Source organism: Desulfosporosinus sp. SYSU MS00001 (assembly GCF_049943955.1).
In the GTDB taxonomy this organism is placed as follows: Bacteria; Bacillota; Desulfitobacteriia; order Desulfitobacteriales; family Desulfitobacteriaceae; genus Desulfosporosinus.
In genome coordinates, this window is record NZ_JBNFTW010000012.1 from 1 (window position 1) to 57,671 (window position 57,671).

Annotated in this window: 55 protein-coding genes and 3 pseudogenes (1 of these 58 running past the window's edge); 18 read left to right on the plus strand and 40 right to left on the minus strand. The window is 41.4% G+C overall.

Translation table 11 applies throughout. The features are described 5' to 3' along the window. Positions 1 to 514 precede the first annotated feature (514 nt). Complete coding sequence (locus ACPUYX_RS17825) at positions 515 to 3,202, plus strand: PAS domain S-box protein (protein WP_426380976.1); 2,688 nt, start codon at positions 515 to 517, stop codon at positions 3,200 to 3,202. A gap of 177 nt (positions 3,203 to 3,379) precedes the next feature. Next, positions 3,380 to 3,646: a hypothetical protein gene (locus tag ACPUYX_RS17830; protein WP_426380977.1), complete on the plus strand. Its 267-nt coding sequence runs from the start codon at positions 3,380 to 3,382 to the stop codon at positions 3,644 to 3,646. Between the two features lie 356 nt (positions 3,647 to 4,002). Here ACPUYX_RS17830 and ACPUYX_RS17835 read toward each other — a convergent pair whose 3' ends face one another. The 3 genes from ACPUYX_RS17835 to ACPUYX_RS17845 form a co-directional block, all read right to left on the minus strand. After that, entirely contained in the window at positions 4,003 to 5,982 is a 1,980-nt protein-coding gene (locus tag ACPUYX_RS17835; RefSeq protein ID WP_426380978.1) for a methyl-accepting chemotaxis protein, read from the minus strand. A gap of 168 nt (positions 5,983 to 6,150) precedes the next feature. Then, complete coding sequence (locus ACPUYX_RS17840; RefSeq protein WP_426380979.1) at positions 6,151 to 6,339, minus strand: hypothetical protein; 189 nt, start codon at positions 6,337 to 6,339, stop codon at positions 6,151 to 6,153. A gap of 668 nt (positions 6,340 to 7,007) precedes the next feature. Then, positions 7,008 to 8,288 carry an amino acid permease gene (locus tag ACPUYX_RS17845; protein ID WP_426380980.1) on the minus strand — a complete coding sequence of 427 codons (1,281 nt, stop codon included), beginning with the start codon at positions 8,286 to 8,288 and terminating at the stop codon, positions 7,008 to 7,010. Positions 8,289 to 8,411: 123 nt separating this feature from the next. On the opposite strand from ACPUYX_RS17845, the gene ACPUYX_RS17850 reads away from it, so the two are divergent. Beyond that, on the plus strand, positions 8,412 to 9,320 hold the full coding sequence (locus ACPUYX_RS17850) for a LysR family transcriptional regulator (RefSeq protein ID WP_426380981.1): 909 nt from the start codon (positions 8,412 to 8,414) through the stop codon (positions 9,318 to 9,320). A 297-nt stretch (positions 9,321 to 9,617) separates the two neighbouring features. Here the strand turns inward: ACPUYX_RS17850 and ACPUYX_RS17855 are convergent, their stop codons facing one another. Then, positions 9,618 to 10,427 (minus strand): hypothetical protein, encoded by an 810-nt coding sequence (locus ACPUYX_RS17855; RefSeq protein WP_426380982.1) that lies wholly within the window; start codon positions 10,425 to 10,427, stop codon positions 9,618 to 9,620. Between the two features lie 76 nt (positions 10,428 to 10,503). Here ACPUYX_RS17855 and ACPUYX_RS17860 point away from each other — a divergent pair, with 76 nt between their 5' ends. Next, complete coding sequence (locus tag ACPUYX_RS17860; RefSeq protein WP_426380983.1) at positions 10,504 to 11,088, plus strand: hypothetical protein; 585 nt, start codon at positions 10,504 to 10,506, stop codon at positions 11,086 to 11,088. Then, on the plus strand, positions 11,085 to 11,738 hold the full coding sequence (locus ACPUYX_RS17865) for a hypothetical protein (RefSeq protein ID WP_426380984.1): 654 nt from the start codon (positions 11,085 to 11,087) through the stop codon (positions 11,736 to 11,738). Before ACPUYX_RS17860 ends, ACPUYX_RS17865 begins: the two co-directional genes overlap by 4 nt. Positions 11,739 to 12,307: 569 nt before the next feature. On the opposite strand, the gene ACPUYX_RS17870 is transcribed toward ACPUYX_RS17865, so the two are convergent. From ACPUYX_RS17870 to ACPUYX_RS17895, 6 genes are all read right to left on the minus strand, one after another. Beyond that, on the minus strand, positions 12,308 to 12,649 hold the full coding sequence (locus tag ACPUYX_RS17870; RefSeq protein ID WP_426380985.1) for a hypothetical protein: 342 nt from the start codon (positions 12,647 to 12,649) through the stop codon (positions 12,308 to 12,310). Positions 12,650 to 12,667: 18 nt separating this feature from the next. Continuing rightward, positions 12,668 to 13,255 (minus strand): poly-gamma-glutamate hydrolase family protein, encoded by a 588-nt coding sequence (locus ACPUYX_RS17875; RefSeq protein ID WP_426380986.1) that lies wholly within the window; start codon positions 13,253 to 13,255, stop codon positions 12,668 to 12,670. 285 nt (positions 13,256 to 13,540) lie between these two features. Then, positions 13,541 to 14,359: a DUF92 domain-containing protein gene (locus tag ACPUYX_RS17880; RefSeq protein WP_426380987.1), complete on the minus strand. Its 819-nt coding sequence runs from the start codon at positions 14,357 to 14,359 to the stop codon at positions 13,541 to 13,543. Positions 14,360 to 14,386: 27 nt separating this feature from the next. Further along, a complete protein-coding gene (locus ACPUYX_RS17885; RefSeq protein ID WP_426380988.1) occupies positions 14,387 to 14,848 on the minus strand; it encodes a GNAT family N-acetyltransferase in 462 nt (153 codons plus the stop codon). 127 nt (positions 14,849 to 14,975) lie between these two features. After that, entirely contained in the window at positions 14,976 to 15,431 is a 456-nt protein-coding gene (locus ACPUYX_RS17890; RefSeq protein WP_426380989.1) for a GNAT family N-acetyltransferase, read from the minus strand. 195 nt (positions 15,432 to 15,626) lie between these two features. Next, positions 15,627 to 15,956: a TfoX/Sxy family protein gene (locus ACPUYX_RS17895; RefSeq protein ID WP_426380990.1), complete on the minus strand. Its 330-nt coding sequence runs from the start codon at positions 15,954 to 15,956 to the stop codon at positions 15,627 to 15,629. A gap of 31 nt (positions 15,957 to 15,987) precedes the next feature. Between ACPUYX_RS17895 and ACPUYX_RS17900 the strand changes: the two genes are divergently transcribed. Continuing rightward, positions 15,988 to 16,194 (plus strand): IS66 family transposase, encoded by a 207-nt coding sequence (locus ACPUYX_RS17900; protein WP_426381091.1) that lies wholly within the window; start codon positions 15,988 to 15,990, stop codon positions 16,192 to 16,194. 85 nt (positions 16,195 to 16,279) lie between these two features. Here the strand turns inward: ACPUYX_RS17900 and ACPUYX_RS17905 are convergent, their stop codons facing one another. Further along, positions 16,280 to 17,167: an alpha/beta fold hydrolase gene (locus tag ACPUYX_RS17905; protein ID WP_426380991.1), complete on the minus strand. Its 888-nt coding sequence runs from the start codon at positions 17,165 to 17,167 to the stop codon at positions 16,280 to 16,282. Positions 17,168 to 17,553: 386 nt separating this feature from the next. On the opposite strand from ACPUYX_RS17905, the gene ACPUYX_RS17910 reads away from it, so the two are divergent. Further along, positions 17,554 to 17,967 carry a hypothetical protein gene (locus ACPUYX_RS17910; RefSeq protein WP_426381097.1) on the plus strand — a complete coding sequence of 138 codons (414 nt, stop codon included), beginning with the start codon at positions 17,554 to 17,556 and terminating at the stop codon, positions 17,965 to 17,967. A gap of 28 nt (positions 17,968 to 17,995) precedes the next feature. Next, the gene (locus tag ACPUYX_RS17915; protein ID WP_426381092.1) at positions 17,996 to 18,187 is read left to right on the plus strand and encodes an aminotransferase class V-fold PLP-dependent enzyme; all 192 of its coding nucleotides are present in this window, start codon (positions 17,996 to 17,998) and stop codon (positions 18,185 to 18,187) included. Positions 18,188 to 18,763: 576 nt separating this feature from the next. Here the strand turns inward: ACPUYX_RS17915 and ACPUYX_RS17920 are convergent. The 8 genes from ACPUYX_RS17920 to ACPUYX_RS17955 form a co-directional block, all read right to left on the minus strand. Further along, positions 18,764 to 20,806, minus strand: a complete 2,043-nt coding sequence (locus tag ACPUYX_RS17920) for a molybdopterin-containing oxidoreductase family protein (protein WP_426380992.1) — start codon at positions 20,804 to 20,806, stop codon at positions 18,764 to 18,766. A gap of 66 nt (positions 20,807 to 20,872) precedes the next feature. Beyond that, a complete protein-coding gene (locus ACPUYX_RS17925) occupies positions 20,873 to 22,495 on the minus strand; it encodes an ABC transporter substrate-binding protein (protein WP_426380993.1) in 1,623 nt (540 codons plus the stop codon). Positions 22,496 to 22,565: 70 nt separating this feature from the next. Beyond that, positions 22,566 to 23,588, minus strand: coding sequence for an ABC transporter ATP-binding protein (locus ACPUYX_RS17930; protein ID WP_426380994.1), 1,023 nt, complete (start codon positions 23,586 to 23,588; stop codon positions 22,566 to 22,568). Then, entirely contained in the window at positions 23,581 to 24,579 is a 999-nt protein-coding gene (locus tag ACPUYX_RS17935; RefSeq protein ID WP_426380995.1) for an ABC transporter ATP-binding protein, read from the minus strand. The genes ACPUYX_RS17930 and ACPUYX_RS17935 overlap by 8 nt, the downstream gene beginning before the upstream one ends. A 49-nt stretch (positions 24,580 to 24,628) precedes the next feature. Further along, positions 24,629 to 25,483: an ABC transporter permease gene (locus tag ACPUYX_RS17940; RefSeq protein WP_426380996.1), complete on the minus strand. Its 855-nt coding sequence runs from the start codon at positions 25,481 to 25,483 to the stop codon at positions 24,629 to 24,631. Between the two features lie 10 nt (positions 25,484 to 25,493). After that, complete coding sequence (locus ACPUYX_RS17945) at positions 25,494 to 26,435, minus strand: ABC transporter permease (protein ID WP_426380997.1); 942 nt, start codon at positions 26,433 to 26,435, stop codon at positions 25,494 to 25,496. Between the two features lie 384 nt (positions 26,436 to 26,819). After that, a complete protein-coding gene (locus ACPUYX_RS17950; protein WP_426380998.1) occupies positions 26,820 to 27,185 on the minus strand; it encodes a hypothetical protein in 366 nt (121 codons plus the stop codon). Positions 27,186 to 27,212: 27 nt separating this feature from the next. Then, entirely contained in the window at positions 27,213 to 27,377 is a 165-nt protein-coding gene (locus ACPUYX_RS17955) for a hypothetical protein (protein ID WP_426380999.1), read from the minus strand. Positions 27,378 to 27,540: 163 nt separating this feature from the next. Here ACPUYX_RS17955 and ACPUYX_RS17960 point away from each other — a divergent pair, with 163 nt between their 5' ends. Beyond that, the gene (locus ACPUYX_RS17960) at positions 27,541 to 27,684 is read left to right on the plus strand and encodes a hypothetical protein (protein ID WP_426381000.1); all 144 of its coding nucleotides are present in this window, start codon (positions 27,541 to 27,543) and stop codon (positions 27,682 to 27,684) included. Positions 27,685 to 28,121: 437 nt separating this feature from the next. Here ACPUYX_RS17960 and ACPUYX_RS17965 read toward each other — a convergent pair whose 3' ends face one another. From ACPUYX_RS17965 to ACPUYX_RS17975, 3 genes and pseudogenes are all read right to left on the minus strand, one after another. After that, positions 28,122 to 28,550 carry a hypothetical protein gene (locus ACPUYX_RS17965; protein WP_426381001.1) on the minus strand — a complete coding sequence of 143 codons (429 nt, stop codon included), beginning with the start codon at positions 28,548 to 28,550 and terminating at the stop codon, positions 28,122 to 28,124. Beyond that, on the minus strand, positions 28,547 to 30,070 hold the full coding sequence (locus ACPUYX_RS17970; RefSeq protein ID WP_426381002.1) for a DNA methylase: 1,524 nt from the start codon (positions 30,068 to 30,070) through the stop codon (positions 28,547 to 28,549). Before ACPUYX_RS17970 ends, ACPUYX_RS17965 begins: the two co-directional genes overlap by 4 nt. Before the next feature lie 768 nt (positions 30,071 to 30,838). Further along, a pseudogene (locus tag ACPUYX_RS17975) lies at positions 30,839 to 31,348 on the minus strand (helix-turn-helix transcriptional regulator); the annotation flags it as partial. A 13-nt stretch (positions 31,349 to 31,361) separates the two neighbouring features. On the opposite strand from ACPUYX_RS17975, the pseudogene ACPUYX_RS17980 reads away from it, so the two are divergent. Together ACPUYX_RS17980 and ACPUYX_RS17985 are read left to right on the plus strand one after the other, a co-directional pair. Then, positions 31,362 to 31,667: pseudogene (locus tag ACPUYX_RS17980) on the plus strand (alpha/beta hydrolase); the annotation flags it as partial. Positions 31,668 to 32,126: 459 nt separating this feature from the next. Next, entirely contained in the window at positions 32,127 to 32,540 is a 414-nt protein-coding gene (locus ACPUYX_RS17985) for a hypothetical protein (protein WP_426381003.1), read from the plus strand. Positions 32,541 to 32,672: 132 nt separating this feature from the next. On the opposite strand, the gene ACPUYX_RS17990 is transcribed toward ACPUYX_RS17985, so the two are convergent. The 5 genes and pseudogenes from ACPUYX_RS17990 to aspA all read right to left on the minus strand — a co-directional run bounded on the left by ACPUYX_RS17990 (position 32,673) and on the right by aspA (position 37,827). After that, positions 32,673 to 33,254 carry a Uma2 family endonuclease gene (locus ACPUYX_RS17990; protein WP_426381004.1) on the minus strand — a complete coding sequence of 194 codons (582 nt, stop codon included), beginning with the start codon at positions 33,252 to 33,254 and terminating at the stop codon, positions 32,673 to 32,675. A gap of 219 nt (positions 33,255 to 33,473) precedes the next feature. Continuing rightward, the gene (locus ACPUYX_RS17995; RefSeq protein WP_426381005.1) at positions 33,474 to 34,748 is read right to left on the minus strand and encodes a dicarboxylate/amino acid:cation symporter; all 1,275 of its coding nucleotides are present in this window, start codon (positions 34,746 to 34,748) and stop codon (positions 33,474 to 33,476) included. A 156-nt stretch (positions 34,749 to 34,904) separates the two neighbouring features. After that, on the minus strand, positions 34,905 to 35,462 hold the full coding sequence (locus ACPUYX_RS18000) for a Fe-S-containing hydro-lyase (RefSeq protein WP_426381006.1): 558 nt from the start codon (positions 35,460 to 35,462) through the stop codon (positions 34,905 to 34,907). Further along, positions 35,462 to 36,319, minus strand: a complete 858-nt coding sequence (locus ACPUYX_RS18005) for a fumarate hydratase (protein WP_426381007.1) — start codon at positions 36,317 to 36,319, stop codon at positions 35,462 to 35,464. Before ACPUYX_RS18005 ends, ACPUYX_RS18000 begins: the two co-directional genes overlap by 1 nt. 70 nt (positions 36,320 to 36,389) lie before the next feature. After that, positions 36,390 to 37,827: pseudogene (gene aspA, locus ACPUYX_RS18010) on the minus strand (aspartate ammonia-lyase). Between the two features lie 467 nt (positions 37,828 to 38,294). Between aspA and ACPUYX_RS18015 the strand changes: the two are divergent. Beyond that, entirely contained in the window at positions 38,295 to 39,587 is a 1,293-nt protein-coding gene (locus tag ACPUYX_RS18015; RefSeq protein ID WP_426381008.1) for an ATP-binding protein, read from the plus strand. 3 nt (positions 39,588 to 39,590) lie between these two features. After that, positions 39,591 to 40,511: a response regulator gene (locus tag ACPUYX_RS18020; protein ID WP_426381009.1), complete on the plus strand. Its 921-nt coding sequence runs from the start codon at positions 39,591 to 39,593 to the stop codon at positions 40,509 to 40,511. Positions 40,512 to 40,731: 220 nt separating this feature from the next. Here ACPUYX_RS18020 and ACPUYX_RS18025 read toward each other — a convergent pair whose 3' ends face one another. From ACPUYX_RS18025 to ACPUYX_RS18060, 8 genes are all read right to left on the minus strand, one after another. Next, positions 40,732 to 41,766: a threonine synthase gene (locus ACPUYX_RS18025; RefSeq protein ID WP_426381010.1), complete on the minus strand. Its 1,035-nt coding sequence runs from the start codon at positions 41,764 to 41,766 to the stop codon at positions 40,732 to 40,734. 214 nt (positions 41,767 to 41,980) lie between these two features. Continuing rightward, the gene (locus ACPUYX_RS18030) at positions 41,981 to 42,616 is read right to left on the minus strand and encodes a helix-turn-helix transcriptional regulator (RefSeq protein ID WP_426381011.1); all 636 of its coding nucleotides are present in this window, start codon (positions 42,614 to 42,616) and stop codon (positions 41,981 to 41,983) included. Between the two features lie 45 nt (positions 42,617 to 42,661). Then, positions 42,662 to 42,925, minus strand: a complete 264-nt coding sequence (locus ACPUYX_RS18035; RefSeq protein ID WP_426381012.1) for a hypothetical protein — start codon at positions 42,923 to 42,925, stop codon at positions 42,662 to 42,664. After that, positions 42,837 to 43,172, minus strand: coding sequence for a hypothetical protein (locus ACPUYX_RS18040; protein WP_426381098.1), 336 nt, complete (start codon positions 43,170 to 43,172; stop codon positions 42,837 to 42,839). Before ACPUYX_RS18040 ends, ACPUYX_RS18035 begins: the two co-directional genes overlap by 89 nt. Before the next feature lie 239 nt (positions 43,173 to 43,411). Continuing rightward, positions 43,412 to 45,409, minus strand: a complete 1,998-nt coding sequence (locus tag ACPUYX_RS18045; RefSeq protein WP_426381013.1) for an FtsX-like permease family protein — start codon at positions 45,407 to 45,409, stop codon at positions 43,412 to 43,414. Then, the gene (locus tag ACPUYX_RS18050; protein ID WP_426381014.1) at positions 45,402 to 46,169 is read right to left on the minus strand and encodes an ABC transporter ATP-binding protein; all 768 of its coding nucleotides are present in this window, start codon (positions 46,167 to 46,169) and stop codon (positions 45,402 to 45,404) included. The genes ACPUYX_RS18045 and ACPUYX_RS18050 overlap by 8 nt, the downstream gene beginning before the upstream one ends. Positions 46,170 to 46,287: 118 nt before the next feature. Then, the gene (locus ACPUYX_RS18055; RefSeq protein WP_426381015.1) at positions 46,288 to 47,328 is read right to left on the minus strand and encodes a sensor histidine kinase; all 1,041 of its coding nucleotides are present in this window, start codon (positions 47,326 to 47,328) and stop codon (positions 46,288 to 46,290) included. Position 47,329: 1 nt separating this feature from the next. Next, complete coding sequence (locus tag ACPUYX_RS18060; RefSeq protein WP_426381016.1) at positions 47,330 to 48,001, minus strand: response regulator transcription factor; 672 nt, start codon at positions 47,999 to 48,001, stop codon at positions 47,330 to 47,332. Between the two features lie 268 nt (positions 48,002 to 48,269). On the opposite strand from ACPUYX_RS18060, the gene ACPUYX_RS18065 reads away from it, so the two are divergent. After that, entirely contained in the window at positions 48,270 to 49,349 is a 1,080-nt protein-coding gene (locus ACPUYX_RS18065; RefSeq protein WP_426381017.1) for a hypothetical protein, read from the plus strand. A 306-nt stretch (positions 49,350 to 49,655) separates the two neighbouring features. On the opposite strand, the gene ACPUYX_RS18070 is transcribed toward ACPUYX_RS18065, so the two are convergent. From ACPUYX_RS18070 to ACPUYX_RS18080, 3 genes are all read right to left on the minus strand, one after another. Then, positions 49,656 to 50,621, minus strand: coding sequence for a DUF3658 domain-containing protein (locus ACPUYX_RS18070; RefSeq protein ID WP_426381018.1), 966 nt, complete (start codon positions 50,619 to 50,621; stop codon positions 49,656 to 49,658). A gap of 440 nt (positions 50,622 to 51,061) precedes the next feature. Then, a complete protein-coding gene (locus ACPUYX_RS18075) occupies positions 51,062 to 51,565 on the minus strand; it encodes a hypothetical protein (RefSeq protein WP_426381093.1) in 504 nt (167 codons plus the stop codon). A gap of 361 nt (positions 51,566 to 51,926) precedes the next feature. Further along, entirely contained in the window at positions 51,927 to 53,342 is a 1,416-nt protein-coding gene (locus ACPUYX_RS18080) for a PLP-dependent aminotransferase family protein (RefSeq protein WP_426381019.1), read from the minus strand. A gap of 142 nt (positions 53,343 to 53,484) precedes the next feature. Here ACPUYX_RS18080 and ACPUYX_RS18085 point away from each other — a divergent pair, with 142 nt between their 5' ends. From ACPUYX_RS18085 to ACPUYX_RS18095, 3 genes are all read left to right on the plus strand, one after another. Next, on the plus strand, positions 53,485 to 54,081 hold the full coding sequence (locus tag ACPUYX_RS18085) for a LysE family translocator (protein WP_426381020.1): 597 nt from the start codon (positions 53,485 to 53,487) through the stop codon (positions 54,079 to 54,081). 420 nt (positions 54,082 to 54,501) lie between these two features. Further along, positions 54,502 to 55,353 (plus strand): helix-turn-helix domain-containing protein, encoded by an 852-nt coding sequence (locus ACPUYX_RS18090; protein ID WP_426381021.1) that lies wholly within the window; start codon positions 54,502 to 54,504, stop codon positions 55,351 to 55,353. Position 55,354: 1 nt separating this feature from the next. Beyond that, positions 55,355 to 56,260 carry a DMT family transporter gene (locus ACPUYX_RS18095; RefSeq protein ID WP_426381022.1) on the plus strand — a complete coding sequence of 302 codons (906 nt, stop codon included), beginning with the start codon at positions 55,355 to 55,357 and terminating at the stop codon, positions 56,258 to 56,260. 96 nt (positions 56,261 to 56,356) lie between these two features. On the opposite strand, the gene ACPUYX_RS18100 is transcribed toward ACPUYX_RS18095, so the two are convergent. After that, a complete protein-coding gene (locus tag ACPUYX_RS18100) occupies positions 56,357 to 56,938 on the minus strand; it encodes a hypothetical protein (protein ID WP_426381023.1) in 582 nt (193 codons plus the stop codon). Positions 56,939 to 57,108: 170 nt separating this feature from the next. Here ACPUYX_RS18100 and ACPUYX_RS18105 point away from each other — a divergent pair, with 170 nt between their 5' ends. Beyond that, a complete protein-coding gene (locus tag ACPUYX_RS18105; RefSeq protein WP_426381024.1) occupies positions 57,109 to 57,336 on the plus strand; it encodes a hypothetical protein in 228 nt (75 codons plus the stop codon). Positions 57,337 to 57,542: 206 nt separating this feature from the next. Here the strand turns inward: ACPUYX_RS18105 and yaaA are convergent, their stop codons facing one another. Further along, positions 57,543 to 57,671 carry the 3' end of a peroxide stress protein YaaA gene (gene yaaA / locus ACPUYX_RS18110; RefSeq protein WP_426381025.1) on the minus strand. Its footprint extends 633 nt past the window's final position, so the window shows 129 of its 762 coding nt (coding positions 634-762); its start codon lies off the right edge, out of view — the gene reads right to left on this strand; its stop codon occupies positions 57,543 to 57,545.

Below are 57,671 nucleotides of genomic sequence, written 5' to 3' on the forward strand. Positions count from 1 at the left end.
AACTCTCCAAAAAAGTTATCTCAACTTCTTTAAAGAAGATGATATCTGCTCATGAATTCATGATTTGTTTGAAACTCTTGCGAGTTTCTCTCATTGGCTGTCCTTGTTGTTTAGTTTTCAAAGACCACATATGATCAGCCATCTTGGCCGGAGTTACATAATAGCATTTTCAATTCTCATTGTCAATTGCTAATTTTCAACTCCTTGCGTCCCTTAACCAAATTTCACTTACTTGGTTTAGAACGGAATTTAATAGTAGCATTTTCGACTTATATTGTCAATTACTAATTTTGATCATTGCTCTTCCCGATGATAAGTCCTGATGCAGAATAAATTCGGCATTAGTTAAAAACAGTATTAAGAAATTACAATTAATTTATACAAAAAGTTATTTTATTAGATATTAAAGGTTAATCAAAATAATAATACGACATAACATTCCGACAACATTTTTTCAAAATTAGGAATATAATTTTAACCGTTGACATAATTTGCAAAATGGGAAGTGGTTTATTTGTACTACGACTTCTTATCAAATGTACTTAATGTCTTGTTTCTCTGCGCCGCTGTCATATGGATCAACCTATCCTTGAACAAAAAATACTCTCCCTACTTCTTAGGCGTAATGTTTGGACTCATTACTATCCTTACAATGGATGGTAAAATCACAGTCGTCCCAGGTCGATTCTACGATTTCCGACACATTACCATGACCATGGCGGGGTTTGTTGGTGGCCCAGTGACTGCAGTAATAGCCGCCAGCATAAGCTCACTTTATCGATACAGTGTCGGGGGAAGCGGTTCAATGGGCGGTATAACAAGTATCATCATTTTTGCCTGTTTTGGAACGTTCCTAAAAAAATACATTAAGAGCGCCCAAACTGGCAAGAAACTCTTTTTCTGGTGTATCATAGGCATGTTTATGGCATGTATCTTTCTATTTATCATAGGATTCATCCCCCCCTGGAAAGGCGATACTGCAAAAGTCCTAAGAATTGTTACAGCTCCATACTTAATCATTACTCCATTAGCCACGACAGTTATTTTTAACTTTTATTTCTGGACTTACGATTTTTTGGGTAAAGCCTCCATCCTTAATACTATCTTGACGAATAGTCCTCTAAACTTAATGGTCTTTAATAACCACGGGCCACTTTTGCTTAGTAAAAATATTACAGAAAAATGCTCGTTAAAGTCCTTCACTGAAACACCGAATCTTCTGTTAAACCATTATAAATCAGTGTTTGATACTACAAAACAACGTCAACAAGAAATTTTAACTGAGAATAACCGGCATGTTATTGCTGACTTGGCAAAATTTCAAATGCCTACTGGTGAAGAAGCATTTGTTGCCATCATGAACGATATTACAGATCAGAAAAAGGAACAAAAAAAGCTAAGAGGAGCAACAGATCGATTTCGAAAAGCTTTTCAGTTGGGTCCCAACATGATGGCTATTCTAAGAAAATCCGATTATCGTTATCTGGATGTCAACGATCGTTTTCTAGAAGAAAGAGGCTTCTCTCGTGAGGACGTTATTGGTAAAACTCCTATTGAAATGGGGGTTCCTGAACAAGAATTTAAACAAATTAGCAAAATTATTAACAGTCAAGGATCAGTGCATAACATAGAAAGTGCACTCATTACGAAATTTGGTTTAATTGGAACTGCCATACTTTCCGCTGAAACAATTACTATGGATGATCAAGAATGTATTTTAATAGCGTGCAATGATGTGACCGAAATGAAACGAATGCAGCGCGAACGAGTGGACCAACTTACAAAATACCTTTCCTTAGAGGCCGAACTATCCCGAAGTAACCAGCTTATCGCAGATATTATCAATCATATGCCTGACGGATTCTACGTCCTTGACCATCAATGGCGTTTTTCCTTCGTCAATAAGAAAGCTGAGGAATTATTACGCAAAACACGAGATAAACTTTTAGGCAATGTTCTCTGGAAAGAAATCCCTCAGGCACAAGGAACGTTGTTCCACTTGAATTATCAAAAGGCCATGGCCCATCATGAACCCGTGACCTTTGAATATCAAAGCTTTTTAGAGAAAGGCACCTGGTATCAAGTAAAAGTATATCCCTCTGAAAATGGATTATCGGTTTATTATCAAGATATAACTGAGCAGAAAACGACATATGAAAATTTAATCAAATCGCAACAAGAGATAGTCTCAATCCTTGAAAGTATGACTGATTGTTTTCTTGCTGTAGATAAAAGCACACAATTGACATATATCAATCGCGCAGGTGAAATCGCTTTCGGAAGATCTCGCGATGAATTGTTAGGTAAAAAAATGACGGAAGAATGCACCATAATGAACACTGCCCTATTACACCATCAAGACGTCCTTACCAAAAACAAAGCTATAACCTTTGAAGTTTTCTCTGAGGTGTTAGGCAACAAATGGTTTGAAGTTAGTACTTACCCTACAGAGACTGGTCTAAGTTCTTATTTTCGAGACATTACAGACCGAAAGGTTGCTCAAGATGAAATGGCCAGACTGGATCGTCTAAACCTTGTAGGGCAAATGGCTGCAGGAATAGGCCACGAAATACGGAATCCAATGACGACCGTACGCGGTTACCTGCAGCTAATGGGGGTAAAACCTGATTATGCTACCCAAAAATCCACCTTCGAATTGATGATTTCAGAACTCGATCGCGCAAACGAAATTATTACGGAATTTTTATCCCTTGCTCAAACAAAGCAAACCGAGCTGAAACTTCAAAGCCTCAATGACATTCTTACACATCTTTACCCGCTTTTAGAAGCTGACGCGTTTACACAAAGCAAAAGAATTCAGTATATCCCGGAGAAAATTCCAAATCTCGAATTGAATAAAAAAGAAATTACTCAACTAATTTTAAATATAGCTCGAAACGGCCTTGAAGCTATGGAAGAAGGCGGTGGTCTAACTCTTAAAACTTATTTGCATAATAACCAAGTAGTGCTTGCTATTAAGGATGAGGGTTGTGGTATCCCTCCAGAAAATATGAATAAACTTGGAATTCCATTCTATACGACGAAAGATTATGGAACGGGGTTAGGGTTAGCAACCAGTTACAAGATCGTAGAATCGCATAACGCCAAAATTAAGGTTGATTCCAATTCTCATGGAACAACTTTTTACATAGTCTTTTCGATTCCAAACTTAGAGAAAAAGCGAGAAGGCATGATTGCCTAATATTCGTTATAATTAATATCCAAATCGAACTCCTTAGGGATATTTGTAATAAGTTGTTATCACCTTCTAAGGACAAGTTTCATAGTATGTATTAGAAACAACCCAATCCAACATCTCCTTTCTCATCTTATATTGGCTCAATAGCCAAAAAACAAAAAACGAGAGGAGATAATAATTATGGCTGGTTTAGGATTCCCTCCTTTTGGCGTACCTCCTTTTGGTGCCCCCCCTTTTAACGCTATTCTGTTTGACACTTTGCCCATCGGGGCTCGTGTAGTAATTGGTACTGATTCAAGCACTTGGGTTGGAAATTACGGCGGCGTTATTGACGGTGTGGCATTTGTAACTAACGCTCGGTTATTCTCAAATATCGGAAACCAAATTGACGGAATTCAATCCGTAGTGAGAATCCCTGTCCGACAAATAACCTATGTAAGCTATTAAAATCAACGGCCCCGGTGAACCGGGGCCCATTTTACTTAAGATTTAAGTTCTAAATTGGAACATCATAACTCTTCTTACTTTGTAATCATTAATTTAGAATTGAAGTGATACTCTTCAAGTGCAGAAGAGCTTTTCATTTATTCAATCGTAAGACTCCCACTTCAAGTGGGAGTAGTTATCATACCTTGCTTCAGTGGGGGTAGAGTCAATCCTTCAGCACGATAGCATTTGTTATGAGCTAGGCGCTTTCGGCGGAAGTGTCCACAGGACACTTCCGTCACCGAGGCCCCGATGTTCAGCTTTAGCTGAACGAGTTTACTCAAGACAATATTTATTTGATAAAGAATTGTCTTGCCTTAAAGCTTGAAAATAGCCACAGCTTTATCCAGGTCTTCTCCCAGCATTACTAAGGTTCTGGCGGCAGCGGCGATTTGCTCTGTTGCGGCACTCAATTCCTCTGTACTTGCGGACACTTCCTCAGCTCCAGCTGCATTTTCTTGAGCAACAGACACGATGGATTCAATACTCTCTGAAATATCACTGACATGGCCACCAATTTGTTCTGAAGAATGCTTAACGTTTTCCATTTGCTCACCCATAGACCTTACGATCTCGGAGATTCTTTCAAAGGAATGATTTGTATAGTCTACAGCTTGCTCCTGGGCTTCAACTACCGTTTTTGCCTTACTCATTTGATCCGATGCTTCTTGAGCACGACTTTGAATGTTGCCGACAATATGGGCAATTTCTTCAGTTGCTTGTCGAGATCCTTCTGCCAATTTTCTTACCTCATCAGCTACAACAGCAAATCCTCTTCCATGTTCCCCAGCACGTGCTGCTTCAATAGCCGCATTGAGAGCAAGCAAATTCGTCTGATCGGCAATGTTGGAGATGGTACTTAAAATTGCTCCAACTTCATGTGATTGTTGAGCTAGGTGCTCAATAGCCACAGCCACTTGGCGGCTTACTTCCAAGTTCTCCTTCATTTTTATTGTTTGGTTAGAAACAGCTCGCATTCCCTCTTCTACAGATGCTTTCGCTAAATTTGCATCGTCAACCGTTTTATTGATCATAGCATTTACATGATCAACTGCGCCAACGATTTGATTAACCATTTCAACAATTTGTTGTGAGCTCTCAGCTTGATGGCTTGCTCCTCCTGCCATTTCTTCTATCGCCCGGGCAACCTGTTCAACGGAAGACGAAGACTCATCAGTTGAAGTACTTAATTCCTGAGCCGATGCCACTAATTCGCTTGAGCTTTGATGCACCTTTGAAACGATATTGCGCAAATTTTCCGTCATAGTTTTTAATGATCGTCCAAGAACACCCAGTTCTCCCAGAAAACCGTCACTGATCGTTACGTCTAATTGACCTGTCGCTAAAACGTCAGTTTGTTCTGCTAAAGTTACAATCGGTTTAGAGATCCGTTTACTCATAAACCAAGCTAAGATTGCAATAAGTAACGCCACTCCGAAACCCACTCCTAAACTCATGTACAGAAGCTTCGTGGCAAAGCTATAGAATTCACTGACAGGCGCTGTTAGAACCAGATGCCAACCTGTATTGGGAATCGTCGTATAAACCACTTCTTTGTCAATATTTTCAAAGATATATTCCCCGCTACCTTGTTGATTATTTAACATTTGGGAGCCAATCTGATTAAGGCTTTCAGAATTTGATTTTATAACATTGAGTTTTAGAATTTGTGACTTTTCCGGATGAGCAATAACAAGTCCTGTGTTATCAAACAAATATGAATACCCTGTCTGTCCATATTTTGCATTATCAACAATTGCTTGGATTGCATCACCTTTAAGACTCATAACAAGTACGGAAGATCCACTGTTACCTTGTAATGGTATAGCTATAGGAAGAATATCATTTTTGGTACTCTTGGATTCAAGCATCGTAGAAATGACAGGCTTCCCTTTGAGAGCAGATTGAAAATAAGAGCGATCGCTAATGGTTAATGTTTTTCCTGAAGAATTAACGGCTTGTCCGTTCTCATCCGCCCAAAGAAGATCCTCCGCATAAGGAGTAGCTTCAGATTCACGTTTGAGATAATCCATAATCTGTGCTTTATCACCAGTGGCAAACACGGGATTTTTGCCGATGGTATTAAGAACATCCATTTTTTCTTTTAACCAATCGTTTAAAACGTCAGCAGCCAAGGAAACAGTTTGGTTCATATTATGAATGGCGTCCTGAGTCATATTATTTTTGTTTGTATAATAATTAAAGGTGCTTAAACCAAAAAGGGGTATCAGGGAAAACACAAGAAACCACAGAATTAATGTTCCGGCAATTGATTTAAAGAATCTCGTCTTAATCATTTTTATCACCCTCTCAGCAATATGTATCACTAGACTTCTAACTATAAGGTTCGTTCAGTTCTTATTAAGAACTATTCCTTTGTTATTATCTGTCTAATAGATACTTGATTTCGACAAAATTCCATAAATTCCTCTATTAATCCGACAGTAAAATGGAGTTTATTTTCACTACCTAGATAAAATATCTAAGACACCTACCCGCTCAGTTAAGACGTAATTTGTATCGCAGTGTTTTTTCTCATCATCTTCTTTATTGTTATGACTGTCGTCCTCATGGTCATAATCATCATAGGGATCATCAATAAGGTATGAATCTAAGCGGTAATTGATCTCAGTTATTGTCCGACTATACAGCATAAATCATAGCCAAATAAAAAAACAAGGACTTACCTACTTCTAGAATGCAGTAAGTCCTTGTTTTTCTATCCAGTAAAAAAGGGATTTATAGTTGTGAAAAACCCGTTTCTCCTGAAGGAGAATGTATGTTGTGTTTTACCAGTTAATAATCCTCGACAAGAAGCCTCTTTCACTCATTAGTTTTTACTTCGTCTAGAAAATTCCCTCGGTGGATCGTTACAATATATAGTAGCTTTCCGTGACGAACATCTATTCCTAATATGATTATAACCACTATTTTTCATATTAAACATTCCTTTTGATTTTTATTAATAATCGGGATACTTGTCAGGTAAATAAATTCACCTTGCCCAACTATATATTTCCATGTTAGTACTAAATTTTGTAAAAGGAGGTGTGCATTTGAGTAAGAAACAGAGTAATATGATTCGAGAAATTCTTGCTTCAGTTGGGATTGAATCTTTAAAAGCTTCTGAGCCAAAGAGTATCCTCAAAAAAATCTCCTAAAAAGGGGCTTGATGAAAAATGATGCTAATTTCATATAGCAAAACCTTATGTGAGTGAAAACGAGTTCCTGATTAAAAATTAGGAGCTCGTTTTATTTATATCTCTCTTTTCTGCTTTGTTTAATCTCTTTTCTTCACCGTAATTCTGCTTCTCAACCGCAGCTAACCACGATATTTAAATGACAAACTGTTTCTATTTCTTATCCTACTTGTCATCCCGAAACCAACAATAATGACCAAGGGGTACAAAATTGCCCAACCGACAAATGGAAATACGGCCGCCGTTGAAAGAAAAGAAAGCCAGCTTAGACGCACTCCCCAAAAGCTTCCTTTTAGCAACCGGATCCCAGCCGCACAGCCGCCAAGATATGTAAGAATGAAGGTTGCATTTGGTATTTGTATAAGGGTTGTTAAGGATATCCCTCCACTCGCATATACATAAAGAACAGCAGCAAAGCATAGAACAAGAAAGGCAATTCCACCGATTGGAGTACCAAATCGTTTAGACAAAACACTCATCCAGCGTGGAGCCTTCCCCTCTCGGGCTAAGGCATACGCAAGCCGAGAAGCCGCACCCGTATAGGCGATAATAGTCGCAGTACAGATGAACACACCTGTTAATCCAGCAGCCAAAGCCCCCCATCGCCCGAAAAGCTTACTTATAACCAATACAAGTGAAGCATCTGATCCAGCTGTATTGTAATTATGTGTCCCAACAGTAGCAAATGCTGTGAGAAAATACAGTAAGCCAACAACGACAGCAGCAATAGTTACTCCTTTGACCGCCGCACGTTGAGGATCTATGAATTCTTCAGATAAATGAGAGACCGCCTCCCAGCCTATATAACACCAGAACAAAATAGATGCAGCCTTGCCAACACTCCACCAACCATGGGGCATGAACGGCCTGAAATTTACATACTCAATATTAGGAACAGCCCCGACAATGACGGCCATCAGCACAGCAACGATTGCTAAAACAACAGCAATTTGCACTTGACCCGCTACTTTCATGCCGACAATGTTGATAAATAGCCCGACCGCAAGCATTACTGCTGCCAGGGCAACCCGCATACTATCACTCCAGCCCATAGCTGCTGACATATAGCCAGCACCTGTCAAGGCAGCCACTGGTGCACCAATAGGTACAGACATGAGAAAAAACCAGCCAACAAGCGATCCAGTTTCCGGCCCAAATGCCTTTGTAACAAAATAGGAAACCCCTCCAGCATTCGGGAACTTAGACGAAAGCAACCCCATAGACAATGCCAGTGGTAAGATAAGCAAAGTCATAAGCCCCCAGGCCAGCAGGGAAGCCGGTCCAGCAATCTCCGCTGCCAACCCAGGCACAATTAGAACTCCCGATCCTAGTACGGCTCCGATATAGAGAGCTATTGCCTGGGGCAATCCGATAGTACCCTTAAGTCTTCTTTCATTATTCAATATTCTATCTCCCACTTTACTTGAATTTTCTCTAATAGTACCAGATAATGATATTATCAGGAAAACGGAATATTTCGATGATATGCATCGTATTAACCGATGATAAAAGGGAGATCTGAAAAATTGGAAATACGTAATTTGTTTACATTTCTTAGTGTAGTCGAAGCTGGTAGCTTCACCCGCGCAGCTAACATGTTGGGATACGCCCAGTCAAGCGTAACAGCTCAAATTCAAGCACTTGAAGCAGAGCTTGAAACGCCTTTATTTGACCGGTTAGGCAAAACCATTGTCCTTACTGATGCTGGACAGCGACTAATACCTTTCGCCCAAGAAATTACTAAAATGCATGCCTTGGCCAAAGAAGCGGTCCGGTCGGAAACTGCTCTTACCGGTACACTGACAATTGGCGCTCCGGAATCGCTGGCAGCCTTTCGCTTGCCCGGTATTATCCGTGAATACAAAAGCAATTATCCCGAAGTTAAAATAACGTTAAAGCCCGGTGTATGTTGGGAATTACGTGACCTTATCCGTTCAGGAGAACTGGATCTTGCCTTCCTGCTTCAACCGGAGACTGAAGACCGGGAGCTCCACATTGAAACTCTCGTACACGAAAAAATGGCTCTCATTGCACCACCGGACCATCCCCTTGTCCATTGTGAGCATGTCGAGCCTGCCAATTTAAAGGACGAAACGATACTGCAAACTGAGCAGGGATGTACCTACCGCACATTGTTCGAGCACCATCTTAACAAACACGGAATCTTTCCCAATCCGGACCTTGAGTTCTGGAGCATTGAAGCCATTAAAAATTGTGTTATGTCAGGATTAGGCCTTTCACTTCTTCCACTGATTACCGTGCAAAATGAAGTGCATGAGGGAAAACTCGTTCAGCTTGCCTGGGATGACAGGGAAGAGCGTCTAGCCACCCAGATTGCATATCACAAAAAGAAGTGGCTATCACCAGCATTACATGAATTCTTGCTTCTTGTTGGGCAGCACGCTGAAAAATGGCGACAGGACTGCACTCTATGATGAAAATCTGTGTCAGGTGTGTCAGGGGGACGGTCCTTTTGACACAATTATTAAATCGTTGATCTAAACTCACTGACCATTGCGATTTCATCCCTGTTTGTATTAATTAACCCCGCAAGTTGCAGGTTCAATTTTCACTCTAAAGGCACCGCAGATGTGACATTTACTTAATTTTCTTGATCTCTTCTTCTAAAAGACAGGTGATTTCAGAAATCAATTTCACATCCATGCCCTCCCATTCTTCTATTGGGTCTTGCATAGCAATCTCCTCCAAGATCTTGAAAAAATCAAGAGTCTCTAGATGGCGCTGATTTCTTGAACCATCTCACTTTGCTTTTCAGATATTTCTCTATAGATCTCTAACACAGCTTTATTCATAACTGCACCAAAATAAGCCGTGATCATTGATCCGATAACGATACCGTTAAAACCCGCCCGTGTTAAAAAGTATATACATATCCCTACAAGAGAAAATAGAAAGCCAAAACAAAAACCCATCCTGAAGCTTAACCCTAGGTTATTAAATAAGAAACTTATTCCAAGTTTGAAATTGTCTTTTAGGCTTACATTATCGACAACGATTGAGTACTGAACGTAAACGAAAACAACAGTGACCAGACTAAAATAAGCAAATTCCTTTTTTATCAAGGCCAAGAGAATGGGAATAACATTCAGGAGAGCAAGTATAAAGAATTTAAACCATAATCGATTGCCCTCAATGATAAAGTCTTTGCAGGTTACCCTCTTGCGACCGACTTGGCTAATAACGGCTAAATAACCACTGTTTAAAAAACTTGTGACAAGAACTACTGATAAAAGAAGCAACATGTTTGCCAGGTTGAATTGAGTGATAAGTCCTCGAAGAGCACCTGTATTATACTGAAAGATCAGGGAAGGAAAATCTTCCAAGATATATCTGATGCTAGGCGGGGCCGAAATAAACCCTAACTTCAGGCTGAATAGTTTGGCAACCGGCATGTATTCCCAATGAAAAATCCTCTCAAAAAGATAAAGTTCTCCAATATCTAAAATGAAAGGCAGCAAAATAATCCAGATAACCTTGTGAATAGCTTTAAACTGTTCCCCTAGTTTCGCAGTAATATCCATTACTCTGCTCCTTTAAACAACCTAATTTGTGATATAATTAATTATACCAGATTTTGGAGGGAGTATGAGCCGGCGTATGAAGAAATACTTGATGGCCTTATTTACACTGATCATCTTATTGGCTACTGTAATTACGCAAATTTCCGCATATAAGGCACTTCCCAAGCCCAACTTTCGGGAACCTTTTCTGAAATTTACTTCTGCGAAATTTGGCCAAATTAAAAACATTGTTTGGCTTGATAATTATGTTTCAACGGATAACGCACTCTTAGTATTAGCAACAAAACTGAAGGATAACATCAGCTATTCTTATTTATCCTATTTAAATGCAGCTACGGGTGAGAGTACACTTTTAGCAGAATTCCCCACTCACCGCTACCTTGGAAACGTTATTTTGTTCACCAACTCTTTCTCGGGCTATGGCGTCATTACAGCATCCAGAGACGGCATTGTTAAAACAACTCTTACCAAAGATAATAACCGTAATTTGCATGCCGATCAGGGGTTCATACCTATAAAAGGTTTTAACGAAGCCACTAGTATGGATTTCAAAGGTAATCTTTATTACTCTAAAGCAAATGATAATTTATTGTATGTGAAAAATTTTGAGAAAGAGCCCCCCCTTTTTTCACAACAACTGATCAACCAAACCTTGATATGACTTTCCTACGGAAACCCTATCAGATTGTCAATGCTAACACTCTAGACCGTACCCTTACCTATACCTCACTGACTCCAAAGGGGCTTGACCTCTTTTCCATGGGTTTTGACGGCATGCCCTTCACCTTCAATAATCAACCGCTTATCTGCAATGTTGTAGAGGCACAAGGGATCGAGGATGGATATGGTTTTATAGGCATGAAGCTTAACCCTAACCCTTCTGGGGCCACTGATAACCAAACCTTAAATATTTTTATGGTTAGAAGAAATGATTCCATTGACCATCATCCACTTGACTTAGATACTATTCCTTTAAACACTGATCCTTTAGGCGCTCTTCCCGCTATATCCTCAACTACCTTTAATGAGGATTATGCATTAGTCTATACCAGTTATGATGAGGGCCATAATGGGAAGCTTATTATATGCAATTATAAACAGAAACCCAAAGTTATCCTCGAAGATGAGAATCTCTTTGGTCCGGTCAGCATTACCAGAAAAAGCATCACTGATCCCTCAGTTCCCTCAGACAAAGGTGAAATCAGAAACAAATATATACTTTACTTCACCTCAGAGAATAATTTGGTGCATGTAAAGATCTGTGACGAACAAGGGAAGCTAGTTAAGGATCTTACGGATTCGTTCGAGTAAATCCCCATTAGTCCATCGCCAGACAGTTGTCCAGCACTTGGGAGCGCTTGCTGGAGTATCTGGCCATCTTGAGACAAAGTATTTCATGTTTGAGCTCCTTTGATCTCATAAGGTTTCAATTCTGCAAATTCACTCGACAACCAACAGTTTATGCCAAAAGATTTAGTAACGTAGAAATCTCACACTGAATACTCTAGATAGTAGTCCCAAAATTAAAACATCTTACTTGTAACATGGCGTAGACAGCATGAAGGAAGGTTGTAATAATTTGGCGGATAATTTAGAGATTCCGTATTTTTTATGTCCTAACTGTGGACAGGTTAGTAAATCCAATAAATGGGCTTCAATATCTCGTAGAATGACAACAATCACCGTTTCGTTCAATTATAGAAGCAAACCTAAGGTTTCCGAGAATGTTGTATGCCCTATGTGCAAAAAAGTGTGTCGTTACCAGGACGTTGTTGAAATAGCTGAACTGCATTAGTTTATAATGACTCTTAGCTGATGACCAAGAATATTAAGAACATTAAAAAATGACCAGAACAGGCTGGTCATTTTAAAAATATACCTTATTTAAGTTTGATTAAATAAAGTTCATTTGAACCTGATTTCATAACTGCAAGACTATAGCCTATTGCATCATTAGGCAGCTCATATACCCAATTGCCGTTCTCTTTAATGGAGGGTGGTTCACATTCTCTATAGTCTAGATAATTGTCAATTGAGCCAATAGCCTTATTATAGGTTTTGAATTCTCGCTCTTTGCTGTCAACCATGACTAAATCCGGTTCCATGGTAATCGGTTTATTGGTTATATTGGTAACATCGGCATTGACAACAACAAACTTCGTTCCATCTTTCGCAGTGACAGGGGAAGCATATTGAGGGGTAAGAGTCTGTTTTTCTTCCACACTGTTAATTTTTACTTCTCAACGTAATTCCTGAGCTTTAATAATTGACCGAATCGCGTCTACATATCGGTTCCTACATTCTGCATCTTTAACAATTCTGCTTCTCAAAGCATAACAAATTTCTAACTGTACGCCTTTTCCAGTACGTCCTCTATTACAAATATTAGTTGCCCGCTCCCCACGATATTTCTGTTCACAGTCTTTAACAATAAAACCTCGATTTTGTAATTCTATCCGTAACAAAGTTGTAAATTCTGAATCTAACCCGCCAATCATTAGGAATTCTTCGGTTGAGTTTTTAAGGCAATGAATTGTTAACACGATATACGCTTCATGAAGGGCTTGAAGCAAAGTTGGTTCATCAAAATTGTGGCTCGTAATATGGAGCTTCCTGACTTCTATATCTCTTATTCCCTCGAATAAATACCAGGCAAAATCTCCTTTTGCTATCCATTGTGCAATTTCAGAAGTATAGGGCTCAATATTTCCTCCATGTGGAGCAACGACTAAAACTTGATGCCAATTTTGGCTAACCTTTATCCGATAATCCCGATCCTCTTGTTCATGCAACTGTAACTCCCGGAAATTCGAATAAGTATCTGGCATTGTTTCCTCCCATGTTTATCGTAATTAATCTATTGACAACTTCAAAAAATTCTTTTTCCACGCCAAGAAGATCTCTCAAAGAGAAATCTGATTCCGTTGCTTTATCTGGTGGAACGTCAAATATGTATTAATTATACCACTGTACTTAGTCAAATTGTTGTTCACGTCTCCCGTTTTCACCTATATAAGTAAAATCCAGAGCAACACGCCCTGGATTACATCCCCGCAAACCCATTTAGATTATTTGGTTTTTAACCCCGCTCTCGCAGGTTTGAAAGAAGTTCATTATAAAAAAGTTATAGCACAATATGCAAGACCTGCAGCCACTAGGGAGCTTACGAAATTGACCATATCATTACCGAAAAGTTCAATACCTTTTACTTTCTTGTTTTGCACTCTCCCGTCGGCTCTTTTTTCCGTGAGCTTCCCAGTACTGTCAATATAAGCGGGTTGGAAAAGCAACCCTAAGGCACTGTCTATAGCAGCCCCTGCAAATCCAAATATCGCAATAATTGTATAATCCCTTATCAGTTCAAGGAAAGGAAAATATACAAACATAAATATTGTATATATTCCAGCAATAAACAAAGCACCGCAAGCACTTGCAAACAATCCAAGGAATGTCACCCCACCAGACATACCTTTTTGTACAGGCTTCAGATTTATAATGGAAAATGGGGTTGCCTTACTCATAATACCGATTTCCGAAGCCCATGAGTCAGCATTACAGGCTGCTATTGCTACAAAATACACTACGAAAAGCTGTTTATCAGGCATCAGGAAATGAGCTGCTGCAATGACAAATGCAGCCCCACCGTTGGCTAAGACCTGAACATGGTCTCTGTTTCCTCCCTTTTCATACAATGCCTTTTCGAGCTCTTCCTTCTCCTTTGCACGAAATTTTGTAAAAAAGCTGGAGGATATAAAGAATCCTAACAAAGCAGCCAAGAAAGGAATACCACCAGAACTATAAATCCCAAAAGTCAGGAAAAAGGCAAAAACGGCCCCCAAAAGTGTGAGTGCCTTCGCTTTGTATGCCAAAATACAAATTGCTATAATGCTGGCAATTACTGAAATATCTATCCAAAAAGTATCAAAAATCATTTTCTTCAAGAACCTTTTTAGTTTATTCTAGCATATTAATTCCTTCGTCATAAAAACACTATTTAAGTCCTCTATGTAATCCGAAAACGGCTCACAATGTTGGAACCCAAAACTTATATATAATCTTCTAGCCGGTTCGAAAGCATTTATTGAACCCGTTTCCAAGCTCAATCTCTGATATCCGCGCACCTTAGCCTCTTCAATAATATGTTGAAGAATGCCCTTAGCAACACCCTTTCTGCGATGCGATGAGGAAGTTCGCATTGATTTGATCTCTCCGTGTTGTCTATCTAGTTCTTTTAGAGCCCCGCACCCAACTAATTCATCGCCCTCCCAGGCGCTCCAAAACGTAATTTCAGGTTTTCTTAGGGATTCAAGATCAAGTGCATGCATACTCTCCGGCGGAGACTGAATGGCCATACTCTGTAGATGCTCTCTCACTAATTCAGCAACTTCTGGCCCGGATAAATCATCTATTTTAAGATACATAAAAATACCTCCAATGGGTGGAACATAGTTTATTGACCCGCTTGATCAGCAGCTAGCCTTTATCTAGGCAGCTATTTCTTCTTTAGATTAGCAAGTGGTGGGATTATTCACCTTCACGGAGGTTACTTTACGTTACAGAATAAATAAGCACTGGAATTAATCGGCCTTTTTTAAGTAAGGATTCTACTTCTCCACAAACGTTTGCCCCCATTTTTACGTAGAATTCTTTGGCTTGTGGACTTGTAACTATGCAAAATTTTTTAATGCCAAGGTCTTTACAATTATTCACTAACTGGTTCCACAATATTTTTCCATATCCGTGCCCTATGTATATAGAATCAACAAAGAAATATTCTAAAATAGAATCATTATTATTTGTTAAAATGCCATAAAATCCAAGAAGATTTTGATCCTCTTCTATTACAAAGGTTGGATTTTTTATAATAAACTCTTCAGTCATTTTATAAATTGACTGAAACTTTTCCATGTAGCTGGAGCCATATCCCCAATATGCTTCGGACCTTATAGCAATATTTGTCAAGGTTTCAGATTCACCCGTTTTTGCACTTCGAATGCGTAGCATTATTTTCCTCACCATTCTTATATAATGTTCTCGCATTTCGCTTTTCAAACCACGAAGACGACCTACCTTCAGTTACTCCACCCGCAACACACCTCATGATGTGTCCTCAGTCTCCAGCTTTCCGGTTCAGTGAGGGGCTTTGGAATAGGTAAGGACATCCTGCAGCATAAGTTGTTAGGGGTTCTTATTTCTGTACTATGGATTATTCTTCTTTTTCTTCTTAGGTTTTGGAAGCGGAATTAACGGCTCTAATATTGTTATGATCTGTTTACTAAATTCGGAATTATCTATGTCCAATATATAATGTTCCTTTGCTCCATCATATGGAAAACCCTTCTCAGCATCTTTCATCTTTTCACTGATAGGATCAAGCATTTTTACAAAAACTGTATTGTCACAGATCAGAAGTAATGGTTTCTCATTCACATAAACCATATACTCTCCAAACATTTTCTTATATCTGATCGCGCCCACATTCGAAATCTGTTCGCAGACATAATCAATATAGTCTAAACTAGTAGCCAAAATATTTCACCCCCCTGGCATTTTAACTAAAATAGTCGCCCAATCAAAGCCAACGATGTACGCCTTTTTGTCGTGGCTAAAAGATACTAAGCCCCTTACGGTTCCCAAATCAAAGGCTTATGAGGCCGTAAACTATGCGCTGAACCAGTTGCCGTACTTAGAGAATATCCTTTTGGACGGCCGTCTGGAGCTAACCGATGCCAAATATCGATTTCAACCAAAACCCAGAACTTATTGAATGTTTGTTCCCTAGTCAAAGGAACATCCGGCTAACTGTCACAGAACCAAAAATTAGGAAAATCGTTGCATGTTGCCCCATTACATTAATGAGACATGTCGTTTACCTGACTAGCAATAGCTTCGACTATGCATTTCCATGTTCCCTTAGGCATATCATGTCCCATTCCATCGATCAAAAGTAATTTAGCATTAGGTATTGTGCGTGCTGTGTCTTTTCCCGCTTCAACAGGAAACAATTCATCTTTTGTCCCATGAATTACCAGCGTTGGAATTGTTAATAATGAAAGGTGTTGTCTCCTATCCCCATTAGCAACCAACGCTGCATTTTGGCGTACAGCTCCTTGTGGATAATAAGAACGATCATAGCTTTCTTCACAATACCGCCTTGCACGTTCTTCTTCAAAAGGAAATCCCTTACTCCAAATATTTTTCCACATACGTAAAGTATAATCAATATATGCATCCCGTCCAGTTGGAGGTGTTGCTGTAACAATCGCCAATATTTCTGGTGATATTTGCGGATTATTCGGATTACCTGTAGATGACATAATAGAAATTAAACTACATATACGCGAAGGATGCCTATAGGCAAAAACCTGAGCAATCGTGCCTCCCATAGAAGCACCACAGATGTGAGCCTTCTTTATTTCCAACGCATCTAGCAAACCAGCCAAATCATCAGCCATATCCTCCAAAGTATATGCCGTCTTAATTGGTTTTCCCTCTTGTGCTGCCTGGTATATTCTTTTCATATCAGGAATACCGGCCGCATCGAATTTTGTAGACAATCCCGCATCGCGGTTATCAAAGCGTATAACTTGTAAATTATCTTTTACAAGCATTTCACAAAAATCCTGTTCCCAAAAATTAAGCTGAGCACCATTTCCTGCAATAAGCACTATTGTAGGATTTGTTTTCTTTCCGTAAATTTCATATTCAATTTGTATGCCATTTGCCTTTACGTGTGCCATAACATATACCCCCGTTATCCCTTATCCCCATTAGCATTTTTCGATTGATACCCTCTTAATCATGAAAGCATCACTAAAGTCTATATAAATTCCCGTTTGTCTACATACTTTATAAAAGGACTCATTTTTTACCATTTTATTGGCTGTATATGAAAAATTCAAGCACGGACTATATCGGCTAACCCTTTTTTCTTTTTGGGGGACGGTTCCAGGGATATTCCAAAATAGGAGCTTTTTGGGGCCCAATGGATCAAAAGCTCAATGGTTTGTGCACTGTCAGCCGTTCTTGACCTGCTTTAAAAACCGCAGGAACTATCATATATTTTCATCCGTATTTTCTTTCTTGACATTCGAAGTCAACCTTCGAAGGACGACCACGTTGAACCATGACACCTTTGTTCCAATCATTCTTTTCTATGTACTTTTTTACAGTCCTGAAATCGTGTCCAAGGAGAATCGAACACCTCTTAAAACACTTAAACAGCAAATACAAGTTTGGTTTAGATCTTACATTTCTCGAACAATTAAAAGCGAGAGACGGCTATGACCGTCTCCTTAAGATTTTACAATATCTTCATTCCGGCAGCCATACTCGCGAAGAACTCTCCAAAACTTTCGGCATAAGTGAGCGGGCTTTAAGTGATGATCTTAACACTCTGAAAGATGGCTTTGAATTTATGGGCACAACAATGAAAATCAGTGAACTGGAACGTGGCTCAAACACGTACAATTCACTGATGTCAGGTACCTTAAGCCTGGCACCTGAAGGATCAGACCGATTAAGGAACTTCGTGCAATGACGAAGCCCTTACTAAAGGAAATGGTGACATCAGTTACCGATTATTTAAAAACTTTGGGATTATGACCCGCTGCGGCCTTCATTGTGCTCCGGCGGCCCAACGGACACTTGGAACTTATCCCCAAGGGACCGTACGCTTTAGCTTCAGTCATTTTAATTCCATCAAGGACGTAGACTTTACGATTAAGGCCTTAAGAAAGAGTATCGTTTCATCGTCATGAATTTTATGCCAACAATAGCCCAATCTTCACTTCGTAGATTAGGATTCTTGATCTCATCAATCAACTTTTTCTTCATTCACAACTCCAATTTAAGCTCACTCTCAAAATCTAATATCCCCTTCACGTTTTTCTAAGGGGAATACTTCAGTAAAAATAATATCTGAAATTTTATCCATAGCACCGTCTGAGATCTCATCTGCTATGGCCTTAAGTTGTGAGTATTCAGCCTTAGTGAGTTTAGGATACTTATTTAAGAGTATTTTTCATTGCTGATACTGCTTCATCAAGATTCATTATAATTCCTCCCTCAATAATCTGAAAATTGCTCCTTCATATTATACCAATTAATATCAAACAGGTGTATCTCGCTTGTTGAATGAAACCTCCTGTAATGAAGTTCAAAAGAATGCGGCGGCAATATACGTTGAACGAAAAACGACTAATCCCAATCTGAGTATTGTGCAGACGCCTTACCACGTTTACCCACAAGTAAAACTTGATTCAAGTAGAGTTAGACTTCTTGCAGTATACAACGAAGTTATGCTTTCCGATAGTCTAAGAAAGTGAACTTTGCGTCTATTGCATTTCCTTTTTGACAATCTTAACCGGAAGTGATTTGAGAAGCGGGAAACCATCGATAGGATCATTGATCAAATCTGCCGTGATAATATTCACATTACCTTCTTGCCAGCCATGGGTTATCTGAACGGTACCTTCTAATACATGTGAAAATCCAAGGACTCGAACAGGGAGCTCTATTGAGCCCACAAAGGAGCTAATCTGCACAATATCCCCGTTATGTATACCCAAGGTTTCTGCATCTGAAGTATTCATTTCTACTTCCGGTCCGGGTGTTAACACTTTGAGTTTTGGCAGATTATGATACCTGGAATTGCAGGCACCCCTCTTGCGAGAACCGGTAATTAAGACATACGGATATTCTTGATTTTTTTCCTTCATATAAAGTGGCTGCCGGTATATCGGCAGTTCATCATAGCCGTATTTTCGTAAATAAGAAGATACAAATTCAACTTTTCCTGAAGGCGTTTGAAAGCCTAGCGTTCTATATTTCAAATATTGTGCTTCAGAATACTCTATCCCTTCAGGACTATTGGCCAATTGATCATAGGATATAGCCGTCTGACTCAATAACCATTGGCTGACTTCGACCTCATCTTTCCACGGGAAATAGTCTTGAAGATGCAGTTGATCGGCCAGCGCTTTCCAAAAATCATACTCGCTTTGACATAGGGCGAAATCAGTAACTTTGCGACGCAGCCCAATTTGCCGGATATGACTATTAACTACAAGCTCTGTCCGCTCCAGGAAGGATGCGGCTGGCAAAAAATAGTCTGCCAGTTCCGCAGTTTCCGTCATAAATAGGTCGCGAACTACCAGCAGTTCCAGGTTCCCTAACGCCTTCTTAACCTTGAGGGAATTAGGGTTTGTCAGTACTGGATTAGCAGCCGTCATTATCAAGCCCTTCAGGGGATAGGGTTTACCTGTGAGCATAGTGTCCATGGCGGTCATGGTGTGACATTCTTGACGGAAATCATAGAGCACCGGAAACTGCTGCGCGCCAATCGGTTCTAGGTGACGCAGCGGAATCTCATCATATAAGGTTAGGGAAGGAAGCCCCGCTCTTTGAGGCAGCAGTTCCCCGCCCTTTTGGTCGATACAGCCGCACAAGGCCCCAATAGACGCAATTGCCCTGATGTTATTAATACTATTTTCGTGATGTTCTAAACCGATGCCGACATAATTCAAAGCCCGGGGAGCATGCTCGGCAAATTCTCTGGTCACGTGCCATAAGACAGAAATGGGCACCCCTGTCTCCCTTTCAACCCTGGGGGGCGTAAATTCTTTCGCATAGGCAGAAAGTTCCTCAAAACCTATGGTAAAGCTCTTAACAAACTTCTCATCATACCACTTGTTTTCAAGGATCAAATTAATCATTCCCAAGGCAAAAGCTCCGTCTGTAGCAGGCTTTAATTGAACATGACAGTCTGCTTGACGCGATGCTTCGGTGACCATGGGGTCGATCACAATCAGCTTGGCTCCCCTATTTCTCGCAGCCGCTGCTTTTTGGGCAATCACCGGCCGACTTAAGGGAGGATTTGTTCCCCAAAGCAGCATGCAGCTGGTGTTATCGAAATCCGGGACTGGGTATGTGCCATCGACCAGTGAATAGCCGATATAATGACCGCAAAAACATTCTGAGTCACAGGAAAAGTAATTTGGTGTGCCAAAAGCATGGCAAAAGCGTCTTGCGTATTCCTCTTGCTGAGCAAATCCAATGGCTTCACCTTTCCAAAAGCCCATGCTTCTGGCACCATAGTTATTTTTCAGTTCATTCATTTTATCTGCTATTTCACTTAAAGCAGTCGTTAAAGGAATTTCCTTCCAACCCTGTTTCGTCTTTTTAAGAGGTTTGGTGATCCTATCCGGGGCATAGATCCAGTCCACAGCAGCTAGGCCTTTAACACAAATTGTTCCTTGATTCCAAGGGTGATTTTTTTGACCTTGAATTTTAACAATTTTCCCCGTATCAAGAAAAACCTCAATACTGCACTGTTCGCCGCACATCCGGCAGTAGGTGTTAATCCTTTCGTATGGCAAGTCACCAGCTCCTTTCTTTAAAAATGGCGGGAGCTTTCATAAATGCAGAACTCCCACCATCCATACTTATTTTTGCAGCCAGGTATTCCAGAAGATTTGTTTGCAGAAATCCGGATACCCCTGAAGTGACTTGTTTTTCACGTGAAGACGGCTATAGTTGACCGTTTTGATCATAGGGACTTTATCCCAAAACTCCTTGTACATATCCTTGACATCCTGGATTCTAGTATTAGTATCAGTTTCTCCCAGCATTTTATTAAAAATAGCATCCATGCGGGCTGAATCATCATCCTGCCAATTACCAATCCATTTTTTTGTGCCGATCCACGCCCCAAAAACCTGCGGGTCGGGGTTGAATTCCACCCAATTGGAGATACTGATATTCCAATTATTAACCTGCGATCGTTTTTGCAGCATCGTTGCTCGGTCGTAGAGCTGAACGTCCACCTTAAAACCAACCTTTTCCAGCTGGGATTTTAAGGACAGGGCACCTTGGCTTTCCACAGCATTTTCTTTGGTATTCAGGATGACAATCGGTGTTCCATCATAGCCGGATTTTTTTAGCAGCGCTTTAGCCTCTTCCAGATTTGGCTGATTGTAAATTCCTTTGCCGGCGTTCTTATCATACCAAATACTTCCTTTCGGGAACAAGGAACCGTCTAAGCGCCAAAACTTTTCATCGCCAATAGAGGCTTTGCCATATTCGCTCATATCAAGGGCAGCATTAACTGCCTTACGCGCATCCAAATTATTAAAGGGTGCCTTCCCGCAATTAAACACCACCATACCCATCATGTCATAAGGAACAATGATCGGTTGAACATTGGGATTGCTCTTTAACATCTCATATTTATCTTGGGACACTTCATCAGCATACTGAAATTCTCCGGTTTCCACCCCTGCAACCCTGACTTCCTCGTCAGGAACAAACTTAAAAACGATCTCATCTAAATAGGCAACTCTTTTTCCGGAAAATAAGGAGGATGGTCTCGGGTTAGGAACATATTTATCAAACCGTTTAAGCTTGACATACTGATCTGGAACATATTCCGCTACTTGATAAGGCCCTGTGCCAATGTGTTCGGTAATAATGTTATCGCCGAATTTATCGACCATTTCTTTCGTACGGACATAGAATTTTTGTCCAGAGACTTCAGAGGCAAGAATATTGACAAAGGGCGCATAGGGTTCTTTAAACTTAAAATCCATCTCATAGGGACCAATAACTTCTACCTTGTCAAAATAAGGTTTAATTATGTCACCGGCACCGTTATTCTTCAACCATCGATTAAAGGAAGCTTCAACGTCTGAAGAAGTCATCTCTTTGCCATTCTGGAACAAAACCCCTTTACGAAGCTTAACTTTATACGTCTTTCCCCCATCAAGCTTTTCATAACTATCCGCTAATTGAGGGACAGCTTCAAACTTGTCGTTAAATTCGAATAGACCTTCGTAAATGTGATTATCTATTTCTGTTACTTTCCATTCTGTTGATTTATCACTGTCTAAATGTGGCGGAGCAACTTGATCCGCTACCGTCAACGTCCCGCCATACTGCGGCTTGGCGTTGGAGTTGACGTCACTGCTGGATGCAGGCGCCTTCTGAGCTGAGCAGGCAGTCATGGATATGGTTAACATTCCAATCAAGACCATTGCACAAAATTTAAATACTCCGTTTCGTTTAATCATCTTTCAACCTCCCAGAGTTTTATCTCTTAATAATTCACCAAGACTTCTAACTACCTCCTGCAAAACTGATTTAAACCACCCCCATATCAAGTTGAATTACCTGCCCTTCCGATCGTTCATTCAATTCTCTGCAATGGCAGGCAACGGCATGAGTGCCTGAGGAAATTAAGCTCGGTTCTATACTCTGACATATCTCCTTTTTCACCGGACAGCGGTTGTTAAAGCGGCAGCCCTGCAGCAGCTCACTAGGGTTCGGCACATCACCCTCGAGAATGATTGTCTCCCGCTTTATCTCCGGATCAGGTACAGGAATCGCTGCAAGGAGTGCTTTAGTATAGGGATGCTGGGGTTTAGAAAATATCTCCTCAACTGTCCCTATTTCAACGATTTTCCCAAGGTAAAGGACTATAACCCGATCACAAATATGTCTTATCACGGATAGATCATGGGAAATAAATAGATACGTTAAGCCGTATTCTTGCTGGAGATCCTGCAATAAGTTAATGATCTGACTCTGAATTGATACATCCAAAGCAGATACCGGCTCATCGCATACCACTAACTTTGGCTTTAAGATCAAAGCTCTGGCAATGCCGATTCGCTGCCTCTGCCCACCGGAAACCTCATGAGGATATTTATTCAAATGACCCTCGTTCAGGCCCACTTTTTCTAATAGCTCTAGAATTTTTTTCTGCATCTCTGCCCGAGTATCTCTCGTTAGCAGCTTTAAAGGTTCGCCTATTAAGCTGCCCACTTTCATCCGAGGATTAAGAGAAGCAAAGGGATCTTGGAACACCATCTGAATATCCTTGCTCATCGTTCGAGATTCATGGTTGCTCAGGGCGAATAGGTCGATCCCCTCAAAAAGTACACTTCCCCGAGTTGGCTTCAATAAACGCAGAATCATTTTGCCCAGGGTGGATTTTCCGCAGCCTGATTCGCCAACAATCCCCAATGTTTCGCCCTTTTTGACCTCGAAACTTACATCATCCACTGCCTTAACAGCTCCTTGGCCTCGAGAAAACATCCCTCCCCTAAATGGAAAGTGCTTAACTAAGTTTCGAACTCTCAAAATATCCTCTACTTCACTCATGTCCTCCTCCTTGCAGCCATTTCTCAGCCTTCCTCCAGCAGCGTACAAACCGTTCATCCTCGACTTGAACCAAAGGAGGTTCATTCTTCAAACAAATCGGCTGGGCAAAGTCACATCGGCTCTGAAAAACACACCCCGTTTCTCTGAAATCCCCCTCTTGAACAGCTCCCCGAATAGCAAAAAGACGATTTTTGGGCTTAGAGAAATAAGGCATTGAGGCTAAAAGTGCCATGGTATAGGGATGTTCAGGCTGTTTAAAAAGTTTGCGGACGGGTGCTTCTTCCATGACCTTACCGGCATACATCACAATCACCCGCTGGGTCATTTCCGCGATTACCCCCAGATCATGGGTTATTAGCATCAGGGCCATATCCTTTGTTTGGGACAGATGCCTAAGAACCTTAAGAATCTGCGCCTGAATGGTTACATCAAGAGCAGTAGTCGGTTCATCGGCAATCAGCAGTTCCGGGCTGCAAGCCAAGGCTGCGGCAATCATTACCCGCTGCCTCATCCCGCCCGAAAATTGATGCGGATATTCTTTGATTCTTCGTGAAGCCATAGGTATTCCAACAAGTTCCAGCAACTCAACAGCCTTAGTCAAACCTTGTTTTCTGCTCAAGGATTGATGCCTCTCTAACACTTCACCAATCTGCCTACCTATCGTTAATACAGGATTTAAGGAGGTCATTGGTTCCTGAAAAATCATAGAGATTCTATTTCCTCTAATATCCCGTACCGTTTGGGGACCCCGAAGTAAAATATCTTTTTCTCGATAAAGGATTTCACCGTAATCGATGGCCCCGGCAGGCTCAGGAATAAGCTTCATGATGCTGAGAGCGGTAACGCTCTTCCCGCATCCCGACTCTCCCACAATGCCAAGAGATTCACCCTTATGAATATTGAAAGATACTCCGTTAACAGCAGGCACGATCCCGCCCTTCGTATGGAAAGACACCTTTAAATCTTTAACTTCCAGCAACTTCTCAGCCATAAAGACAGACTCCTTCTAATCGAGAATTCCCAATAGGACCCAAGCACAGCTAACCTTTCAAACGAAGCCGAGGATCCAGCATGTCCCTTAATCCATCCCCGAATAAGTTCAACCCCAATACCGCCAGAGCAATAGCCCCACCGGGAAAAACTATTGTCCAAGGTGCTACCTGCATATATGTTTTAGCTTCACTGACCATACTTCCCCAGCTTGGCTCAGGAGCTTTAATGCCTACTCCCAAGAAGCTTAAAGCCGCTTCATCCAGGATTGCTAGGGCAAAGATAAACGTTGCCTGAACAATTATTGGCGATAATATATTGGCTAGAATATATCTTGTAAGAATATATCTGTCCGCAGCCCCCGCTGTCTTAGCTGAATTTATGAATTCCAGTTCATTGATTGGCAATACCGCTCCCCGAACAACCCTAGTCATGCGGGAAAAGTAAGCAAAGGACAACGCCATAATAATATTAAGCTTACCCGGACCCCAAACTGCGGCCATAAATATGGCCACAATAATACCCGGAAAGGCCATAAAACCGTCAATTACGCGCATTACCACACTGCCTACTTTTTTGTAATAGCCTGAAACTAAACCCAAGATAACTCCTGACAATGTAGAAATTAAGACTACAGAAAAACCTACTTCCATTGACGTCCGCGCACCGTATAAGATCCTGCTCTGAATATCCCTTCCCAATTGATCCGTTCCCATCAGATGGATACTAGACGGAGATAATAATCTATAGTTACTGCTAACCTCTAAAGGATTCCAATTTGTTAAAAAAGGCGCAAATAATGCTCCGGAAAGCATAAAAGCAATGATTAATCCCCCGAGGAAAACCGGAAAGTTCCTTTTTACAAATATTAAGCCAGGAATCACCCGCACAATTCGTAACCTCATTTCTCCATGTTTAATTCTTTATCCGCGGATTTAGTAAAACATAGCTTATATCAGCAAGCAGATTAACAACTACAAAGATAAGCGCAGTGAATATCATGGTACCCTGTATAACCGGAAAATCTCGTTTCATGATTGCCGTTATCGCTAAAGCTCCTGTTCCCGGAATATAATAGATTGTTTCTACAATCCAGGTGCCGCCTAATAATAGGCCGAAACTCATCCCGATAATGGTAACTACAGGGATAAAGGCATTTTTAAGGGCATGCCTCATAATGATAACGTACTCCATTAAGCCTTTAGCCTTGGCCGTCCTTATATAGTCCTGCCCTAAAACTTCAAGCATAGAACTCCTGGTCATTCTGGCAATCAAACCACTCTGCATCAACCCTAAGGTTAGACCGGGCAATATCAGGTATTTAATGACGCCAAACCCTACCTCCGAAATGGGTTTATAGCCGCAAACCGGAAACCAGCCTAAGTAAACACCAAAAAATAAAATTAGGATTAGTGATAACCAGAAACTCGGTATTGATATACCTGCCAAAGAAAAGGCAACTGCGAACCGGTCCATCCAAGTGCGGTGTTTAACAGCTGCAATTACACCTATCGGTACCCCAAGAATAATTCCAATCAATTGGCCCATCACGGCAAGAAGAAGGGTAGGTTCCATCCTTGACAAGATTGCCTTACTCACCGGCATATGTAAAAACAGCGATTCTCCAAAGTCTCCATGTATTATTCGAGAAAGCCAAATAAAAAAGCGAACATGTACTGACTGATCCAGGCCCAGTTGATGCCGCAATTGAAGTATCTGATCTTTTGTGGCAAAGTCACCTAAGATAATACGCACCGGATCGCCAGGCATAGCATAGACACAAAAAAAAGCCAGTATAGCTACTATTACCAGCACCAAAAAAAGCATCGTTAACCTTCGAAGGATATAGTAAACCACTCCCAACTCCTCCATATTATTCAAATAAATACATTAAAGTTTATAAATAGTATTTTTTGCTTTAATTACATTTTATTATATAGTTATATACCATAACTGTAAATATATGAATACTGATAATTATTTCATTATAGATTGGTTTAGTATCACAATGTTCTATGTCACAAGCAGCGCTCAATGTCATTTTGATCACAAAATCATCATCCCACATCATATTAAAAATAATTATCACAGCCAAAAAAACAAACGAGTCCTTTCATCCAGCAAATACTGGTTTAAAGACTCGTTCTGGTAAACTTATAAAAAGTTATACTCTATAATTTCATTAACAGACACGCCTAAAATCAACAGATAAAGGGACATACGCTGTTCATACCCTTTGTCCTAAATTGTTTTTTCAAGAGCAAGCAGGGGGTCAAAGTCTGACAGTTTGCAAATCTCTTTGAAATAGACGAGTAAAATGAAGATTTCGCGGGGTTCTTCAAATTCATCGACATGCTCGATATTAATTCCCTTTTCTTTAAAGAAACTCATCAAGCTTAACTCTTGGCGTTCTTCCTCATTAAGTAAATTATACTCCTCGACTAGCTTCAGAAGCTTCGCCTGATTTTCTTCGTTAACTTCTATATTCGGGAAACGACAGTTGCTTGAGTTTTCTCCAAAGTATACCATCTCTTTGAAGGATGATTCCGGAAATTTCGTAACATCCCCCTGCTCCTCAGAATTCCAGATTACATATTTTTTTTGCATAGTTTAAAAATCTCCTTTAATGAATTGTCAATATTTATCAGGATCATTTTCTGATAGTACAACATGACAATCTTCGTTCTCATCTAAATGTGCAATGTCATTCAGCGGCATCTTCATATACTCCACCTTATCGATAATGTCTTCCAGATAGTTGTCCAGCTCATCCCGCGTCACTCCGGCGCGTCCGGCCAAACTGGTCTTCCTCAACGATCCCGTGTAGGGAGCGACCCTCCCTTAAGCCGAAAGCTGGGATAATACTTCAATTTCAATCCACGCTCCCGTGTAGGGAGCGACAGGGATATGTGATTATTTTGGCATCATCTATAAAGCATCTATGCAAGAGGCCTTAGATCGCATGATTAAGTTAAAGAGGCCGATCTTAGAACGCCAAAAAATCGACCTGCATCTCGAAGAAAGTGACCGTTTCGGTAAGCAGATGAGCCTTTCCATATGTGAACGGGTTGCAAAGTTTACAATCTCTGAATATAATATTAAATAAGGATTGACGTGTTGTGAGCACGCCAGCCCGGCAGATTGTCTAACCAAACGGTTAGACGGATTTACGTGTTATAAGAAATAACCGCAAACCTTGCTTGGGGCGGTTATTTCTTCTTCATGATCATAACAATAAGTGTTGCAAATGCAATCATAAGATACATCGCCTCAACCATTGAGATCATCCCTACCACCCCCTTTCGAAAAGGGTGTGGCCAACCGTCCCTCGACAACCTGTTGCAACTATTATAGCATAATCTTCCAGACAAAATGATGAAACTTATCCCTGATTATTCCAGAGTTCAGGCCGCCTCATATACCGAGGCAGCCTGATTTTTTTCACCAAAGCACCTCAATTTCATAACTTAATTATCCTCAGCCAATAACGGTACATAAGAACATTGTGAAGTTCCGATGTATCATAACACCTTTACTATCGGTTCAACGTATTTCCATAAATTCGAATATTTGCCCATCTATACTGATTATTTCGTCTATGGGAATCGTTGTACCATCGGTCATAACGATAACCCGTTCATATTCGTCTATCTTTTTAGCCGTACTGATAGCAGTAACATAGGCGCCGCCATTCTTCTTCGCATCCGGCTGAAAATAGGTAATTGTGATTTCGGGATACTCTTTAATCCGATCTGCTATGATTTGCATCCTATCACCCAAAGCGTCCTTCATATATTCGTCCAATTTTACTCTCTCATCAGTCAGCCTTGCGGTTTCTTTAATGGCGGTATCATAGCCGGTCAGTGCGGCGAAAGGGGAAAACTGAGCTGCCCGGTCAATAGCAGTCATATGAGGGTGTGTCGTAGAGACATGGTGAGGTAGATTAATGATGTCGTCATATGTCCTCGTCATGATTTGTGTCCTCCAATCTGCCTGTTCCGGTCTACAGTGGTAGCTCCTTCCTCCAGATTCATACCCTTTAGAATGGCATTCTTGCCGTATTTCTTTTTTATTTCCAGCAACGCTTGCTGCATCTTTTTTTCTCGTGCAAGCTCAGCTTCTTCAGCTTCTTTTTTCGCCTGCGCAGCCGCGTAATCCGTAAAGAGATCAAGCTGTTCAAAGTTGCTTATCTTATGAACAGTTGCCTCATCAACAACATGATTCGCTGTGATGTTGACTCTTCTGATCAGAAGATTTTTGTCAACGATACCTTCAAACAGATCTGTGACGGCATCCATGATTAGCTTTGTAGAGGAGGTCTGTCTGCCAAGATTTACTGACCCATGCGCGGATTTCGGAAGGTTGCGTCCGTAGTGGTCGGTGGTGATTGCCCCGTGATATGATTCCTTTATCTCTGGATTGGTTAGATTATCGATATCATATCCGACCGTCAAAACAAGCTGGTCGCTCACAAGCCTTTTATCTACCAGATCAAGTACCAATAGATCAGTCATTTCCCGCACGATCAGCTTCGCTTTGTCAAAAGTATAGGCATAGTGCAGCACCTGCCCCGATCCAATACTGTTTGTGCTTGGCTTATACGCTTTAATATCGGCAATTGTGCAGGGCTCCCACCCCCACGCATGGTCGATCAGCAGCTCAGCGTTGATGCCGAACAACTTATACAGTAAATCCTCGTTGTAGTAATCAGTAGGTTTACCAAGAGAGCATCTTGCAATATCTCCCATTGTAAAGAGACCTTTTTCCTCCAACTTGTTGGCGTATCCTTTTCCAACGCGCCAAAAGTCTGTTAGAGGCCGATGCGACCACAGAGAGCGGCGGTAGCTCATTTCGTCCAGCTCGGCGATCCGCATACCGTTGTTATCAGCAGGTATGTGCTTTGCCTGAATATCCATAGCGATTTTGCTAAGATACAGGTTTGTGCCAATTCCCGCCGTTGCTGTAATGCCCGTTGTTTTGAGTACATCCAGAATCATTTTCGTAGTAAGCTCACAGGCTGAAAGATTGTAGGTGTTCAGATAATCGGTGGCGTCAAGGAATACCTCGTCAATAGAGTAGACATGAATATCTTCGGGCGCGATGTATTTCAAATAGATATTGTAAATCTGCGTGCTGTACTCTATATAATACGCCATCCTCGGTGTAGCAACAATGTAGTCCAACGAGAGATCCGGTGAGGATTTCAATTCAGTATCGTTGCAGGAAACGCCGGAAAAGGCTCGTCCTGGGACTTTGAGCAGCCGTGCTGCATTTGCTTCCTTGACCTTCTGTACGACTTCAAACAGCCTCGCCCTACCAGGAATGCCGTATGCTTTGAGGGAGGGAGAAACGGCGAGACAGATGGTTTTTTCTGTGCGGCTTGCGTCAGCAACAACAAGGTTGGTGGTCAGAGGATCAAGTCCTCGTTCCACACATTCAACCGAAGCGTAGAAGGATTTCAAATCAATTGCAATATAGGTTCTGTTCTTCATGCTTATTCTCCAGTTGCCTACTAAAATGTGAACCTCCCCTATCCTACGGCGAAAACAGTGTTTTCGCCGTAGGATAGGGGCTTCCGGCCACGCACTGTTGAAATGCTTTATTTCCTCTGGCATCAAGGTATTTTTCGAACACCGCTCCAAACATTCTCTATCATTATTTTACCACGAAGAGAACGACTTGAGAACTGGTGTTCGAGAAAAATGCCATGGCGGCGATTCATCTCGCCACCTATAGAGAATGGGAGTCTTCTCGCCGCAAAAAGATAAAAATAGTATGAAAAGCATATCCTATCAAGCACTTGGTAGCTTTCGAATTCCATTACAGAAACGTAGCCAAAAGCCCACGGTTTTAATCGTGGGATGAAGGCGGCTTCGTAATTTCATGTAAATGTAAATGTCTTAGCACTATGATAAACAAGTATTAGTTTGATCTTTGAAAACTGGATAGAGTAAGAGGTTCTGATAGCTAATGCGTCTATCAGGTAAAACTCTATGTGTCGTCAAGAAAAAAGACGTTAAAACGATCGTTTCCAAAGAAACTGTGGTAGCTGGTAACAGGCTATCAGCCTAGAGTACCATTGTGTACTGCTCTAGGATGGGCTAATGGCATAGCCCTGAACTTGGGGTCATACTCCGATAGCAGAAATGTACTTCGGTTTAATCACCCAAGAATCCCATCGGCTTTAGCCGTGGGAGTGTCAAAAAGTATTAGCAAGCCATCTATGTATTAGCAGAATAGTAAAAACCGAAATCGGAAGACTATGATTGTTGATAATCGTACTTTTCCAAAGCGTTGATCAACTTCGATCTGACAGCTTCTTTAAGTGCTTCCGGTTGAAGCACGATCGCTTCCGCTCCAAACGAGAAAAAGTATTCAGCGAAAAATGGTATTTCTGAGGCAAGAATATCAACCTCAAGTATACCTTTTCCGTCATCAGAAACACTGACATTCCCCCAAGGGAACAGCCAACTCTTATCCCGAAATAACTCAATTCCTTTTGCTGATAATTTCACTTTGACATCAACGCTTTCTAATTCGTTTTGAAAGTAAAGGCCAAAGTTCGATAAATTCACCTCGCAAACATCGACCGGGGCTGATATCGTTTCGATATCCGCTAAAGTAACTGACCATATCCTATCCACTCGGAACAATCGGTATGCCTTTCGAAGATAGCAGTACGCTGGGCAAAACCAATATCCTTCATGCGCGTATATTCCAATAGGTTGAATGGTTCTGAGTGTAGTTTCATCTGTCCTATTGCCATAATTTTTCTTTACGCGTGAGAGCCTTACCTACACAGCAGCGATGTACCTCGCAGGACAGGACCCGAACCAGGAACTTCTGAGCCCGGCTAGACTTGCCAATCTCACGGGATTTCCACCGCTTCTGCTTCAGGTCGGAACCAATGAGGTTCTCCTTGACGACTCCACGCAGATGGCAGATCGCGCACGGGCAAGCGGCGTGGACGTGATCCTCGACGTTACCGCCGATGTCCCGCACGTTTTCCAAGCGTTCGCTGGTATCCTCGATGAAGCCGATCAAGCCCTAGACCGTGCCGCGTTCTTCATTACGCAGCATCTCAGTTGATGTTGAGCCGAATTGGCGAATTTCATAGCGAGCACTTTTAATGCTTTATTTTCTCCATTTTCGGTAGTTCTCAACATATGGAATATTATTCGCTTCTCTAAACTTTTAACAACCCCTAGGAAACACTATTCCTAGGGGTATCTGTAAACTTCCAGTTATTATATCTTTTATGAAGAATACTTAAACCAAAATCTGAGGCCAATTCAATTTACTAACATTCATATATGTTCTATCAATTAGACTATAAAAGGGTACCCTATAGGTACCCCTAAAACCCAAACATCAATCCTTACTTAGTGAATCCAGTAACTTCTGGAGATAATCGATTTGTTCCATGAATATGCGCGTGATGATGAACCCGGGTTGTTATATTTTCTCAAAATGCATATTGCGTACACTATGTACGTAATATGCAATAGGGAGTTGAAAAGCATGGTTCCAAAAAAGGAGGGTGTAATTATGCATGAAGTTATTAATGCGACAGATGTCAGGAAAGATTGGGGACATTTTATTGATAATGTTGTGCGTTTAAAACCCTCTTTGGTAAAGCGGAACAGAGACTATCTTGCAGCTATGTCTCTGGAGCATTTGGAAGTTGTTTTAACACCGTATAGGTTCACTCTTGACTATGAAAAAGAGGTTGACGGCAGCTTAAGTGGTTCTCTGAAAGAGCTGGATATTGTAGCTAATGCTGCAAGTTTGGGGGCGTTAAAAACAGAGATTACTAAAGAAATGATTGAATATGCTCAGGCATACATGGATGAGTTCGATAAATATTATGGGGCTCCCAATAGAAAGGCTCATTTTCCTTATGTTATGCGGGTGCTAATACAGAAAGATGAGGATGCTGTAAGAGGTTTGCTGGATGCCTAGCTGGAGAGAATTAATGCGATTTTGTGAACGGGATGGATGGGAGCTCTACAAAAATACCGATCATTATTTTTATCGAAAAATAATGGACGATGGAAGCTTAAAACGCACCTTTATTTGAGATTGCTTTGCTCTTCACTTAAATAAGTCTTCAAGATCCATACTAAACCCTTTCAAAACATCTGAATGGGCTGCCCCTGTTTCCTTCAATACCTCTACCTGCTGATATTGCCCTTCTTCATTCAAACCATAGATCTGTACAGTATTCAAAAAAGGATTAACAATCCAATATTCTTTAACCCTATATTGCATATATAAATTAAGTTTCTTAACGAGATCATGAGCTTGATTTGAAGGAGATAGAATTTCAATAATCAGTTCTGGTGAACCGACATATTTATTTTCGCCTAGTTTCGTTTTATCACAAATAACCGATAAATCCGGAATGACCACCTTGGCCTTTTCAGTCTGATCTCCTTGGTCATCATCGGCTGTCCCTAGCTCAATGTCAAAGGGTGCTGGGAACACTTCACATTCTTTTCCTTCAAGGAAATTGAATAACTTTGCATGTAATCTGCTGGAAATTCTTTGATGCTTCGTCGAAGGAGATGGTACCATATACACTATGCCATCGATATATTCTAAATAACTCTCGGTATTCTCTCTGAGTTTATTATATTCAGCGATTGTAATTACATGAGGTTCAGTTAAACCCACTATGAACACCCCCTCATTTGCCAAGACTTATGCATTTACCATATTATAACACAAACAACCTGTCCATTCATTAATAGCCTCTGATCCTCATTAGCCGCTCGATACCAGGCACTTCTTTATTTTTCGAGCCTACAATGTGACAGAGAGACTGACGGATCTAGGCATCTCGAACAGTCTCTCTGTCGAATTACGGACATTTACACTATCAATCAACAGACGCTATCTGGCTGCATTAGCACTATCGGATATACCCTGACTACGCTTGCCGTTTTTCAAAAATTGTTGCAACTTACTTTCATCAAACTCTTTCTCCCACTTCGCAACGGCGATGGCAGCCACCGGGTGACCAATAACATTAACAGCGGTGCGAGCCATGTCGAGAACGCGGTCAACAGCGGCTAATAATGCAATCCCCTGCATTGGCAAACCGACTGCGGTTGCAGTTGTAAGCAGCACAACGAATCCGGCCATCGGAACACCAGCCATCCCTTTCGACGTAATAACCAGCATCAAAATCATCATGGCTTCCTGACTGATGGAAAGATGGAGTCCGCCTAACTGCGCGACGAACATAGCCGCAACCGACAAATACAGGCTAGTCCCGTCGTCGTTCCAGGAAAGTCCAAGCGGAATAACGAAGGACGAAATCGATTTTGGTACGCCAATCTCTTCCACAAATTCAATCAACTGCGGCATAACCGCTTCAGAGCTTGCGGTAGAGAATGCAATGATAAAGAGATCGATGATTCCCCGGAACAACTTGAAGAACGGTACATGCAGAATAAATTTACTGACAAGCGGGAACAGAACACAGAGAACAATTGCAAGTCCCAAGTACATTACACCAATTGCCTTTGCCAGTGGCAGGAACACTGTGATACCATACTTTCCAGCTGCATAAGCAGAAAGAGCAAAAACACCAATCGGCGCCACTTGCATAACCCACCGGATGATTGTGAAAGTCGCTTGAGAAATACCTTCAAAAAAGCGGATGGCTACTTTGCCGGCTTCTCCTGTTACGGATGCAATAGCTAGCCCAAGTATGGTGGCAAAGAACACGATGGACAGCATAGAGCCGTTATACATTGCCTTAACCAGATTGGACGGAGGAATGTTGACAATCATAGAGACGATATCAATTTTCTGACCTTTCGCAGCACTGTAATCTCCCACGTTTGCTTGTTGAATGTGAACACCAAGCCCGGGATGGAGAACGTTCGCAAGGATTAGTCCTAGGACAAGAATGATGGTGGTAATAAACTCAAACCAAATAATGCTTTTTAGTCCAATACGACCCATTCTTTTCATATCCGCGATTCCGGATGCTCCGACAATTAAGGCTGAAAAAACAAGCGGAATGATAACCATTTCAATCAGGTTTAAGAACATATTCCCAACCGGCTGAATCGCCACACCGAACGAAGGAAACATAAGTCCCACAATGGCACCTAAAATAAGCCCACTGAAGATATAAATCGCAAGTTTTTTGTTCAATTTAATCCGACCTCCTCTAGAAAATAGTTAAGTCGTCTACTCTATCCGTCTATCATTAACAGGAGTTATGCAGTTTCATGAAAAGAGCCTGTCCCATTCGACCAAATTGGCGTGAATCGATGTACAAATACAAAAACATTACCAAAAATAATCTTTTTAGATAGTACGATACTTCGCCTTTCCTATCTCATAGAGGTTGTTCCCCTCTTGATCGATAATGACCATTATCGGAAAATCCTTGACTTCAAGGCGCCGCACAGCTTCCGGACCAAGTTCCGGATAAGCAATAACTTCCGCAGCAACAATTCGTTTCGCTAAAAGAGCACCTAAACCACCAATTGCGCCGAAATATACCGCACCATATCTTTTCATTGCATCAACGACTTCTGCAGAACGCAAGCCTTTACCGATCATTCCTGTCAAGCCCCGTGCAATCAACGTTGGGGAATACGCATCCATCCGATAACTTGTTGTGGGTCCCGCCGAACCGATCACTTGACCCGGTTTCGGCGGAGTAGGCCCAACAAAAAAGATAATCTGGTCTTTTACGTTAAATGGAAGTTCTTCCCCACGAGCCAATGCTTCCACCATTTTTTTATGAGCGGCATCCCGTCCGGTATAGATTACACCGCTTAGTAGAACATTATCGCCGGATTTAAGCTGAGCTACTTTTTCATGGGTCAATGGGGTTTCAATACGAACGACCTCCGTCATTAATATTCCCTCCCCGTCAGAATTATCTCCTTATGGCGGGCTGCATGACAGTTGATATTGACGGCGACCGGCAACATAGCAATATGAGTCGGGTAAACTTCCAAGTTAACCGCTAATGCCGTGTTTGTTCCCCCATAGCCTTGTGGCCCAATCCCCAGTTTGTTGATTCGCTCCAATAATTTCTCTTCGATTTTCGCTAAACGCTCTTCCTTATTATGAACACCTACTTCGCGGAGAAGTGCTTTTTTCGCTAAATAACTTGCCTTTTCCATTATGCCACCCACACCGACGCCCACTATAATCGGTGGACAAGGATTCCCCCCAGCCCTTTCTACAGTATCTACGACGAATTGCATGACCCCTTCTAAACCATCGGAAGGCTTGCACATTTTTAAAGCCCCCATGTTTTCACTGCCCGCACCTTTTGGAGCAACCGTAATATGAAGCTCATCCCCAGATACAAAATCATAATGAATAATAGCGGGAGTATTATCCTCGGTGTTTATCCGTTCAAATGGATCATTGACCACCGATTTACGGAGATACCCCTTTTTATAGCCACGACGTACCCCTTCATTCAGTGCATCTGTAAGCATTCCGCCCTCAATATGCAAATCCTGGCCCATTTCAACAAAAATGATGGTCATTCCTGTATCTTGACACATTGGCACCCGCTCTTCATGAGCAATCGAAGCATTTTCGATTAGACGCTCAAGGACTTCCCGTCCTGAGGAAGATGTTTCCGTTTTTAATGCCCGTTGAAAACTGAGCATTACATCATTTCCAAGGTCATAGTTAGCTTCAATACACATTTTTTCTACGGCTTCTATAATTTCATTCACATTAATTATCTTCATTTCTTCTTACCCTTTAACAGGTTTTTTGTCTCTCCTTCCTGAAGATCGCTCAAACGGTTCGGTAACCTATTTAGGCTGTTTTTGAGCCATCTTTATTTAATAGTTCTGCGCCAGCGATACCCGGATGCGTCATTTCGTAGGGATTAAGAATAATATCCAATTCTTCTTTAGACAGAACTCCCTGTTCCAAACAAAGTTCTCGCACTGGCTTACCCGTTTCGATAGCTTCGCGAGCAATTCGGGCCGCTGCTTCATAGCCGAGATGCGGGTTAAGTGCTGTTATCACGCCGACACTTCTGTTGACATAATCTCTACAACGATCGACATTGACTGTGATTCCTGCTAATCCATATTTTTTAAAGACATTTAAGGCTTGGTTCATAATGGTCAGAGACTGCAACAAATTAAAGACTAACACTGGCTCCATGACATTTAATTCAAATTGACCAGCCTCCGATGCAAAACAGATCGTTTGATCATTTCCGATTACCTGAAAAGCAACTTGATTAACAACCTCGAACATAACCGGATTGACTTTCCCAGGCATGATTGATGAACCGGGCTGACGAGCAGGAAGATTGATTTCACTCAGTCCAGCACGTGGGCCGGAAGCCATAAGACGGATATCGTTACAAATCTTCGAAAGATTAATCATGCAAACCTTCAAGGCAGCAGAAACTTCAGTGTATTCATCCGTGTTTTGGGTTGCATCAACGAGATTCTCAGCATTAACCAAGGGGAATCCACTTAGATTCGCTAAAAGTTGAACTACTATTTTGATGTAGTTCTCATCGGCATTTAGTCCCGTACCAACGGCAGTTGCTCCCATATTAACTTCATAAAGATGGTTACGTGTAGCCTTGATGCGGTCAATATCCTTTAAAGACTCGACTATACGCTTCGAACTCTTGACCCATACGAATAGGAACAGCATCTTGTAAGTGCGTGCGTCCCATTTTGATAACACTTTCAAATTCTTTCGCTTTATTCACAAAAGTGCCATGAACTTCTTCCATTGTATTTATGAGCCTCTCAAGTCCAGTGAGGATAGCAATGTGCACTGCTGTTGGAAAGGAATCATTCGTCGATTGGGCCATATTAACATGCGTGTTCGGGCTAATAACTGAATAGTTTCCTTTGTTCTCGCCGAGAATTTCGATGGCTCGATTGGCGATGACTTCATTCGTGTTCATATTGATCGAAGTACCTGCACCACCTTGGACCGGATCAACAATAAATTGTTCATGCCATTGACCTTGGATGATCTCGTCCGCGGCACTACAAATCACTTCACCCAGACGTGGGTTGAGATGTTTAACTTCCATATTGGCTTTAGCTGCTGCCTTTTTAACAATGGCCATCGCCTTGATCAAATCTTCATGAATACGATAGCCTGTGATTGGGAAGTTTTCTGTCGCACGTAAGGTTTGGATTCCGTAATAAACATCACTAGGTACTTCCTTGCTGCCGAGAAAATCCTTTTCTATTCTTTTTTCATTTATTGACATTTCTATTCCTCCATTGTTCCCTTAAGGTTTTTGATTTAAAAAGTCTTTGGCATCTTACTTTTGCTGCTTCTGGCGTGCCAGTAACGGTCAATGTCAGGCTAACAAGCCCACTTTATTGAAATGTCTCCCTTCCCATCACCTAGACGCCCTTTCTTCCATTAATTCGCATTAATACACCTTCTTCGCACTTATCAGAATAATCATAAGCTTTTATCTATGGCAAAATACAAAAAACTACAAAAAGTAACACTGAACAAGTCAAACTTTTTTTAGATGCGGCATGGAGAAGAACCATTTTGCTTCAAGAACTACTTCAACTCCCTCTCAAAAACGGGGGCAAAATTATATGCATTAATATGAATTTTGGGGAACTTTAGCTTATTTTGTAGAAATATATCTTGACAATGGGAGGGGTTGCACTAATAATTAATATAAAATGTAAATTTTTTGAATTGAAAGGATTCAAGATGCCTAAGCTTAATTTGCAGAAGCGATTTCCGACCTTGGCTTTTATGATGCTAATTGTTCCTATTGCTGGTCAGTATCGAATATATCCCTTTGATGATAGCTTCCGAGTTAGCTTAGGAACACCGACGTTTTTCTTTTTTTTGTTATTTAAGAAAAAAATAAACCCGCTTGTTGCGGGATTATTAGTCGGTATATCTGTATCTTGCTTCCGTTTATTACTTGGAATTACTACTGCCAAGATAGGAACTTTGAACTATGCACTAATTTCTAATATTGATGCGTTATTCTACTATCTAACATATGGCGCGTTTTTTTTTCTTTTCCGAATTAAGCGTTTTTCTGATAAGCCGCTCCTGATTGGAATATTAGCTGCTTGTGCTGAGATTTTGGCAAGCCTTGCGCAAATTTTAGTTAGGCATATTTTAATAGGAATGAGCATTCCTAACGGTCTCTTGGTTACACTTGCACCCATCGCGATTATTCGGAGCTTTTTAGTGCTCGGATTTTATAGTATCTTTGCAATACGGGAAGCCCAATTATTAGAAGAGCAACAACAGCAGCGTATTGATGTCATGCTTGTTGAAATTTCAAACTTATTTGTCGAAACAATTCAACTTAAGAAATCGATTAAAAATTCAGAAGAGGCTACCCGAGCCTGTTATACTCTATATCGTCATCTCACCGATACGCAAATCCCTAAAAATCAGGCATTCGCTCAGACCGCCCTAAAACTTGCGGGCGAAATTCACGAAATTAAAAAGGATAACCAACGTATTTATGCTGGGTTATCCAAAATCATTTCCGATAAAAATTTTACCGATTATATAAATGTTAATGATCTAGGTACTATCATTCAAGAAATTAATCAAAAATATGCACAGTTAATAGGGAAAAACTTAGATTTTAAAATTTGCATTCAAGGCGAGCACCCGAGTTATTATACCTATACTGTTTTTTCTATTCTTAATAATTTGGTAAGTAATGCGGTGGAAGCTATAACAGATGCTGGAAGAGTGTTAATATTCATTACTCGCTGCCAGGAAGATGTTGAATTTAAAGTTTGTGACAATGGCCCCGGTATCCCCGCAAAAATCCAGAGTGCTATTTTTGAGTATGGGTTTACAACAAAGTTTGATATTTCCGGACGACCATCCACAGGTATCGGCTTATCGTATATTAAAGATGTTACTGGAAGCCTTGGAGGAACAATTGAATTATTAAATGAGCCTTCATTATATTCAACCTGTTTCCTTGTGCGCGTACCCATCAAAGCCTTAACGGAAAGAGGATAAAAAATGCGCTATTTTATTGTGGATGACGATATCGCTTTTCGCGCCATGCTAACAGAAATTATCGAAGAAGACTTATCAAATGAGATCGTAGGGGAAGCTCGTGATGGTTCAGAAATCAATGCAAAACTTCTTGAGGCGAAAAAGGTTGACATCTTAATTCTAGATCTTCTAATGCCTCACCTGGATGGAATTCAAACCGCAAGAAGTCTCCAAGAAGTATTTAAGGGCAAAATTATTATGATTTCCCAATGCGATTTCAAAGAGATGATTGGGGAAGCCTATACCTGCGGAATTGAGTATTATATTACTAAACCTCTGAATCGGAACGAAGTTATGAGTGTTTTAAAGAAAGTGAGCGAACGTATACTAGTCGATCAATCTATCCAAAATATTAAGAAAACTCTTAGTAATCTTAATGATAATTTCGCAAACCCGCTTTATAGCCCTTATCAGGTCAAGTCAATTAACGATTCTGGACGTTTCCTTTTATCAGAATTGGGAATCGGCGGGGAAAGCGGTGGACAGGACCTTTTATCCATACTTAAATATTTATATGAACATGAAAAAATTGCAGGAAACGAATACACTTTCCCATCTCTCAAGGAAATTTTCTCGAATGCAGGAAAACAAAAATTCGGTCTGAAAAATGATCCTGTAACTCTTCAAAAGGAAATAAAGGCCACTGAACAAAGAGTCCGTAGATCGATCTACCATGCCTTAGTTCATATTGCCTCCTTGGGACTTACAGATTACTCTAATCCCAAATTTGAAGAATATGCTTCAAAGTATTTTGATTTCGACCAAATCCGAAAAAAGATGCTTGAGCTGAAGAATGGACAAGATAGTGGTCAATCCCATACCCGAATCAATTCGAAAAAATTTATCCAAGTGTTTTATTGGGACGCAAAAAAACTAAATACTTAAGATAATTCTTATCGGAAAGGTAACTATTCAGGTCGCCTAAGTGATCAGCAATTTAAAGCTGAACTCAAGGCGACTTTGGTTTAAATGGAAATACCTTTTAAGTTAGCGGACAACTGAATTTCTCTGGCTTTGTTATAACGATGTATTGTCGTGGGACTCGTCGTAATGCTTGATTAGTCACTTGATCAAGAGGAACTTCCCAGCTGTAATTGTTTGCTAATTAGTGATCGGATTTGAGCCCTGCTCCACACATTGGAATCAAGCAATCAGATATCTTTCCATTTAACTCACAATGCTTTAGGTAGGCTGCATAAGTGGCTGCTGTTGTATGCTCACAGTAAATGCCCTTTGCCGCAAGTTTCATTCTAGCTTCCATAATTCGATTTTCCGGAGCTGTAATTATTTTAATATTATATTTGTAGACATATTCTAGAATTTCCTCTCCACGCATTGGTACACCAATTGCAATTCCCTCAGCCATTGTCGGTTGGGGAATTATCTTAGCGGGATGCTTTTCTCTATTTATAAACGCTTTTGCAAAAGGAGCGCAGTGTTCACTTTGAACTGCTACAATATTTGGCATTCTCTCGATGACAGCACTCTTAAGGAGCTCTTCTAATCCTTTTACAATACCAATGAATAATGTACCGTTGCCAAGTGGGACAAAGATATTTTCTGGAATTCTGTGCAATTGTTCATAAACTTCATAAATATAGGTTTTGGTTCCTTCATAGAAAAAAGGATTATACACGTGATTAGCATAATACTTTCCTTCTATATCTACTTTCTTCCTGCAGACATCAGCACAGTTATCTCTTGACCCTGGAATAACACTAACTCGTGCATTATGAGATTTAATCATATCAATCTTCTTCGGTGACGTTCCTTCTGGAACAAATATCTCGCAATCAATCCCAGCTTTTGCACAATAGGCTGCTACACTATTTCCAGCGTTGCCACTGCTGTCTTGTACAACAGAATCCACACCAATTGCTTTGCAGTGAGCAATAAGCATGGCGGCACCTCTATCTTTGAAAGACAAAGTAGGCATAAAATAATCCATTTTAAGCAGTACATCTTTATCAAATTGAATTATCGATGTCATACCTTCACCCAGACTAATTTCACGCCACTGTTCTCCTTCTAATGGCATAAAAGCTCGATAGCGGAAAATGCTCCAGGTATCGTGATCTACTAAAGACAGGTCAAACTTCGGAGCTGTATAATCCAGTTTCCAAAGCCCCCCCGCAATCACATTTTGCTTTTATAGTTGTTGCCTCAGTTATTTCTCCACATTTTGAACATATGTACTTCATTTCTATTTCCCTTCGTAATATCAGCATAAGCATAAAAACTATTCGTAACTATTAAGACGCTTGCCTATTCCCAGTTCTATAGCTTTTTTGTACACAGCAACTGCTGCAGCTGTATCCTGAATTGCACTACCTGTCGTATCAAAAATCGTCATATTATCTCTTACCTCTAACTTCATCTAAATAACTGTAAATCGTAACTTTAGATAAGTTCAAGCTTTCAGCAACTTTATCAATAGCACCCTTTACTAGGAATACTCCCTTTACATCCATGAAACGTATAATATCTATATTATCTTTTCTTTTTAGGCTGCCCACATCTCTATTCCCTATGATATTGTCAATTAGGTCATCGATGATCGTCATCACATCCTGATTAGGAATATCATCGTCAGCAGTCATTTTATCCTGGTTAGATTCTGGTAAAAAACCGATAACTTCTTCCTTTATCAGATAAGATAGTGTCAAGTCGTAGTTGATGCACAGCATTCCTACCACGTCACCTTCTGAATTACGGATTAGAGAAGATGATGACTTGATCTTCTTGCCATTCGCAGTTTCAAACACATAATTCGCTGTATAATCATCTTTGAATTTTTTACTTAGCAAAACTTGTGAATTGAGATAGTCAAATGACTGACCTACTTTTCTTCCAGTTACAGTACCGTTTGAAACATATACCACTGACCTTTCGGGTTGTGTCAAATCATGGATAGCCACTTCACAGTTTTTCCCGAATGTCTGCGTAATCATATCAGCAACTGAAATATATGATTTTAAGATTGGATGCATTTTTATTTCTCCAATAACATTTACTTAAATTTTTACTTATATTTATTACTGCAGCTTCCCCCGGCAGAGAATCGGAATTTCCTCTACTGCTTCATCTCCTGAAATTAGTACCGCATAATCGTATAGATTGCAAACCGGGCAGATATGGACAGGAATAATCCGCACTTTGTCGCCGACACGAATTTGCTCTCGAAAATCGTTATTATATATGATAGCGTGTTCATCGTAGACCTTTGCGATATGGACATCGGGGTACTCCTTTATGATGCCCTTGAAATGAACATGGGGACACGCCTTGATTGTTTTCATTGGCAATAAAAATATCCTTTATGCCGTTAGCCGCCATTACTTCCGCTTCGCCAACCTTAGCCACAGTGATGCCAGATGCACCAGTTTCTATCTGCATATTGGCAACAAATGGCATTTTATGTGTTTTGGTATGCGGACGCAAAGCAACGCTGTTAATATCGGCATAGGATTGCTTATAGTTCAGATTCTCTATCAAAATCTCACGGTCAATAAGCAGTGTGGGAGTATCTAGTTGTGTGTACCTCATTTCTCTCACTCCTATTATGTTGATATAGTGTATTTTATATAAAAAATTATATAAAATCAATAATTACCATCACAACTTGGTTGATTCATATAATATTTTATATATCTTGTTACGGCATCATAAGAAAAACTAATGAGAAAAAGTAGCTTAGATAGCGAGTGAACTCGTTCAGCTTAAGCTGAACGAGTTCACTATCATTCGGCGTCTTTGATGGGAGATAAGTATCAATAGTGATATTTTCACACAGTCGTCCCCCAGCTGACAATCCGATAATACACCTTGGCCGTCAGCCCGTAGACAAGGGCATAGAACAGGGCAAAAACCAAGATGGTACCTGCTGTGCACCAGACGAACAAACCCACATTGGTGAGATACAGTACGGCCAGCAATTTAGTGATGATGGGAAAAGCGAAGGCAGTATGGATCCCAGCGGTAACCAGGGGCAGGAAAAACACGGTCAGGATCTGACTGCGGATGGAGCCCTTTACCTCTTCAAGGCTCATCCCCACCTTCTGCATGATTTCAAAGCGAGCTTTATCGTCATATCCTTCGGAAACCTGCTTGTAATAGATGATCAGTACCGTGGCCATAATGAACAGCGCCCCCAGGAAAATGCCCAGGAAGAATAAACCTCCATAAACGGCGAAAAAGGATTCTTTGGCTGCCACCGGGGATTCAATGCTGCTGCCGGGATAATCACTGCCCACGGCAGTGTGGATGTCCTGGTAAACAGCCGAGATGTCAGCCTCGCCGGCGTCCAGATTAAAGCCCAGATAATAGTTATAATCTGAAGGCTTACCCCCATTTTCTTCAGCAAGCGTTGCCTTCATGGCTTTGATCACATTCATATCTTTGACCACGATATAATAGCTGCCCGAGATGGATGACCTCTCCAGGGTATTTTCAAAAAGCGAATCCAGCCTTTCCTTGACAGTAAATGTCCGATTTAACACCGTCAGGGTATCGTTTTCATACTTGCTGGGACCGGAATAAATCAGAATCTCCTGATCCCCTAAGCTGACCGTTTTATGGGTCAGCCGGTTATAATCCTCCAGAGGAATCAGATAGTATTCCCTGAGCGACGATGTGGCGTTGGACATTTTGCTCTCAGCGGTGATCACCGTGCCGCCCTCTTGATTGCCGGGAAAGAACAGATACCTGTAATCCAGCCTATCCTTCACCACCAGCCGGTGCTTTGCCAATACTTTGTGAACTGACGTCTGCAGGCTCTCGACGGATTGTTGAACAGATAGGGGGGCGGAGATCATGATAGTTTGAGGGTACCGAGTGCGCAGCACGTCCTCCATCCCAATGTACAAGGACACAGTGGTGGACACCATCACCAGCACAGCCGTGGCCATGATGCAAATACTGGCCAGCCCCACGGCGTTTTGTTTCATTCGGTACATCATCCCCGCTACGGCGGTGAAATGCCGGGTCTGATAATAGTACCCCTTGTTCCGGCGCAGCAGTTTAAGCGCAGCGATGCTGCCGGCGGTAAACAAACAATAGGTGCCGACCATCACCAGGAGGACAGCATAGAAAAATTGGCTCAGGGCAGCCAAGGGAGACTGGGTGGTGAGGGAGATATAATACCCTCCGCCCAAGCTCAAGGTCCCGATCACCACCAGAGGCCATTTTGTTTTCGGCTCCTTCTCCCCGGTCTGACCGCCCTGCAGGAGTTCAACAGGCTTAGCCAGATGAATTTGGCGCAAAGTATTGAGCAGCGTCAACAGAAAAATTCCCGCAAACAATACCAGCGCAGCCGCCAAAGCTCGGCCGGAGACGTTAAAGCCCAAGGGCACCTCAAAGTTGAGGATTTTCAGCAGAACCATGAAGATCAGCTTAGAGAGAAGTATCCCGCCCAGCAGACCCGCCCCCAGGCTGATCACCGCCACATAGAGGGTTTCAAACCCCAAAACTCTGGCGATATGCTTCTTCTCCATGCCCAGGATATTAAAAAGGCCGAATTCCTTTTTGCGTCGTTTAATCAGAAAGCTGTGGGTATAGAAGAGGAAAATCACTGCGAAAATAGCAATCACATAGGAGCCCAGATTAAGGATGGCTTGCACCTGAAAGCCGCCGGACATTTTTCCTAAGCCCTCATTTTCAGACAGAAAAACCATAATGTAATACATCATTACCGTGCCTATGCAGGTCAAAATGTAGGGCAGATAGGTTTGGGCATTCTTTTTTAGATTGGTAGCGGCCAGCTTGGCATAAAAGAATCTACTCATGGTGTCCACCGCCTGTGGCCATGGTGGTCAGGGTATCGGAGATCTTCTGGTACATAGCTTCATCCGACATGCCGGCTTTATAAAGCTGGTGGAAGACCTCCCCATCCTTAATAAACAGTACCCGTTGGGCATGACTGGCCGCTTTCACGCTGTGGGTCACCATTAACAGGGTCTGCCCCTCCTGATTAATTTCTTTAAACAGGCGGAGCAAACCCTCAGCGGCCTGAGAGTCCAGAGAGCCGGTGGGTTCGTCCGCCAGAATCAGCTGGGGTTTGGTAATCAGGGCGCGGGCTACGGCACAGCGCTGCTTCTGCCCTCCCGACACTTCATAAGGATACTTGGCCAGGATATCGCCGATGCCCAGCTTGCAGGCAATGGGCTCCAAACGCCGGGTCATCTCCTCATAAGACTTGCCGGAGAGCACCAGGGGCAGGAAAATATTATCCTGCAAGGAGAAGGTATCCAGCAGATTAAAATCCTGAAATACAAAGCCGAGATTTTCCCGGCGGAAAGCAGAAATCTCCTTTTCTTTAATGGTACTGAGTCCTTTTCCCTTGAGCAGAACCTCACCGCTGGTGGGTTTGTCCAGAGCGGCCAGAATATTGAGCAGGGTCGTTTTCCCTGACCCCGATTCACCCATAATCGCCGCATATTCACCCTGCTCCACGGAGAAGGACACATTGGCTAAGGCCTGAACATGACTGCCGCCAAAGCGGGTAGTATAAACTTTTTTTAGATTTTTCACCTCTAAAATGGTCATCGAAAAGAACCTCCTTTGCTGAGTAGGTTCAGTATAGCAAAACTGGAAAATGCCCTGCCATAACTTTGGCTTACATTTTCCAGTTTAAGCTTACCTTTTGGTAAGGTAGCTCATAATTTCACTCCAGCACTGTATCCACCCTATCCAGGCCGATTTTCACTTTCGTGCCCTTGCCCGGCTCCCCTTCGATCACAATGGTATGAGACAGCTTGGTCAGGATTCGCTTGCACAGGTAGAGGCCGATCCCTGTGGACTTTTTATCCCTTCGGCCATTATAACCGGTAAAACCTTTTTCAAAGACCCGGGGCAGGTCTTCCCCGGCAATACCTATCCCTGTATCGGCGATCACCAGGGTTTTGGCACCGTCTCTTTCCATATAAATGGAGATCGTTCCCTCCTGAGTGTACTTCAAAGCATTGGACAAGATCTGCTCAATGACAAACACTAGCCATTTTTCATCCGTCAGCACGTCACAGTTCAGTTCAGAAAAATCCAGGCTGATCTTCCTGCGGATAAACATCTTGGCATATTTGCGCACCGCCTGCCGGACGATATCGTCCAGAGCATAGCGTTTCAATACAAAATCGGAAGAAGGGCTCTCCAGCCGCAAGTATTGGAGAACCATCTCCACATACTGTTCAATTTTAAACAGCTCCATGGCCAGCTCCCTGTTCTGCTCCATACTTTGAGGAGTACTCCCGTCATCCTCTGCCGGGGATTGGAGTAAGAGGCCCATAGCAGCGATAGGAGTTTTGATCTGATGGGCCCACAGGGTATAATAATCCACCAAATCGCTTCGTTCATTATCGGCCTGGGAAACCAGTCTGATCTTATCCCGGTAGAGGGCGGCGATGAGCTCATGATACTCCTCTTCCAATAATCCTTTAGCCTCAGGGAGCCCTTCCAGGCTGAAGATGATTTGTTGCTGCAAATTCTGGAGCACTCTGCAACGCTGATAATAGCTATAGAAATCCACTGTCAGGACCGGGATGGCCAGGGCAGCACAGAGCAAAGCGGCATAGAGCACCGCTTCCACCTGCAGATGATACAGGTAAAACACCAAGGCAAAGATACCGGCAAAGATGCAGTACAAAAGAATTCCCCGGCTATGCCCCCGGAGGAACTGCTTTCCTGCCGACCATAGACTGATCTCGTTCATATCAGGTCACCATATACCCTATCCCTTTTTTGGTCACAATAAATCCGGCCAGCCCTGCCCCTTCCAACTTTTTGCGCAGCCGGGTCATGTTCACCGTCAGGGTGTTTTCGTCGATATAACTATCCGTTTCCCACAGGCGGGCCATGATTGCTTCACGGCCCACGGCCTTCCCTTTATTCTCCAGCAGCATTTTCAGGATCTTATAATCGTTCTTGCTCAGCTCAACTTTGATGTCGTTATAGGTTAAGGAAGCATCGCTGGTATTGAGGATGGCTCCCCGGTGCTCCAACAAATCCATCGGTCCGGCGAAATCATAAGTCCGGCGCAGCATGGCCTGCACCTTAGCCGTCAGAACACTCAGATCGAAAGGCTTGGCAATAAAATCATCACCGCCCATATTGATGGCCATGACGATATTCATATTATCAGAAGCGGAGGAGATAAAGATGATGGGTACCTTGGACACCTTGCGGATCTCACTGCACCAGTAATAGCCATTGTAAAAAGGCAGCGAGATGTCCAGGAGCACAAGATGAGGATTGTAGGAGACGAACTGAGACATCACCTGCTCGAAGTCCGTCACACATTCCCCTTCACAACCCCATGTCCGGATATGGTTTTTAATCGCTTTGGCAATGACAGCATCGTCTTCGACAATCAGGATTTTATGCATGAAAAAGCTCCTTCCTATTCCCGATACTATTCTATCATGAAAGATGGGCGATAAAAAACCGGCCCCTGGCTCCATCGATGACATACTCGGTGTAAATAACCGGTATCCGTTTTGAATCTACTTCATTTCTTTGCTTGGATCTGAGGTGCGGCTATGCTAAACTTAATACAAATAAATTCTATTTAAGGATTAATTTAGCAAAGAAGCGATCCGGCACAAAATACAACGATATGTGACAACCCTCATTAAGTCATAAAGGAGGACTTCCATGAATTTTAAAACAATACAAAACCGATTATCCCAAGTCAAAGAAATAGCCATCATCAGCAGGAATGCTGAGACCGACGGTGTAATCTGCCATATCATGGGTATGGTACTTCGTGACGATGGTACATTACAAATGTTGATTTTACAATATGACGAAGCGTATCTAGAAAAACTGGAGAATGCTGAAATTGCCATATTGGCAGCTTCTCCTGGGGAAACGCTTACTAACCGCATCCAACAGCGAGGCGACAGAAATCTTCGCCCCACCCTGTGTTTTGGCAGCGTGGAAAAAGTTTGTTTTGGCGACTTGGAACTGAAGACCAATGCAAGCGGCAGCTGCAAATGCGATGCAAAGCAATGGGATAAGGCAGCCTTGTTTACCCAATTTCTCTTAAAAGGCTGGAATCCGGTGGGGCTTGATACTAAGGATATTGACGCTATGTTTCTGACAAATCTGAATTTCGAAGGTACGTATGACACTATTCCGGACTTTGATACAGATGCCCCCATCCGTTTTTCCATGCGCATTTCCAGCACACGCCATCTGCTGGAAATGCCTGTGACTTTGACTGTCGGCAGCGAATACCCGAATAAACTATACTTTACCGATAAGGTAAGCGGAGAGGAGCATTGGGTGCAGATTAACAAGGTTACCCTCTGTGATATGTGGGCGGAAATGTCGAAGACCTTTGCTAATCCCCAGCTAAAGGAACAATCCCTGGAGGAACTGGCCCGAAGTAAAGCAGAATTTGAAGAGCGTTTTTCAAAGATGTGCCCTAAAGGAATGTGCTATCCGGTTATTGAGTATGAGTGTGAAGAGGATATCCACCTTCACTTTTATAGCAAAAGGTGGCTGGATGCGGAACCAGACCATAAGAACAGTGGTCTGGGCTTTCTCATGAAAACTGACAAACCCATAGGAAAACTGGGACTTAAACTAAAAGGCGACATTATCCAGGAGCCACTGCCGGCGAATACCGTAACCATTGAAGCAGAGTTATTCCACTATAGTCGGATTGGTAAAGCGGATGATGTCGTGATAGCTAAGCAGGATTGCAATATTTGCATTTTTTCCTCCTAAGTCCAGGAATTAAACTATATCTAAGAGAAGAGATTTTATGGACAAGAGTGTCGCAAATGCAATCATAAGATACATCGCCTCCGGTTAATTTTTTTATGTTGATTCATCTGAATTTAATCTAATCTTGCCATTCATAAACGAAGACAGGCTTTGGGTTGTTTTCCGAATATTTGGGGAGGATGAACACACGGTCCAAAGGTTGCAGCCGGACTGCGTTTTCGATTACCCCAGCAATTTGAGGCAGGCTGCCCCTTAGATAGGCCCTATTCTAATACTCGCGATCATGGATATGATACTTCTATTTTGTTAATTTGTACATTTTTTCAAGACTTGATGATAAACCGGCATATCTTCGGCAACTGCAGACACAACTTCAAGTTTTCCTTCACGAATCATTTCTTCTATACGGAATGCGACCCAGGAATCATGAATTCCAAATTGATATTTACTAATCACCCGCCCGATAACCTTTACCTCCTGAAATTCCTCACCTTCTGCTGCGATTTCACGAAGGATAACGTCATCATAGAGAGTTTCCGGTACACTGATCAATTGTCCATTCAGCGTGGCCCGCAAAGGTGCGTTCTCCTTTTGCAGCTCTTGCCAATGAGCTGCACAGTTTTGTTCAAATACCGGCAGCACAGGTTTTTGCAAGGCCAGATACCGATGCCATTCTCCGGGAGTAACTTCACCCCAGCCGCTTTTCCGGACGATATTTCCCTTTTCGTCAGCTTCCCATTCCGGGAGCTTGACAATAGCAACCTGTTTGCTAGGCACTTTCCACTGATTCAACTGCTCCATGAACCAATAGAGTCCACACATTTCATCAGGCTGATTGCTGTACCAGATTCGCAGGGATTCTCCCCTTTCCGCCCGTCCCTGAACCTTTTTCAAATCTTCTTTTGCCCTTTTAACTATTTCCTGAGCCGCCAGCATACCCACGTCATGGGGATAAACGCTGTATAAGTGTTCCAAAGTCTGCTTCCGCTTGATACCGGGCTGTTTCTCTGAAATATCTCCGACGCTCAGCATCAAGTTGAAGCCATAGATGTCCGCTGTATTTCCACCCAAGGGGACAGCACTCTCCCAGGCTAAGCGTGCCTTTGCCTTTGCCTCTCGTTGGGCAGTTTCAACTTCCTCTTTGGTTGGCTTACTTCCATCCGCGTGACTAACGATAGCGCTAATAAACTCATCTTGATATTTCCCCTTGCCATAGTGCTGCGCCACTTTAAGACTTCCACAAGCACTTTCGCTGAATACTATTTCAATCATATTAACCGCCTCTCAAATGCATATTTGCTTATATCGGATTATCCTTGAGTGAACTCGTTCAGCTAAAGCTGAACATCGGGGCTTCAGATGGGGACTCTACCCCACCTGAAGTTAACGAAGGACCCACCCTCACTTAAGAAGTGGGGGTCTGCTTCGTACCCAGTTGGAGAGATTTGGAATCATCAAGTTCTCAGGCAGTTCTTTCCAAAACCCGTCGTTCGCCTTTAAATTCCATATGTTCATAGAGAACAGACTTCGTAAAATCGCATATTTTTTTAAAGTTAGTTATCATTTCTTCTCTCATCTCTGGCCTAAGTACAGTTTCAATATCGTATGACTACACCAATGGCTTATTTACTGGGTTTTCCGTACATACAGTGATCTTTAAGTAAATTCATTAGCTTCGGGAAAACAGAATGGCAAACATACTTAAATCACGCTTATTTTGATCGGGATACAATAATGCATTCTGGAAATTCATGGTTGTTTTTACCAAATACTTTTTCTAAGTCTAAACAGGTTAATTCTTCAATATTTATATGATGTTTTTTTATCCTTGGCATTCCATCATCGAACCATTGGCCTAGCCATATACGCCAGAGCTCAATTTCATCAGCATTCAACAAATGGGCATGTAAATAGCGAATGAGGTTTTCAGCTCTGCTTTCAGTATAATCCCACTCCAAATAAGCTAAAAACTTTTTTGGGGTATAAATATCGTCACAAATGTCGGCTTTATGGAATTCTCTGATTGATATTTCCCCAAAGTTTTTTTCATCATCTACCCATAGTATGACGTCAGGTTTGTCTTTATCAAAGGATGATTCCAACAAAAAGTCAGGAACTTTTATTCCCAGCTCTAAAGCCTGATTTACAGATAGTTGTTTGACATGGGGATCTTTTACTTCTTCCAGGGGATAATCGCTGGCAAGATATGTAAGCACACTCAATTTGCAGATCACCTTCTATTGATTAGTAAATCGTCGCCCCAAAAGGTATCAGACCGGTAATAGCCCAGGCAACACCTACTATTTCCACCACTATCCTCCATTTCCTGCTTACGGCAGTAAAATTAAAATCCAGAGCCTACTATCGCTCTGGATTGCTTTTCATCGTTCTTAATTTATTACTTAAACACTCATATTTCTAATACAGTATAGAACAATAACTATCGCTATAATTGTAATTCAAATTACAATTAACAACCGGAAATTTCAACCTTCTAATGCTTTACCGCCCTGCACAACACTATTTCCGTGGCTATGGAATCTTTCATCAGCACTAGACTTCACAAATATCCTTAAATTACAGAACCGGATAGAGACTTTTTCGTCTTGGATAATTATCCAGTAATTCTTTGATAATTGTTAGTCCTGTTTCCAGTTCTTCCAGGGTATTTGGTGCACTGACAGCCAGGCGAAGAGTTGGTTTCTCCGGTTTCGATCCTACATAGAACCGATTAGCCGATAAAATTTGCACACCTTTTTCTAAGGCCAAATATTCTAATTCAACATCATCATAACTGGCGGGCAGTTGAAGAAACCGATAACACGAAGTTGGCGCCGGTAATACATGGTATCCTATCATAATCTCATCGAAACGTTGATTGCGGTCTTTAAGTAAGCGGATTTTTTCTTCTTCTATGCGCTCATAGGCTCCAGTTGATTGAAGAAGTGAGACAATTTCCGAGGTGTATGGCGAGGCCATCCAGATAATATTGTTCAGTCCATGGGATAACTTCTCAACCAAAGATGATGGAGCAGCAATATACGATATACGAAAAGCCGGGCTAATTGCTTTTGATGTACCCATGATAAAGAGGCTCTGTTCCGGAATATAGGCGCTTACCGGCTTAATTTTCGTTTCCAGGCTAAAGCTAAAGGTAGCGTCTTCCATTAGCAGTAAATTATTGTCTGCAATAACTTTGGCCAGTGCTTTTCTTCTTTCAGAACTCAAAGTTACTGTGGTCGGATTGTGATAATCTGACATAATATAGATGCCCTTCGGTTGCTCCCGTTTACAGGCGGACTTTAATTCTTCAATTTCCATACCCTGTTCATCCCCCAAAACAGGAACCAGAATAACACTCATGTATGAAGCTAAACTTATTAAGCCAGTATAGGTATATTCATCAACAACAATTCTATCCCCTTTTTCAAAAAGTGTCATAAGAATAATCGCCAAGGCATTTTGGGTTCCTGATGTAATGAGAATGTTTTCAGCCTGAACATTGATTTTATACTGCATTAGCCAATTAGCTGCAACATAGCGATGTTTAATATGTCCTTCCGGTGGACAATACGTCATAGTTAAGCCATGATCCATGGAATCCCGAACTTGTTTAATGAAGGTTTCAATCAAAGGATTGCATTCATAAAGAGGGATTGCCATACCTAAACTAATCAAATCAGTATCTTTATGATCTGTTAATAATGAGATGGGCAGTCCCGGACTTGCTGCTATAAATGTCCCTTTCCCAACAATACCTTTAACCAAACCTTTTTCTTCACAAATTTTATACGCTCTTGTAACCGTACCATGATTAAGGCCAAGCTGGTTAGCAAGGACACGCTGCGGCGGCATTTTATAACCGCGCATCAGTATCCCTTGATTAATATCATCTTGTATTGCTTGGACAAGGGCTTGATATAAGGGCATATCATCCCTTGTCTTTAGTTTCGGTATCCAGCTTATTTCGTTGCCATATTGATCCAGCTTCATCCTCTTACCTTCTTTTATCTCGATATTTCCAATTGTATCTCCTACAATACATCAAATTTGTATCTAGTACAATATAACAATTGTATTATGATTGTCGAGTGACTTATAATCAATTGTATTACTAGTTAGGAGGTAAAACGAGATGTTGCAAATGATAATTTATTCAATAACCATTATGTATACACCGGGTCCTGTAACGATTACCGCTGCCAATATTGGCTTAAACCGAAAATTCAAAGATGGCTTACCTTTTTATGCCGGTGTTAGTTTAGCTATTTTCGTCCTGTACATATTGATCGGATACTTTGGCAGCCTGCTGCTTCCAGCCCATGACTTATGGCCAATCAGTTTAATTGGCGGTATATACATGCTCTATTTAGCTTATAAAATATTCCTCTCTAATGTTGATTTAAATAAAGCTTATTTTACGACGATAGGATTTCGCGATGGCTTTCTTATGCAGCTTTTCAATCCCAAGGCCATAATTGCTGTAATGCCTGTTGTAACCATTTATTTTCCTCAATTAAATATCACCGGGATTAAAATACTTTACATGGCTATCTTTTTTACACTACTTGTTTTTGGGGCGCCAACTTTATATGCCATTGTAGGCCAGTTTTTCTCCGATATTATTCAGAACAAAAAAGTGATTCTCTTCTTCAATAAGATCATGTCTTTAATCTTAACTTATATTGCCTTATCTATTTTATATCATGACATCTATTTGCGCTTTTTCTAATCACTGTGTAAACACGCTTCCTTGTTAGAACTAGTGTTTTTATTATTCATAACGGCAATATAGTCTTCTTTATTTCTCAACACCACATTGTGCGTAACATTGATTTCCATTGGTGAAAATAAATTCTCCGTACGGAAATCAAGTACGGACTGTCCCGTTGCCATCGAGCATAACCTTTCTGACAGCCAGAGGCTCCCTTATAAAGGAAGCCTCTGGCTCAGATAAACGTAAGAGATTTCTGGAAGGTCTATCACGCTGACTTACAGAAGTCTTTTCTTTTTGCCATTATCCATGCTGTTTAACGGAAATACCGCCATTAATTCATGTTCCGATGGGATTAGTTGAGCAATATCATACAAGATCTGCCTCAATAAAAATGTTATGATTAGATGAAAATTAATCAAAGGAGTTATATAACAAATGGTCAATGAGATCAGAAACATTTGCTATGATACAGATCTAAATATTGAGGCTTATCAATTTAAAGGTATCATGCAAAAATTCCCAAACCACTTTCACGATTATTATGTCCTCGGCTTTATCGAGTCGGGCAAACGCTATCTGACCTGTAATAATCAGGATTATATTATTAACGCCGGAAACATTACTATTTTCAATCCTCGTGATACTCATACATGTGAACAAGTTGATGGAAATGCCTTGGATTATAGGTGTATCAATATAGAGCCTAATATAATGAGGCGAACTGCAGAGGAAATCACAGGTGATGACATTATGCCTCACTTTAAGCAGACCGTTCTCTATCACAATGAGATTGCTGCCTCCCTGCGGGAACTCAATCTTATGATCTTCGAGGAAGAAAATGATTTTATCAAGGAAGAGCTGTTTTTATTTCTCATCGAGCAATTAATTGAAGACTATTCAGATACAATTCCTAAATCGTTCTCACAAGAACCTACTACAGGGATAAAAACTGCTTGTACTTATCTAGAGTCAAACTATTCCAAACCCATCACTCTGGATAAATTAAGCGAAATAACAGGGCTCAGCAAATACCATTTACTCCGTTCCTTTACTCGGCAGAAAGGGATATCTCCCTACAGTTATCTCGTTGCAATCCGTATTAATAACGCAAAAAAGCTTTTAGAACAGGGTATGTCTCCCATAGAGGTGGCTTTTCAAACAGGTTTCAGTGACCAGAGTCATTTTTCGAATTTCTTTAAAAAACTTATTGGCTTAACGCCCAAGCAGTACCTGAAAATTTTCCAACACAATCCAAAACCTTTGCTATCTATGGGAGAGGAGATTTGATATGGAGAACCGTAGAATTGTTGCCGGCCATTTATCAGCACTTGGTACGATTCTTATTTGGGGAGTAACTTTTATATCCACGAAACTATTGCTGAAGGACTTTACCCCTATTGAAATATTACTTTTCCGTTTTGTTATCGGTTATATAGCTTTATTTCTCGTCTATCCCCACCGCTTGAAAACTAAAGACTTTAAGGAAGAACTTCTTTTTGCCCTATCAGGATTATGCGGCGTCACCTTATATTTTCTTCTGGAAAATATCGCACTTACGTTTACGCTGGCAGCCAATGTGGGGATTATTGTTTCTATTGCACCCTTATTCACAGCACTTTTAGCTTACTTTTTCGACGGCGAAAATCTACGCACAGAGTTTTTTATGGGCTTTATCATCGCAATCATCGGGATAGTATTGGTTATGCTCAATGGCAGCTATATTTTAAGGGTAAATCCTTTAGGGGATATATTAGCGTCCCTTGCGGCGATTGTTTGGGCAGTATACTCCGTTTTAATGCGCAGAATCAGCAGATTTAACTATCATACCATTGGTTGTACCCGCAAGGTTTTCTTCTATGGACTACTTTTTATGCTTCCGGCTCTTTTCTTTGTACCCTTTCATTTCGATTTTTATACGTTTACAAAAGTACAAAATATGTTCAATCTCTTATTCTTGGGTTTAGGGGCTTCCGCAGTGTGCTTTGTCAGTTGGAATTGGTCTGTTAGTATTTTAGGAGCTGTAAAAACGAGTGTCTACATCTATATTGTTCCTGTCATTACCATCGCGGCATCTGCTCTTATCCTCCATGAACTAATTACCTGGGTTGCCTTTGTGGGAGTGCTCCTTACTTTGGCAGGTCTTTATATTTCTGAGAGAAAGACAGTTAAGATTGTTAAACAAATCGATGTCTAAATGTAGGTTCAGGAAGTAAATGCCAGAGCGGTGAAATATACGCTGGGACCTGCAAGAAGCCGATTGCACAGTGCAATCGGCTTCTGCCATGTACAATTATTTAACTTTTAGAGTCCAATTACCGTTTATTACAAACGTCGGCCAGTTCACGTCAAACTTAGCCCCTTTCAATTTCTCATCAAAACTGATACGCATTGTACATTCGTCACCTTGCCAAATGCTGTCGCCGCTTTGCACATCTTTACTGTAAAGATCAGCCTCTTGAACAGTAACCCCTGGGGTATTTCCTGTTTTCAAAGCAAATTTTAACTCGGCAGTCGCTGCGGAAGTTCTTTTTATACTTTCCAAAGTGATTTTTTGCAATTTCAGGTCGATTACCTGGCCGTTTTCTTCATTTAACGCCGGAATTGGTACCTCAAAATGACCAAGGGTCTTTTCGTAACCAACAAGCAGACTAGGTATTTTTATATCTATTTCTTGGTCGGCAGGAACCTGAGATTCAAATTGGGTAACGGGGCTGCCGACGGCGTTTTTAGCCCGGGTGTAAGTATAAACCTTTTTATCCTTGTCATATCCAAGGAGAGGGTTAGTGTTTGAGGAAGTCCCGCCACTTGTAATGCCATTTTCATTTTTAAAGTGTTCTGTCACCTTGATAAAGAAAACTTGGCTGACGCCCAAAGACACTGTCTCGGTAGTATAAAAATGCGGAGGATTTGAATTTTTTGCATAATTTTATATAAATGCCCACTTAAAAATTCTCTCCCCTACGTAATAACATAATAGAACCACCGGTCAGAGGCGCCGCTGATCGGTGGAGTAAACAAAAGATTTAAAGGGAGAGTGAAGTTATGAAAAAAATTATTTTAACGGTACTAAGTATAGTCCTACTTTCTCAAGTAATAATGGTTCCTGTTGCGTTTGCTAAAACAGAGGGAAGCCAAGATCGAATCAGACTCCATGATCAGACAAAAGATCAAATTAGGGATCAGAAGCAGGATGGAAGCTGTCAGGTATCAGCTGATCTGTTAAGACTTCAGATCAAAGATCGGCTGCATGACGGGAGTTGCAAATTATAGCTATAGCCGTCATTATCAATACTAAAACCTCATTCAAATCTATCACCCTAAAAACAATAGGTTTCGTCCAGCGACAAAGTACAAATCCATTTCAAAGTGTGGCAGCACTTATTAACACACGAGAAGGAGCGAGATAATAACTTCGCTCCTTCTCGTGTATTGTCTTCAAGACTATTACTATTTTATAAACTCCACCCAATTTATTTTCATAAATTTTTCTCGGTGCGTTTTGCCACAAATACTAAAGTCTTGCTATCCGACAGCTCATCGCTATACCCAAAACCAAGTCCCTTAAACTCTTTGATTTTATCTAAATCTTCAACGGCGTTTTCAGC

Coding starts and splice junctions, on each gene's coding strand:
- ACPUYX_RS17830 (WP_426380977.1), top strand. CDS start 3,380: ATGGCTGGTTTAGGATTCCCTCCTTTTGGCGTACCTCCTTTTGGTGCC.
- ACPUYX_RS17835 (WP_426380978.1), bottom strand. CDS start 5,982: ATGATTAAGACGAGATTCTTTAAATCAATTGCCGGAACATTAATTCTG.
- ACPUYX_RS17840 (WP_426380979.1), bottom strand. CDS start 6,339: ATGCTGTATAGTCGGACAATAACTGAGATCAATTACCGCTTAGATTCA.
- ACPUYX_RS17855 (WP_426380982.1), bottom strand. CDS start 10,427: ATGGATATTACTGCGAAACTAGGGGAACAGTTTAAAGCTATTCACAAG.
- ACPUYX_RS17860 (WP_426380983.1), top strand. CDS start 10,504: ATGAAGAAATACTTGATGGCCTTATTTACACTGATCATCTTATTGGCT.
- ACPUYX_RS17865 (WP_426380984.1), top strand. CDS start 11,085: ATGACTTTCCTACGGAAACCCTATCAGATTGTCAATGCTAACACTCTA.
- ACPUYX_RS17875 (WP_426380986.1), bottom strand. CDS start 13,255: ATGCCAGATACTTATTCGAATTTCCGGGAGTTACAGTTGCATGAACAA.
- ACPUYX_RS17880 (WP_426380987.1), bottom strand. CDS start 14,359: ATGATTTTTGATACTTTTTGGATAGATATTTCAGTAATTGCCAGCATT.
- ACPUYX_RS17885 (WP_426380988.1), bottom strand. CDS start 14,848: ATGTATCTTAAAATAGATGATTTATCCGGGCCAGAAGTTGCTGAATTA.
- ACPUYX_RS17890 (WP_426380989.1), bottom strand. CDS start 15,431: ATGCTACGCATTCGAAGTGCAAAAACGGGTGAATCTGAAACCTTGACA.
- ACPUYX_RS17905 (WP_426380991.1), bottom strand. CDS start 17,167: ATGGCACACGTAAAGGCAAATGGCATACAAATTGAATATGAAATTTAC.
- ACPUYX_RS17910 (WP_426381097.1), top strand. CDS start 17,554: ATGACACCTTTGTTCCAATCATTCTTTTCTATGTACTTTTTTACAGTC.
- ACPUYX_RS17925 (WP_426380993.1), bottom strand. CDS start 22,495: ATGATTAAACGAAACGGAGTATTTAAATTTTGTGCAATGGTCTTGATT.
- ACPUYX_RS17930 (WP_426380994.1), bottom strand. CDS start 23,588: ATGAGTGAAGTAGAGGATATTTTGAGAGTTCGAAACTTAGTTAAGCAC.
- ACPUYX_RS17935 (WP_426380995.1), bottom strand. CDS start 24,579: ATGGCTGAGAAGTTGCTGGAAGTTAAAGATTTAAAGGTGTCTTTCCAT.
- ACPUYX_RS17940 (WP_426380996.1), bottom strand. CDS start 25,483: ATGAGGTTACGAATTGTGCGGGTGATTCCTGGCTTAATATTTGTAAAA.
- ACPUYX_RS17950 (WP_426380998.1), bottom strand. CDS start 27,185: ATGCAAAAAAAATATGTAATCTGGAATTCTGAGGAGCAGGGGGATGTT.
- ACPUYX_RS17960 (WP_426381000.1), top strand. CDS start 27,541: ATGATTAAGTTAAAGAGGCCGATCTTAGAACGCCAAAAAATCGACCTG.
- ACPUYX_RS17965 (WP_426381001.1), bottom strand. CDS start 28,550: ATGACGAGGACATATGACGACATCATTAATCTACCTCACCATGTCTCT.
- ACPUYX_RS17970 (WP_426381002.1), bottom strand. CDS start 30,070: ATGAAGAACAGAACCTATATTGCAATTGATTTGAAATCCTTCTACGCT.
- ACPUYX_RS17985 (WP_426381003.1), top strand. CDS start 32,127: ATGCATGAAGTTATTAATGCGACAGATGTCAGGAAAGATTGGGGACAT.
- ACPUYX_RS18000 (WP_426381006.1), bottom strand. CDS start 35,462: ATGACGGAGGTCGTTCGTATTGAAACCCCATTGACCCATGAAAAAGTA.
- ACPUYX_RS18005 (WP_426381007.1), bottom strand. CDS start 36,319: ATGAAGATAATTAATGTGAATGAAATTATAGAAGCCGTAGAAAAAATG.
- ACPUYX_RS18015 (WP_426381008.1), top strand. CDS start 38,295: ATGCCTAAGCTTAATTTGCAGAAGCGATTTCCGACCTTGGCTTTTATG.
- ACPUYX_RS18020 (WP_426381009.1), top strand. CDS start 39,591: ATGCGCTATTTTATTGTGGATGACGATATCGCTTTTCGCGCCATGCTA.
- ACPUYX_RS18030 (WP_426381011.1), bottom strand. CDS start 42,616: ATGCATCCAATCTTAAAATCATATATTTCAGTTGCTGATATGATTACG.
- ACPUYX_RS18035 (WP_426381012.1), bottom strand. CDS start 42,925: ATGAAAACAATCAAGGCGTGTCCCCATGTTCATTTCAAGGGCATCATA.
- ACPUYX_RS18040 (WP_426381098.1), bottom strand. CDS start 43,172: ATGAGGTACACACAACTAGATACTCCCACACTGCTTATTGACCGTGAG.
- ACPUYX_RS18045 (WP_426381013.1), bottom strand. CDS start 45,409: ATGAGTAGATTCTTTTATGCCAAGCTGGCCGCTACCAATCTAAAAAAG.
- ACPUYX_RS18050 (WP_426381014.1), bottom strand. CDS start 46,169: ATGACCATTTTAGAGGTGAAAAATCTAAAAAAAGTTTATACTACCCGC.
- ACPUYX_RS18055 (WP_426381015.1), bottom strand. CDS start 47,328: ATGAACGAGATCAGTCTATGGTCGGCAGGAAAGCAGTTCCTCCGGGGG.
- ACPUYX_RS18060 (WP_426381016.1), bottom strand. CDS start 48,001: ATGCATAAAATCCTGATTGTCGAAGACGATGCTGTCATTGCCAAAGCG.
- ACPUYX_RS18065 (WP_426381017.1), top strand. CDS start 48,270: ATGAATTTTAAAACAATACAAAACCGATTATCCCAAGTCAAAGAAATA.
- ACPUYX_RS18070 (WP_426381018.1), bottom strand. CDS start 50,621: ATGATTGAAATAGTATTCAGCGAAAGTGCTTGTGGAAGTCTTAAAGTG.
- ACPUYX_RS18080 (WP_426381019.1), bottom strand. CDS start 53,342: ATGAAGCTGGATCAATATGGCAACGAAATAAGCTGGATACCGAAACTA.
- ACPUYX_RS18085 (WP_426381020.1), top strand. CDS start 53,485: ATGTTGCAAATGATAATTTATTCAATAACCATTATGTATACACCGGGT.
- ACPUYX_RS18090 (WP_426381021.1), top strand. CDS start 54,502: ATGGTCAATGAGATCAGAAACATTTGCTATGATACAGATCTAAATATT.
- ACPUYX_RS18095 (WP_426381022.1), top strand. CDS start 55,355: ATGGAGAACCGTAGAATTGTTGCCGGCCATTTATCAGCACTTGGTACG.
- ACPUYX_RS18105 (WP_426381024.1), top strand. CDS start 57,109: ATGAAAAAAATTATTTTAACGGTACTAAGTATAGTCCTACTTTCTCAA.